Annotated in this window: 44 protein-coding genes, 1 tRNA gene and 1 pseudogene (1 of these 46 running past the window's edge); 32 read left to right on the forward strand and 14 right to left on the reverse strand. The window is 47.2% G+C overall.

What is annotated here, in order from left to right:
* Both ACEPPX_RS04800 and ACEPPX_RS04805 read right to left on the reverse strand, forming a co-directional pair.
* Nucleotides 1-88 (reverse strand): annotated as a pseudogene (locus ACEPPX_RS04800) (IS1595 family transposase); the annotation flags it as partial.
* Between the two features lie 42 nt (nt 89-130).
* The gene (locus ACEPPX_RS04805) at nt 131-502 is read right to left on the reverse strand and encodes a rhodanese-like domain-containing protein (RefSeq protein ID WP_416623151.1); all 372 of its coding nucleotides are present in this window, start codon (nt 500-502) and stop codon (nt 131-133) included.
* A gap of 206 nt (nt 503-708) precedes the next feature.
* Between ACEPPX_RS04805 and ACEPPX_RS04810 the strand changes: the two genes are divergently transcribed.
* A complete protein-coding gene (locus ACEPPX_RS04810; protein WP_416623258.1) occupies nt 709-2,937 on the forward strand; it encodes a DNA internalization-related competence protein ComEC/Rec2 in 2,229 nt (742 codons plus the stop codon).
* 106 nt (nt 2,938-3,043) lie between these two features.
* Here the strand turns inward: ACEPPX_RS04810 and ACEPPX_RS04815 are convergent, their stop codons facing one another.
* Nucleotides 3,044-5,104 carry a LysM peptidoglycan-binding domain-containing protein gene (locus tag ACEPPX_RS04815; protein ID WP_416623152.1) on the reverse strand — a complete coding sequence of 687 codons (2,061 nt, stop codon included), beginning with the start codon at nt 5,102-5,104 and terminating at the stop codon, nt 3,044-3,046.
* 194 nt (nt 5,105-5,298) lie between these two features.
* Here ACEPPX_RS04815 and ACEPPX_RS04820 point away from each other — a divergent pair, with 194 nt between their 5' ends.
* Entirely contained in the window at nt 5,299-5,997 is a 699-nt protein-coding gene (locus tag ACEPPX_RS04820; protein ID WP_416623259.1) for a class I SAM-dependent methyltransferase, read from the forward strand.
* A gap of 78 nt (nt 5,998-6,075) precedes the next feature.
* Nucleotides 6,076-6,759, forward strand: a complete 684-nt coding sequence (locus ACEPPX_RS04825) for an SIR2 family NAD-dependent protein deacylase (RefSeq protein ID WP_416623260.1) — start codon at nt 6,076-6,078, stop codon at nt 6,757-6,759.
* 105 nt (nt 6,760-6,864) lie between these two features.
* On the opposite strand, the gene ACEPPX_RS04830 is transcribed toward ACEPPX_RS04825, so the two are convergent.
* The 8 genes from ACEPPX_RS04830 to ACEPPX_RS04865 all read right to left on the reverse strand — a co-directional run bounded on the left by ACEPPX_RS04830 (nt 6,865) and on the right by ACEPPX_RS04865 (nt 17,360).
* A complete protein-coding gene (locus ACEPPX_RS04830) occupies nt 6,865-10,539 on the reverse strand; it encodes a nitrate reductase subunit alpha (protein ID WP_416623153.1) in 3,675 nt (1,224 codons plus the stop codon).
* A gap of 424 nt (nt 10,540-10,963) precedes the next feature.
* Nucleotides 10,964-11,086, reverse strand: coding sequence for a hypothetical protein (locus ACEPPX_RS04835; RefSeq protein ID WP_416623154.1), 123 nt, complete (start codon nt 11,084-11,086; stop codon nt 10,964-10,966).
* Nucleotides 11,087-11,153: 67 nt separating this feature from the next.
* The gene (locus ACEPPX_RS04840) at nt 11,154-11,954 is read right to left on the reverse strand and encodes a glycosyltransferase family 2 protein (RefSeq protein ID WP_416623155.1); all 801 of its coding nucleotides are present in this window, start codon (nt 11,952-11,954) and stop codon (nt 11,154-11,156) included.
* A gap of 215 nt (nt 11,955-12,169) precedes the next feature.
* On the reverse strand, nt 12,170-13,078 hold the full coding sequence (gene rbsK, locus ACEPPX_RS04845; protein ID WP_416623156.1) for a ribokinase: 909 nt from the start codon (nt 13,076-13,078) through the stop codon (nt 12,170-12,172).
* A 222-nt stretch (nt 13,079-13,300) separates the two neighbouring features.
* Entirely contained in the window at nt 13,301-13,636 is a 336-nt protein-coding gene (locus tag ACEPPX_RS04850; protein ID WP_416623157.1) for a GNAT family N-acetyltransferase, read from the reverse strand.
* A 65-nt stretch (nt 13,637-13,701) separates the two neighbouring features.
* The gene (locus tag ACEPPX_RS04855; protein ID WP_416623158.1) at nt 13,702-15,684 is read right to left on the reverse strand and encodes a DNA topoisomerase IV subunit B; all 1,983 of its coding nucleotides are present in this window, start codon (nt 15,682-15,684) and stop codon (nt 13,702-13,704) included.
* Nucleotides 15,685-15,922: 238 nt separating this feature from the next.
* Nucleotides 15,923-16,510, reverse strand: coding sequence for a glutathione S-transferase family protein (locus ACEPPX_RS04860; RefSeq protein ID WP_416623159.1), 588 nt, complete (start codon nt 16,508-16,510; stop codon nt 15,923-15,925).
* 331 nt (nt 16,511-16,841) lie between these two features.
* Complete coding sequence (locus tag ACEPPX_RS04865; protein ID WP_416623160.1) at nt 16,842-17,360, reverse strand: RNA pyrophosphohydrolase; 519 nt, start codon at nt 17,358-17,360, stop codon at nt 16,842-16,844.
* A 294-nt stretch (nt 17,361-17,654) separates the two neighbouring features.
* Between ACEPPX_RS04865 and ACEPPX_RS04870 the strand changes: the two genes are divergently transcribed.
* The 23 genes from ACEPPX_RS04870 to pta all read left to right on the forward strand — a co-directional run bounded on the left by ACEPPX_RS04870 (nt 17,655) and on the right by pta (nt 43,821).
* Nucleotides 17,655-18,824, forward strand: a complete 1,170-nt coding sequence (locus tag ACEPPX_RS04870; RefSeq protein ID WP_416623161.1) for a polyamine ABC transporter substrate-binding protein — start codon at nt 17,655-17,657, stop codon at nt 18,822-18,824.
* 263 nt (nt 18,825-19,087) lie between these two features.
* Nucleotides 19,088-19,840 carry a 5'/3'-nucleotidase SurE gene (gene surE / locus ACEPPX_RS04875; protein ID WP_047760551.1) on the forward strand — a complete coding sequence of 251 codons (753 nt, stop codon included), beginning with the start codon at nt 19,088-19,090 and terminating at the stop codon, nt 19,838-19,840.
* On the forward strand, nt 19,840-20,505 hold the full coding sequence (locus ACEPPX_RS04880; RefSeq protein WP_416623162.1) for a protein-L-isoaspartate(D-aspartate) O-methyltransferase: 666 nt from the start codon (nt 19,840-19,842) through the stop codon (nt 20,503-20,505). Before surE ends, ACEPPX_RS04880 begins: the two co-directional genes overlap by 1 nt.
* 91 nt (nt 20,506-20,596) lie before the next feature.
* Nucleotides 20,597-21,499 (forward strand): peptidoglycan DD-metalloendopeptidase family protein, encoded by a 903-nt coding sequence (locus tag ACEPPX_RS04885; protein WP_416623163.1) that lies wholly within the window; start codon nt 20,597-20,599, stop codon nt 21,497-21,499.
* A gap of 259 nt (nt 21,500-21,758) precedes the next feature.
* Nucleotides 21,759-22,391 carry a TetR/AcrR family transcriptional regulator gene (locus ACEPPX_RS04890; RefSeq protein ID WP_416623164.1) on the forward strand — a complete coding sequence of 211 codons (633 nt, stop codon included), beginning with the start codon at nt 21,759-21,761 and terminating at the stop codon, nt 22,389-22,391.
* Nucleotides 22,388-23,368, forward strand: coding sequence for an HlyD family secretion protein (locus ACEPPX_RS04895; RefSeq protein WP_416623165.1), 981 nt, complete (start codon nt 22,388-22,390; stop codon nt 23,366-23,368). Before ACEPPX_RS04890 ends, ACEPPX_RS04895 begins: the two co-directional genes overlap by 4 nt.
* A gap of 139 nt (nt 23,369-23,507) precedes the next feature.
* Nucleotides 23,508-24,092: an O-methyltransferase gene (locus ACEPPX_RS04900; RefSeq protein WP_416623166.1), complete on the forward strand. Its 585-nt coding sequence runs from the start codon at nt 23,508-23,510 to the stop codon at nt 24,090-24,092.
* Nucleotides 24,093-24,194: 102 nt separating this feature from the next.
* Nucleotides 24,195-27,044 carry a ribosome-associated ATPase/putative transporter RbbA gene (rbbA, locus tag ACEPPX_RS04905; RefSeq protein WP_416623167.1) on the forward strand — a complete coding sequence of 950 codons (2,850 nt, stop codon included), beginning with the start codon at nt 24,195-24,197 and terminating at the stop codon, nt 27,042-27,044.
* Nucleotides 27,045-27,048: 4 nt separating this feature from the next.
* Nucleotides 27,049-28,176 carry an ABC transporter permease gene (locus ACEPPX_RS04910; RefSeq protein ID WP_416623168.1) on the forward strand — a complete coding sequence of 376 codons (1,128 nt, stop codon included), beginning with the start codon at nt 27,049-27,051 and terminating at the stop codon, nt 28,174-28,176.
* A gap of 26 nt (nt 28,177-28,202) precedes the next feature.
* Complete coding sequence (locus ACEPPX_RS04915; protein ID WP_416623169.1) at nt 28,203-29,657, forward strand: efflux transporter outer membrane subunit; 1,455 nt, start codon at nt 28,203-28,205, stop codon at nt 29,655-29,657.
* A gap of 435 nt (nt 29,658-30,092) precedes the next feature.
* On the forward strand, nt 30,093-30,470 hold the full coding sequence (sdhC, locus tag ACEPPX_RS04920; RefSeq protein ID WP_047760542.1) for a succinate dehydrogenase, cytochrome b556 subunit: 378 nt from the start codon (nt 30,093-30,095) through the stop codon (nt 30,468-30,470).
* Nucleotides 30,464-30,811, forward strand: coding sequence for a succinate dehydrogenase, hydrophobic membrane anchor protein (gene sdhD / locus ACEPPX_RS04925; protein ID WP_047760541.1), 348 nt, complete (start codon nt 30,464-30,466; stop codon nt 30,809-30,811). The genes sdhC and sdhD overlap by 7 nt, the downstream gene beginning before the upstream one ends.
* Nucleotides 30,808-32,571, forward strand: a complete 1,764-nt coding sequence (gene sdhA / locus ACEPPX_RS04930; protein WP_047760540.1) for a succinate dehydrogenase flavoprotein subunit — start codon at nt 30,808-30,810, stop codon at nt 32,569-32,571. Before sdhD ends, sdhA begins: the two co-directional genes overlap by 4 nt.
* Before the next feature lie 12 nt (nt 32,572-32,583).
* On the forward strand, nt 32,584-33,291 hold the full coding sequence (locus tag ACEPPX_RS04935) for a succinate dehydrogenase iron-sulfur subunit (protein WP_047760539.1): 708 nt from the start codon (nt 32,584-32,586) through the stop codon (nt 33,289-33,291).
* 4 nt (nt 33,292-33,295) lie between these two features.
* Complete coding sequence (locus ACEPPX_RS04940; protein ID WP_047760538.1) at nt 33,296-33,544, forward strand: succinate dehydrogenase assembly factor 2; 249 nt, start codon at nt 33,296-33,298, stop codon at nt 33,542-33,544.
* 82 nt (nt 33,545-33,626) lie between these two features.
* Complete coding sequence (gene gltA, locus ACEPPX_RS04945; RefSeq protein WP_416623170.1) at nt 33,627-34,910, forward strand: citrate synthase; 1,284 nt, start codon at nt 33,627-33,629, stop codon at nt 34,908-34,910.
* A gap of 214 nt (nt 34,911-35,124) precedes the next feature.
* Nucleotides 35,125-37,950, forward strand: coding sequence for a 2-oxoglutarate dehydrogenase E1 component (locus tag ACEPPX_RS04950; RefSeq protein WP_416623171.1), 2,826 nt, complete (start codon nt 35,125-35,127; stop codon nt 37,948-37,950).
* Between the two features lie 55 nt (nt 37,951-38,005).
* A complete protein-coding gene (gene odhB / locus ACEPPX_RS04955) occupies nt 38,006-39,208 on the forward strand; it encodes a 2-oxoglutarate dehydrogenase complex dihydrolipoyllysine-residue succinyltransferase (protein ID WP_047760631.1) in 1,203 nt (400 codons plus the stop codon).
* Between the two features lie 80 nt (nt 39,209-39,288).
* On the forward strand, nt 39,289-39,552 hold the full coding sequence (locus tag ACEPPX_RS04960) for a hypothetical protein (RefSeq protein WP_047760536.1): 264 nt from the start codon (nt 39,289-39,291) through the stop codon (nt 39,550-39,552).
* Between the two features lie 77 nt (nt 39,553-39,629).
* Nucleotides 39,630-41,060, forward strand: coding sequence for a dihydrolipoyl dehydrogenase (lpdA, locus tag ACEPPX_RS04965; protein ID WP_416623172.1), 1,431 nt, complete (start codon nt 39,630-39,632; stop codon nt 41,058-41,060).
* 322 nt (nt 41,061-41,382) lie between these two features.
* Nucleotides 41,383-41,670, forward strand: a complete 288-nt coding sequence (locus ACEPPX_RS04970) for a hypothetical protein (RefSeq protein WP_416623261.1) — start codon at nt 41,383-41,385, stop codon at nt 41,668-41,670.
* Nucleotides 41,671-41,825: 155 nt separating this feature from the next.
* Nucleotides 41,826-41,919, forward strand: a tRNA-Ser gene (locus ACEPPX_RS04975).
* 387 nt (nt 41,920-42,306) lie between these two features.
* Nucleotides 42,307-43,821, forward strand: coding sequence for a phosphate acetyltransferase (gene pta, locus ACEPPX_RS04980; RefSeq protein WP_416623173.1), 1,515 nt, complete (start codon nt 42,307-42,309; stop codon nt 43,819-43,821).
* A gap of 288 nt (nt 43,822-44,109) precedes the next feature.
* On the opposite strand, the gene speC is transcribed toward pta, so the two are convergent.
* The gene (speC, locus tag ACEPPX_RS04985) at nt 44,110-46,257 is read right to left on the reverse strand and encodes an ornithine decarboxylase (protein ID WP_416623174.1); all 2,148 of its coding nucleotides are present in this window, start codon (nt 46,255-46,257) and stop codon (nt 44,110-44,112) included.
* Nucleotides 46,258-46,502: 245 nt separating this feature from the next.
* On the reverse strand, nt 46,503-46,937 hold the full coding sequence (locus ACEPPX_RS04990) for a Spy/CpxP family protein refolding chaperone (protein WP_416623175.1): 435 nt from the start codon (nt 46,935-46,937) through the stop codon (nt 46,503-46,505).
* Between the two features lie 198 nt (nt 46,938-47,135).
* Between ACEPPX_RS04990 and rpe the strand changes: the two genes are divergently transcribed.
* Nucleotides 47,136-47,807, forward strand: a complete 672-nt coding sequence (gene rpe, locus ACEPPX_RS04995; RefSeq protein WP_416623176.1) for a ribulose-phosphate 3-epimerase — start codon at nt 47,136-47,138, stop codon at nt 47,805-47,807.
* Between the two features lie 471 nt (nt 47,808-48,278).
* Nucleotides 48,279-52,745 (forward strand): glutamate synthase large subunit, encoded by a 4,467-nt coding sequence (gene gltB, locus ACEPPX_RS05000; protein ID WP_416623177.1) that lies wholly within the window; start codon nt 48,279-48,281, stop codon nt 52,743-52,745.
* Between the two features lie 71 nt (nt 52,746-52,816).
* Here gltB and ACEPPX_RS05005 read toward each other — a convergent pair whose 3' ends face one another.
* Nucleotides 52,817-53,467: a DUF305 domain-containing protein gene (locus ACEPPX_RS05005; protein ID WP_416623178.1), complete on the reverse strand. Its 651-nt coding sequence runs from the start codon at nt 53,465-53,467 to the stop codon at nt 52,817-52,819.
* Nucleotides 53,468-53,651: 184 nt separating this feature from the next.
* On the opposite strand from ACEPPX_RS05005, the gene ACEPPX_RS05010 reads away from it, so the two are divergent.
* From ACEPPX_RS05010 to gshA, 4 genes are all read left to right on the forward strand, one after another.
* A complete protein-coding gene (locus tag ACEPPX_RS05010; RefSeq protein WP_416623179.1) occupies nt 53,652-55,082 on the forward strand; it encodes an FAD-dependent oxidoreductase in 1,431 nt (476 codons plus the stop codon).
* A 218-nt stretch (nt 55,083-55,300) separates the two neighbouring features.
* A complete protein-coding gene (locus ACEPPX_RS05015; protein WP_047760529.1) occupies nt 55,301-55,573 on the forward strand; it encodes an ACT domain-containing protein in 273 nt (90 codons plus the stop codon).
* Nucleotides 55,574-55,582: 9 nt separating this feature from the next.
* Complete coding sequence (locus ACEPPX_RS05020) at nt 55,583-56,944, forward strand: PFL family protein (RefSeq protein WP_416623180.1); 1,362 nt, start codon at nt 55,583-55,585, stop codon at nt 56,942-56,944.
* Nucleotides 56,945-57,308: 364 nt separating this feature from the next.
* On the forward strand, nt 57,309-57,671 hold the 5' portion of the coding sequence (gene gshA / locus ACEPPX_RS05025) for a glutamate--cysteine ligase (RefSeq protein ID WP_416623181.1). 984 nt of this gene lie beyond the right edge of the window; only the first 363 of its 1,347 coding nucleotides appear in the window; it begins with the start codon at nt 57,309-57,311; its stop codon lies off the right edge, out of view.

The raw sequence follows: 57,671 nt of genomic DNA on the forward strand, positions 1-57,671 counted from the left end.
CAGCAGAACGGGCGGTTACCTCAAGTACAAAAAATTCAAGCAACTTTTTTTGTACTTTTTTAGATAGTTTACAGTATGTTATCTTCATTTTTAAAGGGTAACATAACTGCCAATCTAATACAGCCCCATTTTAATTTTTCGAAGACGGATAATTGCCCGATCCAAGTAAATCCGTATAACCGCCGTGATTGGTTATGCGGGTATAGCCGAGTTGCCGGAGTATTTTGCGAGCCGTTTCGGCACGGCGACCACTGCGGCAATACAGATTGATTGGCATATCTTTATTTATGCTGACAGTAGCGATTTGTGTACCAATATGCTCAACCGGAATATTTATGGCACTTTGCAGATGGCCTTTATCAAATTCTTGCGGCGTCCGTACGTCAATCCAAATACCGTCAGTGCTTTTGAGTTCGGATGCCGAGGTTGTGTGAGGCATGGCGGCAGTTGTTAGAGCTACCATTATTGCCGTAATCAGTATGCCGGGCTGTTTTGAAACCATCAATCCGCCGAAATAAATAGTTTGATTGGGCGGATTATACCCTTTTCAGACGGTATTGGATGCCGGTACGACAGTATTTAATCAATTATTACGGATAAATGATTGGTTTTGCCTATGGCTTACAATTCATTTATGTATATGTAATATTACAAATAGATAAAATATGATGTAGGATACTATTAATGTAAATATTAATTTAAGGGGTGCTGGTGTTCGGCAAAATATTACCCTTTTGGGTAACCGGTGTAGTGGTTTCATTTGCTTTGCCAACGGCTGAGGCATGGTTGATATTGGTTATGGTGTTACTGCTATTCGCAATGGTTTGGCAATTTCCTAAGTTATTGCTACCGTTGTTTTTTGTATCGGGTATAGCGTACGGGGTATGGAGAACCCAGAACAGTTTGTCCGCACAGTGGCCTTTGGAGGCGCAGCAGGTACGATTATCCGTTACAGTAACCGATTTGCCTCAGAAGGATGAAAACAGGGTACGTTTGCGGGTGGAGGCAATAGATGAAAAAGGCCGCAGCTACCGTTTGCAATTGTCTGATTATCAGTTGAGGGATTGGCCGGTCGGTAGCCGTTGGCTGATTAATGCAAGAGTCCGGCCGCCAATAGGAGAGGTAAATACGCTAGGGTTTAATCGTGAAGCGTGGGCATTGGCAAACCGTATCAACGGCATAGGAACAGTAGGCAAGTGGCGGGAAAGCTTGGGACAAAGTGCAAGTATACCCATACAAAAACTTCGTGAAACCATTAGTTTGAATTGGCAAGGCGACAGCCATTCGATGGTGTTTTCAGACGGCAGGGCGCTGATGCGGGCTTTGGGTATCGGAGAACAAGGGGCATTAAGTATTAGGCTCTGGCAGGTATTCAGGCCGCTGGGGTTAAACCATCTGGTCAGTATTTCGGGCTTGCATGTGGGTATGGTGGCGTTTTGGGCGGGTTGGCTGTTAAAAAAGTTACTATACATTTTGCCTTATACGCCTGCCAGACCTAAAGCATGGATACTCGCTGCCGGAGTGTCTACGGGTTTGGCATACGCAGCTTTGGCGGGATTCTCTATTCCTACCCAACGTAGTATATTGATGTTGTTCGCTTTTGCATGGGCGTGGTGGCGGGGTAGCGGCTGTTCGGTGTGGCAGGGCTGGTGGCAGGCTTTGGCAATGGTTTTGCTGATTGAACCTTCGGCTGTATTAGATAACGGTTTTTGGCTCTCTTTCGGTTTGGTAGCTGCCTTACTGTGGATATCGTTCGGGCGCAACCGTAAATATATTTCCGGTTGGCGGTTGGCTGTGGATGGCCAATTGGCTGTGACTGTATTATCAGTAATTGTTTTAGGCGTTTTGTTTTCTTCTGTGCCTATTATCAGCCCCTTGGTGAATGCTGTGGCAATTCCTTGGTTTTCATGGATTTTGGTGCCTTTGGCCTTGTTGGCTTCTTTGTTACCTTGGCCGCCGTTGCAATGGCTGGCGGCTGCGGCAGGCGAGTATACCCTGCAGGTATTGGCAAAGCTCGCTGAATATGCGCCTGAATATACGATTGCTGCCGCTCCGTGGCCCTTAGCCGTATTGGCTGTTATAGCGGCAGGATTGGTATTGTTGCCGCGCGGATTGGGGCTGAAACCTTTTGCTTTGATCGTATTGTTAGGTTTCCTCGTTTATAAGCCGCCCATGTTGGAGAAAGAGCATCTGAAAGCGACCGTATGGGATGTCGGGCAAGGCTTATCCGTATTGCTGCAAACCCGTAATCATAGCTTGTTGTTTGATACGGGTACGGAAGCAGCAGCCAATATGGCAGTAGTGCCAAGCTTGAATGCGGCGGGGGTAAAGCGTTTGGATGGATTGGTATTGTCTCATCATGATGTGGATCATGATGGTGGTTTTACGATATTGGCTAAAGCTAAACAACCTGATGTTGTTTGGGCGGGACAGCCCGAATTTTATCCGAATGCCCGACATTGCGAGGAACAAGCTTGGCAATGGGACGGAGTACGGTTTGAATTCTTGAGAGCGGCGGCGATGTCCGGTAAGGAGCATGATAACGACCAAAGCTGTATTTTGCGTGTGTTGGTTGGTCATCAAGCATTGTTGCTGACGGGAGATTTAAGTCAGGCAGGTGAGCAGGCATTGGTAAATCATTATGGAAAAAGCTTGTATAGCCAAGTTTTATTATTGGGGCATCACGGTAGTAACTCATCATCTTCGGGTACGTTTCTGAATGTTGTTTCTCCTGTTTATGCAGTGGCTTCAAGTGGTTATGCCAATCCTTACCAACATCCTAGCAAGGCTGTCCGCAATAGGGTTAGGGCACATGACGCCCGTCTGTTGCGTACAGATCTATCGGGTGGTTTATGGTTTGAGCTGGATAATGAGGGTATCAGGCAAGGCCGTCTGAAGACTTGGAAACCTTATTGGCAGAAAAAGCCTTTTGAATAATAGACAAAAAGCCGTCTGAAAATTTTCAGACGGCTTTTAAAAATTTATTTGTATAAGTAAAAACGAATATTGCAATACTTGGCTTTCAAGTTATTACCGTAATTTTTTAGCTGCCTATGAGTGTTAAACGTTGACCAGGAGTGATGGTGCGGGTATTTCGATTCCAACGGCGGATATCGTTTACATCCACATTGAAGCGGTTGGCGATGGTATTTAATGTATCACCTTTGCGTACAGTGTAGGAAACATTACGTACGGCAGCGTTGCGCTGAGCTACTGCCGTTACTTTTAATGTTTGGCCCACACGGATATTGTTACCTTTGATATTATTGGCAGTAACTAAGTCGGCAACGCTTAAGTTGTATCGTTGGGAAATACTGTATAGGGTATCACCCGCTGCCACTTGATGGGTACCTGTGTTCTGGGGTTGACTGTTGGCTCGGGCTAAGCGTGCTTCGGTACGCTGTTGTTGTTTGGCTCGAGCTTCTGCAAGTTGTGCGGCGCGGGCACGTTCGGCTGCTTCCCGCGCTTCTACTTCCGCAACGGCATTACGTACGGCATCGGCTGCATTAACACGCATACTTGAGGCTTGGGCTAAAGCCAATAGTGGATCTTCTTGTTCCGACAAGGTAAATGTTTCGGGTGCTGCCGAAGCTAAGTTGTCAGCAGCAGGTTCGTTCAGCGGTTGTTGGGTAGGCAACGGCAAAGGTTCATTTAATGCGACTGCTGTTGTAGTGTTGGTATTGTTTACGTTGACGGCTGATTGAGAAGTGGAAACACGCTCGGGCATGGCAGAGGCAGTAGTAGTTGTGCTGCTATTAATTTGTACCGGAGGAGCTGCTGCTATGGTTACCGGAGCTGCTGTTCGTCGGGTAAAGTCGGCTTGTGCCGGTTGTTGTGATGCTACCGCTATATTTTGAACAACCGGACGGGGAGTAGCCGCAACGGTTTGGATGGCAGGCACATCCGAAATATAAGTATCCGGCGTATTATCGGTATCTAAACCGGCAAAATTCGTATAGGCTTTATTTGCACCGTTGTTCAAGCTGTTTTTGGCAACCAGGATGCTTCGGCCCGAGCTAATGCTGTTTCCGCTCATGCTATTTAGGCGTTTGATATCAGCGACACTCATACCGGTTTCCGCTGCGATGCTTGAAAGGCTGGTATTGCCGTAAGCAGTGTATACATCCCATGAAAGCAGAGTATCGGGATTGGCTTTACGCAGGTTTTTCTCAAAATTTCCGGCTGCTTTTACAGGCAATAAGAGTTTTCGGTTGGCTTTAGGTACGAATACGGGAACATTAAAGCCGGGATTAAGTGCTAAAAATTCGCTTTCGCTGATTCCTGCTAAGCGTGCAATAGCAGCATTGTCAATGGGTTGGTCAATGCTGACGGCTTTGAAGTGGGGTTTGTTGTCGATATCGCTGAGATTAAGGCCGAAGCCTTCAGGGTTGCTGACTAAATTGCGAACAGCCAAAAGTTTCGGTACATAATTACGCGTTTCGTTGGGCATGCGCAGATTTTCGTAAGTCGGCTCTAACCCTTGGGCACGGGCACGGTTAACGGCGCGGCCTACATTGCCTTCTCCCCAGTTGTAAGCGGCCAGAGCCAATGACCAATCACCAAAAAGCCCGTGCAGGTATTGGAGATAGGTGAGGGCGGCATCGGTTGCTGCATAAACATCGTGCCGGCCATCGTAAAGTGCAGTACGTTCCAAGCCGTAATGGCGGCCGGTAGCAGGCATAAACTGCCATAAGCCCGAAGCACCGACGTGGGAACGGGCTTTGGTAACGAATGCGCTTTCAATAAAGGGAAGTAATGCGATTTCAGACGGCATATTGCGTTTTTTTACTTCATTTGCAATATGGTACATATAAGGTTTGCTTCGGTTGATTGTGCGGTCGAAATAAGCACTATTTCTGACAAAGCTGTTTTCATGACGGCGTACTAATTCGGGATTGACCTCTGCCATTCTGAAGTCTTTGCGCAACGCGTTCCAAAGGCTGCCTCCGGCAAATTGGGTTGTGTTGCCGGTTTCAAGAAGTGAGGCGTTTAGGCGCATCATCGCCATACCGGTTTGATTGGGCGTGGCTGCTTGGCCAAGTGACGCCATAGAGAAGGCTGAGATACCGGTAACTGCGAAAGCGATTGTTTTTAGTTTAGCCATAGTCTTGAATTTATTTAGCTTGTAAGTCAATCTTGGAATGGTAACTGTTCGGGCTTTATGCCGTCAAGCTTTGGTAATGTTAAATTTTTTTCTTGATAATATAGCAACTTGTTGTTTATGCTGAAAGGCTTCGGCTGTCTTAACTAGGTTTAGAGAACCGCAGGCCGGTATTGGTAACGGATATACGGATGATGATGAACGGATTATCGGTTTGGTTGGCAGATACGCAGTTAGGGCGTTATAGCGTAAAAAAAGAAGAAGCTTTTTATGAGCGTGCGTTGGATAGCGTATATGGCGGTGTGCAGGTGCAGCTGGGGTTGCCGGATTGGCGTTTGTGGCCGGGAAAAGAAGTATTGTATGTCGGACGTGATATATATATGAAATCCGAGGCAGCCGCTTTGGCCTGCCGGAGCGTAGATGTTTTGTTGATGCCGCATGTGTTGGAGAATTGTTCGGATCCTTCCCGGGCTTTGGCTGAAGCCTACCGCATATTGAAGCCTGAGGGTATGTTGGTGCTAACCGGGTTTAACCCGAATTCTTTATGGCGCTTCAGCCGTCTGTTTGATGGTAAGCGGTTACCGCAAAGAAGCAAATGTTTGCCTTTGCCCGTGTTGAAAAAGAAGGTGCGGGCGGTAGGTTTTTCGATTCAAAGCGGTAGTTTTATGGTTTATGTGCCTCCTTTTGAAAACAAAAGGTTGCTGGGTATCTGCCGATTTATGGAGGCGGCGGGCGACCGCTGGTGGCCGCATGGCGCAGCGGTTTACGGACTGGTTTTGGTGAAGCGTGTAGCCGGAGTCAAACCTTTACCCGAATATGAGTATAAAGCAGGTGTAAAAGGGGAAATGGCTTTAGGGTTGGCTAATGTTTCGTTGCCTGTAAAAATTTCCGAATGAGCGTTACCAAATAAAATTTTTGCTTCCTTGTACTTTTATGAGGGAGATAGGTGCGGATACTGGGTAGCGGAGGATATGATGAAAAAATGTGTAGTCTTAAGCGGAGCAGGGATAAGTGCGGATAGTGGTTTGAAAACGTTTCGTGATGCGGGTGGTTTGTGGGAAGGGCACCGTGTAGAAGACGTGGCAACACCTGAGGCTTTTGCTAAAAATCCGCAATTGGTATTGGATTTTTATAACCAGCGCCGCCGGCAAGCGGCGGAGGCCTTGCCTAACGAAGGCCATTATGCACTTGTAGCCTTGGAAGAATATTTTGATGTTCGGATTATTACCCAAAATGTTGATGATTTACATGAGCGCGCAGGTAACAGTAATGTGCTGCATTTACACGGGGAGCTGAATAAAATCCGCAGTACGCGTGATGAACACGATATTGTGGTATGGCAAGGGGATCAGTCCTTGGAAGATACGGATGCTGAAGGTTGTTTGATGCGCCCGCATATTGTTTGGTTTGGCGAGGAAGTGCCTATGTTTGAAAAAGCATTGGAAGAGGTGGCCGGTGCGGATATTCTGATTGTAGTAGGTACCTCTTTGCAAGTTTATCCGGCTGCATCATTACTGCAATATGCTCCGCCCCATGCGGATATTTATTTAGTGGATCCGAACCCGAAACAGGTAGGTGCGAGGGTGGAAATTATTGCTAAAACGGCTAAAGAAGGATTGCCGTCTTTGGTAGATTATCTTGTAAAACAGAGAATTTGATCTGTTTTTAAATTATAAGATTGGGAAATTATTTGATTGTTTTATTGGATCTAAAAAGCCGTCTGAAAATATTTTCAGACGGCTTTTTAGTAGCGTATGCACGGTTTATTTGGCAGGAGTATCCATCCAGTCCACACGGTTCATTTTACGGACGACTACCCATTCGTCGCGATTGGAACCCACCGTTCCGTAGTAGTTGAAACCGTAGGCCAATTGGGCGTAGCCGCCGATCATATGGGTAGGCTTCAATACGGCGCGGGTAACCGAATTATGGATACCGCCGCGTTTGCCGGATACTTCGGCACCGGGTACGTTGACGATTTTTTCTTGTGCGTGATACATCAGAATCATCGTCTCCGGTATGCGCTGGCTGACCACGGCACGGGCAGTGATGGTGCCGTTGGCATTAAATATTTCTACCCAGTCGTTATCAGCAATCCCCGCTTTTTGGGCATCGGCTTCGCTAATCCAAACGTTGGGGCCGCCGCGGAATAGGGTCAGCATCCGCAGGTTGTCGGAGTAGGTGCTGTGTATACCCCATTTTTGGTGCGGGGTGAGGAAGTTCAGCGTGATTTCAGGATTGCCGTTTTGGTGTTTGCCGAGCATTTTTTCCACGGTTTTGAAATTGACGGCCGGGCGGTATACGCACAAACTTTCGCCGAACGAACGCATCCACAAATGGTCTTGGTAGAATTGTTGGCGGCCGGTGAGGGTGCGCCACGGAATCAGCTCGTGTACGTTTGTGTAGCCTGCATTGTAGCTGACTTCCTCACTTTCGATGCCCGACCAGATGGGCGAGGAAATAATTTTACGCGGTTGGGCAACGACATCACGGAAGCGGATTTGGGTGTGTTCCGAAGATTCGGCAAGATGGCGGTGTTCGCGTCCGGTTGCTTTACCCAGTGCGTCCCATGCTTTCACGGCAACGTGGCCGTTGGTTTCGGGTGCGAGGGTCAGAATCATCTCGGCGGCATCGATGGCGGTATCGAGTTTGGGTTGTCCTTTGCCGACACCTTCTTCGCGTACGCCGTTAAGTTTGCGCAGCAGTTCGACTTCATGACCGGTTTGCCAAGCCAAGCCTTTGCCATTGTTGTTTACTTTTTCAAGCAATGGGCCGATAGAGGTGAATTTTTCGTAAATCTTACCGTAATCGCGCTCCACTACCGTCATATTCGGCATGGTTTTGCCGGGAATCGGATCGCATTCGCCGTGTTTCCAGTCTTTCGGATCAAAAGGCTGCCCCATTTCTTGAGGGCTGTCGTGCATCAGCGGGGTCAGTACGATATCTTTGCGTACGCCGATGTAATCTTGGGCGATTTCGCTGAATTTTTTGGCGATGCCTTTATAAATTTCCCAGTCGGTTTTGCTTTCCCATAACGGGTTGACCGCTTCGGTTAACGGATGGATGAAGGGGTGCATATCGGATGTATTCAAATCGTCTTTTTCATACCAAGTTGCGGTAGGTAAAACGATATCGCCGTAGAGACAGGTAGTTGACATACGGAAATCCAATACTGTCAACAAATCAAGTTTGCCTTCGGCGGCCGGACGCACGGTAATTTCAGACGGCGTGATGCAGTCGGCTTCCTCGCTGAACACGGCGTTTTGCGTGCCAAGCAGGTATTTCAGGAAATACTCGTGGCCTTTGGACGATGAACCGAGCAGGTTTGAACGCCATACAAACAGGTTGCGCGGGAAATTTTGCGGATTGTCGGGGTCGTTACAGGCCATGTCGAGGCTGCCTGATTTAAGACCGTTAACGACATATTCGACAGGATTTTCTCCGGCGGCCGCGGCTTGGTCGGCGATGTCGAGCGGGTTGGCCGACAGCTGGGGTGCCGAAGGCAGCCAGCCCATGCGTTCGGCTTTGGCGTTGTAATCTATCATCGACAGTTTGGCCATTTCGCCGTTGGCATTGGGGGCGAGGATTTCATCTACGCCGACTTTTTCATGACGCCATTGGCTGGTGTGGGCATAGAAGAACGAAGTACCGTTCATTTGGCGCGGAGGACGGTGCCAGTCGAGGCCGAAGGCCAGCGGAGCCCAGCCGCTTTGCGGGCGTAGTTTTTCCTGACCGACATAATGGCACCAGCCGCCGCCCGATTTGCCGATGGCACCGCAAAGCATCAGCATATTGATGATGCCGCGGTAAGTCATATCCATGTGGTACCAGTGGTTGAGGCCGGCGCCGACGATTACCATGCTGCGGCCTTCGGTATCGTGGGCATTTTGGGCAAACTCGCGCGCTACTTTGATGACCAGCTCCGGTTGTACGCCGGTATGGATTTGTTGCCATGCAGGGGTATAAGGTTTGAGTTCGTCGTAAGAAGCGGCACAATTTTCATCGTTTAAGCCGCGCTCGATACCGTAGTTAGCGGCCATCAGGTCAAATACGGTAGCTGCGAGTACGGTTTCGCCGTTATCCAAAGTGATGCGTTTGGCGGGTACTTTACGGTAAAGCAATTCGTCTTTTTCAGAGGCGAAATAGGCAAAGCCCACTTTTACGACATCGTCGCTTTGGTTTTGCAGGCTCAATGCGGCGTGAAGTTCTTCGCCTGATGCTAGGGTTTCCAAGTTCCACTTACGGCTGCCGTCCCAACGGAAACCGATAGAGCCGTTAGGTGCTTTAAGGCTGTTTTGCCGTTCGTCCCAAACCAAGGTTTTCCATTCGGTGTTGTCGGTTTCGCCGAGTGAGCCGTCAATGTCTGAAGCCCGCAGGAAATATTCGGGTACATAACCGTTGCCGTTTTCTTTCAGGCGAACGAGCATCGGCATATCGGTATAGCGGCGGATATAGTCGGTGAAGTAGGGCGAGGGATTTTCAATGTGGAATTCTTTCATAATCACATGACCCATCGCCATCGCCAAGGCGGCATCGGTACCTTGTTTGGGAGCCAGCCAGATGTCGCCGAATTTGGCCATTTCGCCGAAGTCGGACGATACGGCAACGGTTTTGGTGCCTTTGTAGCGTACTTCGGTATAGAAGTGGGCGTCGGGTGTGCGCGTCATCGGTACGTTCGAACCCCATACCATCAGATAGTTGGAGTTGTACCAGTCGGCCGATTCGGCTACGTCGGTTTGTTCGCCCCAGATTTGCGGGCTGGCAGGCGGAAGGTCGCAATACCAGTCGTAGAAGGAAAGCGGCACACCACCCAGCAGGCTGAGGTAGCGCGAACCGGATGCATAGCTCACCATCGACATGGCAGGAATGGGGGAGAAACCGATAACGCGGTCCGGGCCGTAGTTTTTTACGGTATAGGCGTTGGCGGCGGCAATGATTTCGTTAGCCTCTTCCCAGCCGGCACGGACGAATCCGCCCAAGCCGCGGCGGGTTTTATAGGCTTTGGCACGGGTTTCATCTTCAACGATATAAGCCCATGCTTCGGTAGGTGACATGGTTTTACGGGCTTTACGCCACATTTCGGCCAATACGCCGCGTATCATCGGGAATTTCACCCGTTGGGCGGAATATACATACCAACTGTATGATGCGCCGCGCGGGCAGCCGCGCGGTTCGTGGTTGGGTAAGTCGGGGCGTGTACGCGGATAATCGGTGGCTTGTACTTCCCAAGTGATCAGGCCGTTTTTCACGTAGATTTTCCAGCTGCAAGAGCCGGTACAGTTCACGCCGTGGGTGGAGCGTACTTCTTTATCGTGCGCCCAGCGGTTGCGGTAGGCGTTTTCCCACTTGCGGTCTTCGAGCGTAACCGCGCCGTGGCCGTTGGCAAAGGTTTCGTGTGCTTTGCCGAGGAATTTTAGTCTGTCTAAAAAGTGGCTCATGGAAGTATTCCTTGCTGATGCGCTCTTAAACGGCTGTGCCGTCTGAAAGCTGTTCTCAAATCAAAACCGATTTCTATGCCGTGTAATATAAAATAGCGGGGTGGTAAAAAATATGCCCCGAAAGGGCGTGTAGGTGCGGCATTGGCATAGGGTGGGTACTGCCGTAAAGATTAGGCGTCCTACTACTTTCGGCTTAATGATCGGAGAAGGCACTCATGCCGCCTGAAAACAAATGTGCCTAACTAAGCAAGCGTAATGACGGCGGCTGGATTTTTTTGGAAATTTGTTATTTGGAGTATATGGTTAAGTGAAATGCCGTCTGAAAAATTTCAGACGGCATCTTTTAAATATGGAGGTAACCGGTAAGATTTATAGGTTTAGATGTGTTTTTATTTTCCTGTTATGGCTCTTGGATTACCGTTTTTCAGACGGCCTTTGTTTGTTCGGGTAAGTAAAAATCACCGCTGCCTACTTTGATCACTTCACCCTCGACAGTAATCCGGTTTTCCCCGTCTACCCGGAGCGACAAACGGTTGGGGCGGCTCATATGGTCCTTGAAAAATAGTACGGCAGATGGGAGTCCGTTGGAAAAACGCATAATTTCGAAGGCGTGATCAGCCGCGCGAAGGGAACAACGGCATAATACCGGTTTGTTGCGGCAAGCTGTTGCGGATACTGTTTAGGCGGCTGCAGATACGTTGGGTAACCGCTTCGGCCGCTGCCAAATCGTCATTTGTGATCTCGCTATGGCTGCGGTTGAATAATGCGGTATCAAGCAAACGCTCGGCGTGCATGCCCTTACGGCAATAGTGTAAAACTCCCGGTTCGTTTTCACCAAATAAAGTGCCGACTACACTGCTGCGGGTTAATGCGATACCCAATGCGGCGTCTTCTCCGCCGAAACGTTTGAATATGTCGTCTTGGGGAAAACCGCCACAGGCCAAAAGGGCATTCTTACGGAAAACGGTGTTGCCGCCTACGGTCATTTCCAGCCGCTGCCATGCGGAAGGCAAACCGCAATGTTTACGATAGCGTTCCGGCAAGCCGACAGGTTTGAGTTTCAAACGAACCAAGCTGAGTTCGGCATATTGGGTAAGGGCGATAAGCGCAGCTTCGAGCGCACCGGCTTCATAGACATCGTCGGCATCAAGAAAAGCAAGATAGTCGGCATCGCTTTGCAACATGCCCCAGTTGCGCGCACGGGATACGCCGCCGTTGTCGGGGAGGAAAGAAGGCTTGATACGAGGATGGGCGGAGGCCAATTGGCGGATAATATCGCGGCTGGTGTCGGTAGAGGCATCGTCTATCAGCCAAACATAACGGACTTGTGCTTGAGCTAAGGCGCTTTCGGCGGCACGGGTTATGGTAGAGGCAGCGTTATAACAGGGAATAATGACATCGAGAAATGTGTTCATTGCAATATTATCCGCGGGATGATAGGTATGGGTAATGTTGTAATATTTTTTGTATTTTTATACTTTTTATGCGGACTAAGGAAGTAATTTTATCGATGCTTAGAGTCATTTAAGTAATTAATTTTTATCTGTTATTAAAATGCCGTCTGAAAATTATTCAGACGGCATTATGTTGGGTGTTTCATTCTTAAAAACAGAATGAAAAACTCTGAGTTTTATTGTGATTGCTTGGCTAAAAAGTCGTTCAATTCGACTGCTGTCGGCATACCGCTTTGGGCTCCTGCTTTGGTAACGGAGAGTGCGGCGGCGGCGCAGGCATATTTCACTGCTTTGGCCAAACCGTGTTGCCAAAATACCGCCAGTGCGCCGTTAAATGTATCGCCCGCACCGGTAGTGTCAACAGGAGTAACGCAGTAGGTCGCTTGGCTGCGGATTTCACGGTTTTCATCCACATACATAGCGCCTTCGCTGCCGCGTGTCATGATAACGGGGCAAGGTGTTTGGCTGATTAATGCTTCTGCAGCGGTATTTTCAGGTAGACCGAGGCTGATTGCGAGTTCGTAGGCATTGGGCGTTAGCGCGGTGACCAGTTGTAGCAATTCTTGCGGCAGTTTTTGTGCGGGCGCGGGATTGAGGATAAAGGGTTTGCCGTGCTTGGCCGCAAGTTTGGCGGTGGCAAGCACGCAGTCGGCGGGTATTTCCAATTGGCTCATCACAACATCGGCAGCGGCGATACGGTGTTCATTGGCTTCGATATCGGCCGGTGTCAGGCAAAAGTTAGCACCGGAGATAACGATGATATGGTTGTCGTTTTCTGCAACTGTAATGTTGGCCAGACCGCTGGGTTGTCCGGTAACGGTTTTAACACCTTCGGTATTAACGCCTTCTTTACGCAGGTTGGCCAAAAGCTCTTGGCCGAAACTGTCGTCGCCGACAGCACCGATCAGATCGACTTGAGCACCTAAACGGGCAGCCGCTACGGCCTGATTGGCACCTTTGCCGCCCATAAATTGATTGAAGCCCTCACCCAGTAGCGTTTCTCCTGCCGTTGGAAATCGGGAGGAGCGGGTAACGAGATCCATATTGATGCTGCCGACAACAGCGATTTTGCAAGATGTAGTCATTGTTTGTTCCGTGTTGAGATTAGAATCGGAGTTTTATTGCGGAGAGCCGCTGATTGTTAGTAATCAATTTGCTAACCCATTATGCTCTTTGCGATGGTAGCGGAGAATATAAAATATTATGCCGTCTGAAAAAATTCTTATCAGGCGGAAACCGAATATCTGCATATTTAAAATCGGATTTCCGTCTTGTTTTTCAGACGGCATTAAGTAATGTTGCTTCCGTTATCGGCCTAAGCGGGCAATTACCTGTTCGGCATAGTCGCAGCTGGCACTGATGCCGACTCCAAGTTTGTCGGCCTCTTTAATGACGCTGCTTACCAAAAAATGCGCTAAACCTTGACCGCGGTATTGGGGGGCTATGCGTGTTTCGGTGATATTCCAACTGTTACCGATCAGTCGGTATTCAAGGTAGCCGATTTCTTCACCGTCTTCTTTGGAGAGAGTAAAACGGTTGTTGTCCGGATGATGCTGGATATTGTTCATCGCAAACGCTCCTTCTTCGGGTTGAAATACGGTTGTTCGTTTGTTACCGGATACAGTATAGGCCGTCTGAAACAATCGGGCAATTCAATCAGCATTGCGGGCCGATTCCGCCGGGCAGGTTGTTTGTAATCTGCCGGAATTTAAATATCTACTTCAGCGGTGTCGCCTTCAGCTTCCATCCAGGCGCGCCGGCTGGCGGCTTCGCCTTTGCCCATCAGTTTTACAAAAATGCTTTGCGTTTCTTCTGCCGCACCCTCGGGAATTTGAACTTGCAACAGTCGGCGTGTGTCGGGATGCATGGTCGTATCTTTGAGTTGGTCGGGGTTCATCTCTCCCAAGCCTTTAAAACGGCTGATGGAGTAGGCCGATTCCCTTACATTTTCTTTTTGCAAGCGTTCGAGGATGCTGTCTAGCTCGTTTTGGTCGAGCGCATAGAGTTTGCGGGCAGGTTTGCTTTTACCCAGTGCGTTTACATCCACGCGGAACAGCGGCGGCTGGGCAACATAAATATGGCCTTTTTCCACAAGCTTGGGAAAGTGGGTATAAAACAGCGTTAGCAGCAATACTTGGATATGCGAACCATCGACATCGGCATCCGAGAGGATGGCGATTTTGCCGTAACGCAGGCCGCTTAGATCAGGATTATCGTTTTTGCCGTGCGGATCAACGCCTATGGCAACGGAAATATCGTGGATTTCGGCATTGCCGAACAATTGGTCGCGGTGGGTTTCGAAACTGTTGAGCACTTTACCGCGCAGAGGCAGAATGGCTTGCGTGGCTTTGTCACGGGCCAGCTTGGCGGAGCCGCCGGCCGAATCGCCTTCTACTAGGAAAAGCTCGTTTTCGCGAGTATCTTCGCTTTCGCAATCGGTCAGTTTGCCGGGTAGTACGGCGACGCCGCTGCCTTTTTTCTTCTCGATTTTCTTAACCGAACGCATACGCGCTTGGGCTTGCTTGATGGCGAGTTCGGCAATTTTCTTGCCGGCTTCTACATTTTGATTGAGCCAAAGTTCGAGCGGGTCGCCGGATACCGAGGCCACTAGCTTTAAAGCATCACGGTTGGTGAGCTTATCTTTGGTTTGACCTTGAAATTGCGGATCCAGTACGCGCGCGCTTAAGACGAAGGCGACTTTGCCAAATACATCGTCGCTTTGGATTTTGACGCCGCGCGGTAGCAAGTTGTGGTGGTTGATAAAGTTGCTGACCGCATTGAATACCGCTTGCTTTAAACCCGCTTCATGAGTGCCGCCCAAAGGGGTGGGAATCAGGTTCACATAGCTTTCGTTGGCGGTATTGCCTTCTTCCAACCATGTGAGGGCGAATGCGGCACCTTCGCCGGGTGTAAAATCCCCTTCGTGGTCTGCTCCGATATAGTTTTCAGAGGCAAATACCGGTACGGCTTCTTGAGCTTCGCTGATGAGGTTGGTGAGATAGCCTTTAAGGCCGTCGGGATAATGCCAGCTTTGTACGAAAGGTTCGTTTTGCCCTTTAACCGGGCGGGTCAGGGTAACGGTAACGCCGGGCAGTAATACTGCTTTTGCACGCAGCAGCCGCTCCAGTTCGGGAATACTGTAATTCGGTGATTCGAAATACTTGCCGTCCGGCCATACGCGCACTTCGGTACCGGTATCGCGTACGGCACATTTGCCGATTTCGACCAGAGGTTTGACCACCTCGCCGCCGGCAAATACGATGCGGTGGATTTTACCTTCGCGTTTGACCATTACCTCGAGACGCTGCGATAAGGCATTGGTAACCGATACGCCCACACCGTGTAGGCCGCCTGAAAAAGCATATGCGCCGCCGTCTTTTTTATTAAATTTACCACCGGCGTGCAATTGGGTGAAAACTAATTCGACAACAGGAATACCTTCCAGCGGATGCAGGCCTGTGGGAATGCCCCTGCCGTTGTCTGCCACCGATAAAGAACCGTCGTCGTGAATGGTTACGTCGATGCGGTCGGCAAATCCGCCTAAAGCTTCGTCTGCCGCATTGTCAATGACTTCTTGGCAGATGTGAGTAGGGCTGTCGGTACGGGTGTACATACCGGGGCGTTCTTTTACAGGATCAAGCCCCTTGAGGACGGTAATACTGGATTCGCTGTATTGTGAGGGAGTGGTCATGGGTTTATGTTGTCATTAATATTGGTTTGAGCAGTTTCATACGGCCTGTTTGCTAATAAGGCCGTATGAAAGTAGAAAATTTTATGGTCGGGCAGAATTCTAACATGATTCACAATAGTGTTTCATAGGCCTTTTTATACGGCTTTTTTAAAAATCGGCAATTAAAAACGCTTTCAGAAGGACTGAAAGCGTCGGGTGTAAGAGGCTAGGTGCTTGAGTGGATAGTTTGCCGACTGTTTTATGCGGCATAACTCGCGGCAGGGCGCGCTTTATGGCGTTCGATATAGCGGATAAATACGGCGTCGGCAGGCAAAGCGCCGGCACGGTTAATCAGCCAGTCAAGCAGGTTGGTGTAGTATAAGTCGAGTGCGGTAAAGTGCGAACCTACTATGTACTCACAGTTTTCGAGATGTGCGCGCAAAGTATTAACAACAGTATCTAAGTCGCCGTAGCCGATAGAGCTGCGTATATGTTTTTCATTTACCAAACCGCGAAGTTTATCCATGCCGGCATATTCTAGATGGATGGCAAACAGTAGCCAGCGGTAATATTGCCCGCGTTCTTCGCTGCCAGCAGAAGGAATGAGATTTTTGCTCGGAAATTGTTCTGCAAGATAGGTGACGATTGCGGCGGTTTCGGTGAGTACCTGGTTGCGGTGTTTCAGAGCGGGTACTTTCCCCATCGGATTAATTGTTAAATAGTCGGGTGATTTGAGATCGTCAAACGACATGGCTACCACTTCGTAATCGGCGCCGCATTCTTCCAGCATCCATAAAACAGTGTTTCCGCGAGAGGGCGAAGCGGTGTAAAGAATAAAGTCTTTCATGGGGTTATCTCAATATTTGGTTGGGGGAGTGGCAAGTATACGCGTAGTTTGTGTTAGTTTTTGTCAGATAGCTGTTTCAGATGGATTGTCTTTATTAAATAAGCGTTGGCTGTGAATAAAAGCCGGTAACAAAAATATTTTTATCAAAGTAAAACCGATAATTGTTTTACAGTACATATCATTTTTCTACCGGTCAAACCAATGGTAGGCAGTAGAACAGCAGCTACAAGAATTTAGAAAATGTTCTAAAACTATAAATAATGTTGGTATAGGCCGTCTGAAAATAAAAAACGCTTTCAGACGGCATGAAAGCGTTTGGGTGGATTCTTGATTATTTAAGTTCGATTTGGCGGCGGTTGAACTCTTCCAGCGATTCCAGCCCGCGTAGAAAACGGGAAAGTTCGAGCAGTGCGCCTTCGTAAACGCCGCGTTTGAAGTCGATTACTTCATCTATCGGCGCCCAATATTGATGCCAACGCCAGCCGTCAAATTCCGGGTGGCTGGTGGCACGAAGATGGACATCACTTTCCCGGCCGACTAGGCGTAAGAGATACCAAATTTGTTTTTGACCGCGATACGAACCGCGCCATTCACGCCGAACCCAATGCGACGGTACGTCGTAACGCAGCCAATCGCGCGTACGCCCTAAAATTTTGACGTGGTGAGGTAATAGGCCGACTTCTTCCAGTAATTCGCGGTACATTGCCGTTTCCGGGCTTTCTCCCGGTTTGATGCCGCCTTGCGGAAACTGCCATGAGTGCTCTCGCACCCGTTTGCCCCAAAATACTTCGTTGCGTTCGTTGGTTAAGATGATACCGACATTGGGGCGATATCCTTCTCTGTCCAGCATAGTGTCGCCCTTGCAAAATAAAATTTTAATCGTGGGATTTTCCCATAAGCGCGAGGCTTTGACAAATCTATCGGCATATTACCGGAGCATTGTGTAAACTAAATTCTTTTTATTTGAGAAACCTACGTACAGGTATGTTAAAAAATGTTGGTTTTTACATGCTAAAGTATTGCATCTTCAGGGCTTTTGCCGTTTAATTCAGGAATGTGTCCTATTACAGGCAACATTGCGTTCCGAGCCGGTTTCGGCGCGGAGGTTTTGAATATCACTTCATCAAAACGGGAAGGGTAATTAATGAAAAAAACATTGTTGGTTTCTGCTTTGGCAGGCTTGTTTTTGGCTGCATGCGGCGGATCAGGTAATCAACAGACCGAAACGAAAGCTCCGGAAACACCCGCATCTGAAAATGCGAGCAGGATAGAAGCTCCTGCTGCTACGGGCAGTTTGAATATTTACAACTGGTCGGATTACGTTGACCCGGAAACGGTTACCGAATTTGAAACAACCAACGGTGTTAAAGTCCGTTACGACTATTACGACAGCAATGAAACCCTAGAGGCCAAGGTGCTGACGGGTAAATCGGGTTATGATTTGGTTGCCCCTTCCATTGCCAACGTGGGACGCCAAATCCAAGCGGGTGCTTATCAGGAAGTGGATAAGGCCCAGATTCCGAATTATGCCAATATCGATCCCGAATTGCTGAAGATGATGGAGCAGGTTGATCCCGGCAATAAATATGCGGTTCCCTATTTTTGGGGTATTAATACTTTGGGTATTAATAAAGACCAAGTTGCCAAGGCACTGGGTACCGATAAGTTGCCTGATAACGAATGGGATTTGGTATTTAACCCCGAATATACGGCTAAATTGAAATCTTGCGGTATCAGTTTCTTAGACAGCCCGACCGAGCAAATTCCTTTGGCTTTGAACTATATCGGTAAAAATCCGAATAGCGAATCACCCGATGATTTGAAAGCTGCAGTTGATATGATGAAAAAAGTACGCGGCGATGTGAAGCGTTTCAGCTCTTCGGGTTATATCGATGACATGGCGGCAGGTAACTTGTGTGTTGCCGTAGGTTACGGCGGTGATTTGAATATTGCTAAAAACCGTGCCAAAGATTCTAAAAACGGCGTAAACTTACAAGTGCTGACACCCAAAACAGGTGTGGGTATCTGGATTGATTCGTTTATGATTCCGAAAGATGCACAAAACGTTGCCAATGCCCATAAATACATCAGCTACACACTTGATCCTAAGGTGGCGGCTAAAAACGGCAATTTTGTGACTTATGCGCCGGCAAGTTTGCCTGCACGTAAGCTCATGAATCCTGCTTATGGTGAAGACAATTCGATTTTCCCGAGCGAAGAAGTGAAAGCAAAGAGTTTTGTCGTGCTTCCCAAGTCGCCCGATGCGGTGAAATTGAGTGTACGTCTGTGGCAGGGATTGAAAGCCGGTCAGTAAGTTTCAGACGGCTTAAGCTAAAAGCTGGTCAGCCACCCCAATTAATATAAATTTTTTTAGAAAAAGCACCGTATGATAGCGGTGCTTTTTTATATTTATTAAAGATATGCCGGTTGAGTTCATAAAAATTATTGAGATAAACCCAATGGCATATTTGTTCAATAGGGTTTGTATATTGAAGATATAATCAATCGGCGGTAATTTCGGAAATAGACAATTTCCCATTGCAGTCGTTACAATAGGCCGTCTGAAAAAGGTAGAACATGAATATTCTGATTTGTAACGATGACGGCTATTTGGCAAAAGGAATCGCTATTTTGGCCAGAGTGGCGGGGGAGTTCGCCAATGTGCGTGTGGTGGCCCCCGAACGTGACCGAAGTGGCGTGAGTAACTCGCTGACGCTTGACCGCCCATTACGCATCCGCCAAGCTGAAAACGGTTTTTATTATGTGAGCGGTACGCCGACCGACTGCATTCATTTGGGCTTGCATGCTTTACCTGAATTCAAGCCCGATTTGGTTTTATCCGGTATCAACCATGGCGCGAATATGGGGGACGATACCCTGTATTCAGGTACTGTGGCAGCGGCTACGGAAGCTTTTTTGCTTGGTATTCCCGCCGTGGCATTTTCTTTAAACGATTATAGCGGCCGTTATTGGGATACTGCGGAAAAAGCCGTATGGATGATGCTGGAACATTTACTTAAAAAACCGCCTAAGCAACCTATATTGTGGAATGTGAATATACCTGCAGTTTCTCCTGAGGATATCCAAGGTTGCAAGATTACCCGTTTGGGACGGCGCCATCATGTACAAAGTATTGTTCCGGCGAGTAATCCGCGCGGTGAGGCCGTATATTGGATAGGCCCTGCCGGCGATGTTTCCGATCGTAATAGCGGTACTGATTTTGCCGAGAGTGAGTCAGGTTTTATTACGGTAACTCCTTTGCAAATCGATTTGACCAATTATGATGCGATGGCCGAAGTGGCCGCTTTCTGGCAGGGAGTCGTTTCCTAATGCAGCATGGCCGTTGGACTGGTTTCGAAAACCGGCGCGACAGAATGATAGACCGCTTGGCTCGTATGGGTATCGGTATGACTGTTTTGCAGGCAATGGCGTCGGTACAGCGGCATTTGTTTGTCGAAGAGGCGCTGCGTACCCGTGCTTATGATGAAATGTCGCTACCATTAGGTTTGGGACAAACCATTTCCCAACCCTATACTGTGGCCTGCATGACCGAGCTGTTGCTGGGCAGTCAGCCGCGTAATATGCGAAAAGTATTGGAAATTGGCACCGGTTGCGGTTATCAGACTGCCGTATTGTTGGCTTTGGGATTGCCGGAAATATATTCCGTAGAACGGCTCAGGCCGCTTCACGAACGCGCCAAGCAACACCTGCGTGCGGCAGGATTGTTGGCCAAAGCAAGAATGGTCTGCGGCGACGGCTATCTCGGCTTGCCTGAGGTGGCTCCGTTTGACGGAATTTTGGTAACGGCGGCTCCTTCTAAAATACCCCTGGCCTTATTGCAGCAGCTTGCGATAGGTGGGCGCATGGTACTGCCTTTGGATGAAGGTGGCCGCCAATATTTGTGGTTGATCGAAAAAACCGCCCAAGGCTATCGGGAAACTTGTGTGCAAGAAGCCAATTTCGTTCCGCTTGTCGGTGGCTCCGATACACCGTAAAAAAACGCTAAAGACTTGAGAGATGGGCATAGTTTGATTATGATATGCCCGAATTCCGAATCAGAACCACCAAACAAAAGGTATTAGAGATATGTTAAGAAAAACCGCATTCCGTATTGCTCCTGCCGCCGTTGTATTGGCTTTGGGTGCATGTTCGTGGCTGCAGCAGCCGGCAGCTCCGGTGGTGCAGGGAACCGCAGGCACAGTGGGCAGCACGGTGGGTGCTGCCGATCAGAATCCTTACGGCGCAACACCTTATGATCCGAATGCGGCAGGTTCAGCTCCCGTACCTTATACCCCGCCTCCTGCCGCTCCTGCTTCTACAGGTACTTATATTCCTTCTTATGCGCCGGTAGATATTAATGCGGCAACACATACAGTAGTGCGGGGTGATACTGTTTATAACATTTCCAAACGCTACAATATTACCCAAGACAATCTGCGTGCATGGAATAATTTGGTTGATAATAACATCGGCGTGGGCCAAGTATTGCGTGTGAAGCCGGCTGGTTATGTTGCTCCCGCCGTGGCCGCTGACACCCCTGCTCCGCGTCAAACCGCACCGGTAGCTTCGACAACCCCTGCTACTCCGGCGTCGACCCCAACCGTATCGGGCAGTACCCGCAATGTTGCAGGTATTACTTGGCAGCGCCCGACGGCAGGTAATATTGCAACTAACTTCGGCGGCAATAATAAAGGCGTAGAAATTGTCGGTACGGCAGGCCAAGCAGTGGTTTCCGCGGCAGACGGTAAAGTAGTATATGCAGGCTCGGGCTTGCGTGGTTACGGTAATTTGGTAATCGTGCAGCATAACTCTACTTTCTTAACCGCTTACGGTAACAATCAAAGCTTGCTGGTAAAAGAAGGGCAAACTGTAAAACGCGGCCAAACTATTGCCCGTATGGGTAATTCCGATGCTTCTCGTACTCAGTTGCATTTTGAAGTCCGCCAAAACGGTAAGCCGGTGAATCCGACCCAATACGTACCGTTTTAATTTTCAATCACGTTACATACGGTTCTATGCCGCTTTCCAATATCCTATAGGGAGTTGGAAAGCGGTTTTGTTTTGTCTTTCAGATAAGCTATGTAAAAATCTTTTAGTTTGAAGTGTAAAATTTATTTTAAATACATATTGTTATGTGTTGTTTGGGAGAGTTTGCAGATATTGGTAAAGTATTAGGTGGCTTGTTGTATAAGGCAGTATGCAGTATATTGGACGGGTGTCCAATTATTGATGACGGAAAGTTTTGATTATGTCCGACCATGCCCGTGCACAATTTATTAATGCCGGCTTACGGCTTTATCCGCAGTATGGTTATGACAAATTATCCGTACGCTTGTTAGCGGCAGAGGCGGGATTGAGCCCGGGGATGTTTCACCATCTGTTTGCCGATAAAAACACCTTTATTCATGAAGTACTGGAAACACAGCATGAAAAAACTTTTGGCCGTCTGAACCTGGCCGGTTTAGAAGGCAATGCGTTGGTAAAGCTGAAAAATTCTCTGCAAATGTTGGCCTTTTGCATACGAGACAACCTTGATTGGGTACGTCGGGCATTTGCCGATAGTGGTGAGGGTGCGGAGATAGTGGCTGGGTTTTGGCGGCAGAATTTCAGTTTGCAAACAGAATATTTTTTAGATTTGTTGGCAGCCTGCGGAACATTAGAAGAAGCGGAACAAGTCCATAGACTGGCTTATTTGAGCAGTTCGGTTATCGGACCTATGGTAATCGGTATGCGGTTGAGTGAAATGGGTGTGTTGTCTGATGCTTTAGGGGAGCATATTCCTGATATTTTGTCGGATGAGGCGATTTGCCGTCGTATTGATTGGGCGTTGGCGGCTTTATTCCCTGATGAGAGGTTGTTTTCGGTTGAGGGGCAGGTATGAAAAAAATGTTTGTCGTGTTGGTATTGGCGGTGCTCGTGTTAGTGGGGTTGTATGCCTATCAACAGCGGAACCACAATGAATTACCCGAAGGCTTTTCGGCTTCGAACGGTCGTTTGGAATTAAACCGTTTGGATGTGGCTTCGCTCTATGCAGGTCGGATACAGATGGTGCCGGTAGACGAGGGCAGCTATGTTAAAGAGGGGGATATATTGGCCGAGCTGGCTTCCGAGTCCGCCAGTAGCCAACTGGATGCGGCAAAAGCTCAAAAACAGCGTGCACAGGAAGCCGTTGCCCGAGCGGATGCGGAAATACAGGCATACGAACAGCAAAGGAAAGTGGCCGGATTAGAGTTGGATAATGCTCAAAAATTAAAACGTGATGGCTTGGTTTCGGACACTGAGGTAGCCAAGCGTAAAGCTGCATTGGATAGTGCTACCGCATCGTTGAATGCGGCGCGGGCCGCAAGGGCTGAAGCGCGGGCTGCCGCTTCGGCTGCCCAAGCACAAGCAGATGGAGCTGCTTCGGTGAGTGATGATATGGTTATCCGTGCGCCTATCTCCGGAAGGGTGGAATATACAATTGCTGATGCTGGCAGTGTGATCGCGGCAGGTAGCAAAGTGGTGAGTTTGCTTGATCCCTCGGATGTTTCTATGAATATTTTTCTGCCTAATGCGCAAATGAGCCCTCTGAAGGTGGGAGATGAAGCACGTATCGTACTCGACAATATTGATGCGGTATTTCCGGCCAAAATCAGTTTTATTGCTAATTCCGCCCAGTTTACGCCTAAAGCAGTGGAAACAGCGGATGAACGTGCAAAGCTGATGTTTAAAGTCCGCTTGAAAGTGCCGGCGGAAGTAGCGCTCCGATATGAAGGTTTGTTGAAAGGCGGCATGACGGGTAACGGTTATGTCCGTACCGATGCCCAAGCCCAATGGCCGGCAAATTTGGCGGTTAGGTTGCCTGATGTGAAAAACTGAATAATAAGAAATTAATTAATGTTGTCATATTTTCAGACGGCCTGTTTGGCGATAATCGAAATTGCCATGCAGCATCGGCTAAATGGTAATTGTCATTTAGAGGCTGTCTGAAGTTATTTGGTAAACAGAGGAGAAAAGTATGAAAGCGAAGTTGAAACAGTATTTGGAAAATCTTTATCAGCAATATCAACAGCATGATGAGGGAGAAGCGGATCGTCTCAATCGGTGGTTGAGTTTAGAGCCCGAAACAGCGGCGTTGCTGACGGTTATGGTACGTAGCAAGCAGGCGAAGAAAGTATTAGAGGTAGGTACTTCGGGAGGTTATTCCACTTTGTGGTTGGCCGATGCGGTGCGGGATCACGGTGGTTCGGTGCGAACGTTAGAGATAAATAAAGAGCGTAAAAAAACGGCTAAGCAGCATTTGCGGGAAATGAAGCTTGATGGTTACGTTCGCATGGAAGTATGCGATGCCGGTGATTTTTTGGCTGAGTATCAAAAATATTACGATGTGGTGTTTCTTGATGCGGACCGCAGCCGTTATGCCGGTTATTGGCCGCATCTGCAAAGAATTTTGGCCAAACCCGGCAGCCTGTTGGCTGTGGACAATGTTTTATCGCATCCGGAGGAGTGTGCTGAATTTTTGGCTTTGGTGGCCGCAGACAAGGAATTCAGATGCACGACTGTGCCGGTGGGTAAAGGATTATTTGTGGCAGTTAGGATTTAAGCATGGGAAAACGGGCGGTATTTTGTTTGCGCCCGTTTATCAAATCAACCGCTTGAGGCTTAAAACCTGATGTTGTGGTTTGAGGCTGTCTGAAAGAAATGGATGAATACCGAACAAACATCAGCCGTTACCCTTCATGCCGTATCACATCATTACGGTAAAACCCTTGCGCTCGATAATATATCTTTAGAGTTACCAAGAGGAGTAACCGTCGGCTTAATCGGCCCGGACGGTGTCGGTAAATCTACCTTGCTGTCGCTGATAGCGGGTGTGAAAGTGCTACAAAACGGCAGTATTACGGTATTGAGCGGTGATATTGAAGATAAAGCGGCCAGACAAGATTTAGCGTGCCGCATTGCTTTTATGCCTCAAGGTTTGGGACGTAATCTTTATCCTACGTTGTCGGTATATGAAAATATCGATTTTCACGCAAGATTGTTCGGCTTGGAGATACGGGAGCGCAAGCAGCGTATTCAGAGATTATTGGATGCCACGGGCTTGGCTCCGTTTCCTGATCGTGCTGCCGGAAAGCTTTCAGGCGGCATGAAACAGAAATTAAGTTTGTGTTGCGCTTTGGTACATAATCCCGACCTGTTGATTTTGGATGAACCGACTACGGGTGTGGATCCGTTGTCGCGCCGGCAGTTTTGGGCTTTGGTTGAAACCCTGAAGCAGGAAATCGGCGGAATGACGGTGATTGTCGCTACGGCCTATATTGAAGAGGCCGAGCATTTCGAACACCTTTGGGCAATGGATGACGGCAAATTGCTGGTTAATAGTCCGACGCGCGAGGTAATGCGGCATTACGGGGCAAAATCTTTGGAAGAGGCCTATATCGCCATGCTGCCGGATGAGAAGCGCCAAGGGGTGGGTAGCTTGGAAATGACACCGTTTGTCGCTGCAGAAGGGCAGCCTCCTGCGATGGAAGCGCACGGGCTGACCAAGCGCTTTGGTAATTTCACGGCGGTGGATAATGTGAGTTTTACCATTCAAAAAGGTGAAATTTTCGGATTTTTAGGATCGAACGGATGCGGCAAATCCACAACCATGAAAATGCTGACAGGTTTGATCGAAGCCAGTGAGGGAACCGCTGAATTATTAGGTAAACCTGTAGATGCGGGCGCGATGGATGTGCGTATGCGGGTCGGATATATGTCGCAGGCGTTTTCGTTATATGAAGAATTAAGCGTTCGTCGAAATTTGGAACTGCATGCGCGCTTATATCAGATGGGTGAAGCGGAAGGACGGCGGGCAGTTCGAGAGGCTTTGCAGCAGTTTGATTTGGCAGATGTGGCCGATACTCCACCGGCGGCACTTTCGCTGGGCATGCGTCAGCGGTTGCAGCTGGCCGCCGCTTGCTTGCATAGGCCGGAAGTGTTGATTTTGGACGAACCGACTTCAGGCGTGGATCCGGCCGCACGCGATATGTTTTGGCGTCATTTACTTAAGCTTTCACGCGAAGACCGCATTACCATTTTTGTTTCTACACATTTTATGAATGAAGCCGCCCGTTGCGATCGTATTTCCTTTATGCACCGCGGGCGGGTATTGGCGGTTGGCACCCCGCAGGAGTTGCTGAAGCAACAAAATGTTTCCGATTTAGAAGAGGCTTTTATCGGATATTTATTGGCGGACGAAGAGGTAGAAAACCAAGCGGTAACAATGCCTTCTGAAAATCTGCCTTCTGAAACCGCACAAATTGTTTCAAACCATTTGCAAGTGGTGTCTGAAAAAAACTCCAATTCCAATCAACATAAAATCATTTTTTCAGACGGCTTGCCGGCACAGGAATTGAGGCCGTCTGAAAAAGCGGCGGCTTCGGGAAATAGCTGGTTGGGCGGAGTATGGACGTTTGCCGCGCGAGAGGCCAAAGAGTTATTGCGCGACAAAATACGTTTGTTTTTTGCCGTGCTCGGGCCGGTGATTTTAATGGCGGCTTTGAGCTGGAGTATTTCATTTGATGTTCAAAATCTGCGATTTGCTGTTTTTGATCAGGATCAGACCACCCAAAGCCGTGAGCTTGTCGAATATTTTTCAGGTTCGCCTTATTTTGTTGAGCTGCCGCAACTACAAACACGAAACGATATCGACCGTGTGTTGAAAAGTGCCGAAGCACAATTGGTGATTGATATACCTTCCGGCTTCGGTGTGGAAATGATGCGTGCCAACCGTCCGGAAGTCGGATTTTATATAGACGGATCCGCGCCGTTTAATGCGGAAAATATCAAGGCGTATGTGGGAGGGATTCTCTCTCTGTATACCCGGGATTCGCTACTTGCTACGGGATTGCCGGTTTCATTGCAGCCAGCGGCGGATATGGAGGCGCGCTTTCTTTATAACCAAGATTTCAAAAGTATGTATGCCGTAGCGCCGGGTATTATGATGATGGTGCTGATGTTGATCCCTGCCATGATGACGGCCATAGGTGTCGTACGTGAACGAGAGATCGGCTCGATTGCAAACCTGTATGCTTCGCCGACTACTGTATCCCAGTATCTGGTCGGCAAACAGCTGCCTTATATCGTTGCCGGCATGGTGAATTATTGCGTTTTGTTTTTCATGATGATTTTTTGGTTTCAGGTGCCTTTGAAAGGATCGTTTGCCGCGTTGACTTTAGGTACGGTGTTGATGATATGCGTATCTACCGCCCTGGGTTTATTGGTATCCAGTTTTGTGCGCTCGCAAGTGGCGGCAATATTTGTAACCGCTATTATCACATTGGTGCCTACGGTAAATTATTCCGGTTTCCTATACCCCATTTCTACCATGACGGGTAGTGCTTATTGGATAGGTACGCTTTTTCCGGCGTCATGGTATCTGCGCATCAGTGTCGGTACGTTTACAAAAGGTTTGGATTTTTTGGGCCTATACGGTGAATTTGCGGTTTTGGCAGTGAGTGCTGCGGTATTCTTAACGGCTGCCTGCCTGTTGTTGAAAAAGCAAGAGGTGTAACGGGATGCGTGTATTGAAGACTATTTGGCATCTGGCCGTGAAAGAGTTACGCAGTCTTTTCGGCGACCCGATGCTTGTATTGATGATAGTGTTTGTTTTTTCGGCATCGATTTATTCTGTAGCCAAAGGTGTAAGCAGCGATGTGAAAAATGCGACGGTAGCGGTGATGGATGCGGATAGGTCGGTTTTATCGTACCGCATACGCGATGCCTTGCAAGCACCTTATTTTAAGCCTGTTCAAGATATTTCCCGTGAAGAGGCAGACGCGGCGCTGGATTCCGGGCAGTATATTTTTATTCTCGACATTCCGCCCAATTTTGAGCGTGATGTGCTGGCGGGAAGAGGTTCGCAGCTACAATTGTTGATTGATGCAACCACTATGACGCAGGCGGGTGTAGGCGCATCTTATATCAATCAGATTTTCAGACGGCAGGTTAACGAGTTTCTCCATATAAAAGGGGACGAGGCGATGATGCCCGTCGAACCGGTTGTGAATATCGTTTTCAATCCAAACAGCCGTAGCGATTGGTATATGCCGGTAATGGAAGTCGGCAATATGATTACATTACTTTCTTTGGTGTTGGTGGGTGCAGCGGTTATTCGTGAGCGGGAACGCGGTACGATAGAGCATTTGTTGGTGATGCCGGTAAATGCCGTAGAAATCATGATGGCGAAAGTGTTGTCGAACGGCATCGTGATCTTGGCAGCTTCGCAGTTATCAATGTGGTTTATGGTGCATAAAGTTATCGGCGTTCCGATAGACAGTTCGGCCATTATGTTGTATTCGCTGGGAGCGGGTGTATATCTGTTTTCGATTGCTGCTTTGGGGATTATGCTTGCCACTATTGCTCCTACCATGCCGCAATTCGGTCTGCTGATGTTGCCGGTGTTTATGGTTATGCTGCTGTTTTCAGGCTCCGGAGCACCGCGAAGCAATATGCCGCAAGTTGCTAGGCAGCTTAGCGAATATTGGCCGTCTACTCAATTTGCACAATTTGCACAAAACGTATTATTCCGCAGTGCGGGTTTGGAAATTGTTTGGCCTCAGCTGTTGGCGATGGTGCTGACAGGTGCCGTGTTCATTGTATTTGCATTATTTCGCTTTAAAAAAATGCTCGAGCAGCAAGGATAAAGCAGAGGCCGTCTGAAAGGAAAAGCATGATGAAAACAAAAGTACCTGTTTGGTCTGTAGGTTTGTTGGCCGTTGTTATGCTGTCCGCTTGCCAAAATACTTCTGTGCCTTTGAAAAGCCAAATTGAAATACCACAGAAATTTGACCACGCGGCAGCTGCCAAGGGGAGTACCGAAATCAAGCAATGGTGGCGTAATTGGCATGACCCAGTATTGACGGCATTGATTGAGCAGGGGCTAACCCAGAATCACGATATGCGTATTGCGCTTAGCCGCTTAAATGAAGCACGTGCGATTAACAAAATGGCAGAAGCCGATATGGGGCCAATGGTGGGCTTGAGCGGTTCGGCAGGTTTGATACGGGGAAATGCGGATAATCCGCTCAATCGCGATACACGCGCTTTGCTTGGCCGTTTTCCGCAAACCTCAAATATGGCTGATGATACGCAAAGCATTCAAGGAAGCAGCCTGACGGGAGGTTTTACAGCTTCTTGGGAGCCTGATATTTTCGGTGCCAAACGCAGTGATGCAGATGCTGCCGGCTATGCTTCTATAGGTGTACAGGAACAGGTGTATGGAGCGCAGATATTGTTGGCCGCCGATATTGCAGATAACTATTTTCAAGCGCGTGCAGCCCAAAAAAGTATGCAGATATCCCAACAGCGAATCACTGTTATGCAGCGTATGCTTCAATATGTGACAGGTCGTTTTCAATCCGGGCAGCAAACACGCTATGAAGTAGGTGATGTTGAAAGCAAGCTCACGGCTTTGCAGGCAAGGCAAGCCACCATCCAAACGGAATATGATACGGCGGTACGTAAAATAGCCGTATTAATCGGGCAAACGCCCCAGCAATTCAATTTGCCCGAATCTTCTATTGACGTATTGGCGATACAACCTGCGGCACCTTCGGGACAGACGCCTCAAGGTATGTTAGGGCGCCGGCCGGATATCCGTGCCCAGGAGGCGCAAGTAAATGCTTATGCAGCCAAACTTGCCAGCGCTAAGGCTGATTTGCTACCCCGTTTTACTATTAATTTTTTAGGGCAGGGTGGAAAAATTTCTGTTGATAGCGATAGTGCGCTTAAGGGTTGGGGGAATTTGTTGAGCGTGGGTATACAAGTGCCGATTTTTACCAACGGACGGCTCAAAGCCAATATCGCTGCCAGCGATGCCCGTTTGCTGGCTGCTCTTTTACAATATGATCAAGCTGTTTTAAGGGCTTTAGGGGAAGTTGATAGCACATATCAAGCCAAATATGCTCTAAGCAGACAAAGCCTGTTGTTGGCTAAAGCCCAGCAGCAGGCAGCCAGACAAGCTGCAGATGCTCAAAAACTGTTTAAATACGGCCATAAAACGTTGGATGAGGCTTTAAAAGCCCGGTTGATGCAATACGAAATGGCTGAAAACCTACTGCATACCCAAGTGACTGGCGCACAAGCCTCTATTAATCTGTATAAAGCCTTAGGCGGAGGATGGTAAAGAAAGTATCAGGATGCCAACTCTAGAACCAAAAGATTTGATTTGAATGAAAAGGGTAATTGGATGTTTCCATCAATGTTAACCCGGCTGGTGTGGCTACTTGCCGGATAATTTGGCGGCTTTATTGAGGAAATATTTTTGCAATGATTATTACGTCAATAATATTTATGAGGCTTTATTTTTAGGCCTTTGGCGGGATTTTCGAGTAAGTGCACCTCTAAATGATTGTTGTCGTTGAATTATGCCGCTATGTAGTGGAATTAAATCTGATTCTATGTAAGCTTGTTGTTAAATTTCATTAAAAAATATGCAAAAAAAGACTGTTCAATAATTGATAAACAATGTAAATTATGCAAACTAAGGTAGTTGTACGAATTAAGTACCTACTGTTTTTGGTTTTGAGATTATTGAGAAAAATATCAAAGAGGAATTGAAATGCAGACGAAGCAACGCCCTGTATTCCTGGAACTCCCCAATATCAGGTTGCCGATTCCGGGAATTGTTTCCATCCTGCACCGTATCAGCGGAGTGATCTTGTTCGTGAGCCTGCCGCTTTTGCTATGTTTTTTAGCCGGTACCTTGAGCAGCGAATCAGCATTTGAAACCTATCAAAATGTTGTGTCTAATCCTTTGGTCAAGCTGGTGTTAATCGGCCTTTTATGGGCATATCTGCATCATTCGATTGCAGGTATCCGCTTTTTGCTGTTGGATGCGCATAAAGGTTTGGAACTTGAGACCGCACGTTTAACCGCCAAAGTGGTATTTGTATCGGCTTTGGTGCTGACAGTTATTTTGGGAGCATGGTTATGGTAGACCGTAAACTGGCCGGTGCCCATTACGGCCTGCGCGATTGGGCGATGCAGCGGATTACAGCAGTCGTTATGTTGGTTTATACAGTTGCATTTGTTATTTTTCTTTTGTCTTTGCCGAGCGGTTATGAGGCTTGGCAGGAATTTTTTGCTCAAACCTGGGTTAAAGTTCTGACCCAAGTTACTTTTATCGCTTTGTTTTTACATGCCTGGGTAGGTATCCGCGATTTGTGGATGGACTACATCAAGCCTTTCGGTTTGCGATTGTTTTTACAATCTGCAACCATTGTTTGGCTGGTGGGCTGCTTGGTGTATTCGGTTAAAGTAATTTGGGGGTTGGTATGAGTTTTCCTGTTCGTAAATTTGATGCAGTTATTGTTGGCGGCGGCGGTGCCGGTTTGCGTGCCGCCCTTCAATTGTCGAAATCTGGCTTGAATACTGCTGTATTGTCAAAAGTATTCCCAACGCGTTCGCATACCGTTGCGGCTCAAGGTGGTATTTCTGCTTCTCTGGGTAATGTCCAAGAAGACCGCTGGGATTGGCATATGTACGACACTGTAAAAGGTTCGGATTGGTTGGGTGACCAAGATGCCATTGAGTTCATGTGCCGCCGTGCTCCAGAAGCAGTTATTGAGCTGGAACATATGGGTATGCCTTTTGACCGCGTCGAAAGCGGCAAAATTTATCAACGTCCTTTCGGCGGTCACACGGCTGAGCGGGGTAAACGTGCGGTAGAGCGTGCATGTGCGGTTGCAGACCGTACCGGTCATGCGATGCTACATACTCTGTATCAGCAAAACGTGCGTGCCAATACACAATTTTTTGTGGAATGGACGGCGCTGGATCTGATTCGTGATGAAAGCGGTGATGTGGTCGGCGTAACGGCGATGGAAATGGAAACGGGAGATGTTTACATTTTCCACGCTAAGGCTGTTTTATTCGCAACCGGCGGTGCGGGCCGTATCTATGCTTCTTCAACCAATGCCTTTATGAATACCGGTGATGGTTTGGGTATTTGTGCCCGTGCCGGTATTCCGTTGGAGGATATGGAGTTTTGGCAATTCCATCCTACCGGCGTTGCCGGTGCCGGTGTGCTGATCACAGAAGGTGTTCGTGGCGAAGGCGGTATCTTGTTGAATTGCAACGGTGAGCGTTTTATGGAACGCTATGCGCCGACAGTAAAAGATTTGGCTTCTCGCGATGTAGTATCACGTGCCATGGCGATGGAAATTTACGAAGGTCGCGGCTGTGGTAAAAACAAAGACCATGTATTGCTGAAAATCGACCATATCGGTGCCGAAAAGATTATGGAAAAACTTCCGGGTATCCGTGAAATTTCCATTCAGTTTGCAGGCATTGATCCAATTAAAGACCCGATTCCGGTTGTGCCGACCACCCATTATATGATGGGCGGTATTCCTACCAACTATCTAGGCGAGGTAGTTGTCCCTAAAGACGGTAATCCGGAAGCTGTAGTCAATGGTTTGTATGCAGCTGGCGAATGCGCTTGCGCTTCAGTTCACGGTGCAAACCGTTTGGGTACCAACTCACTGCTTGACTTGGTAGTATTCGGTAAATCGGCCGGCGACAGTATGATTGAATATATTAACAAGCAAAGCGGTTGGAAAGAGTTGCCGGCGAATGCCGGAGCATTGACAAAAGCCCGTTTGGATCGTTTGAATAATCAAACAGGCGGTGAGAATGTTGATGCGTTGCGCCGCGAATTACAGCGTACTGTTCAGTTGCATGCAGGCGTATTCCGCACAGATGCCATCTTAAAAGAGGGTGTTGATAAAGTATTGGCTTTGGCTGAACGTGTAAAAAATACTGAGATTCAAGATAAGAGCCAAGTTTGGAATACCGCCCGTATCGAAGCCTTGGAATTGGATAACTTGATTGAAGTGGCAAAAGCTACTTTGATTTCGGCGGAAGCGCGTAAAGAGTCACGCGGTGCACATGCTTCGGATGACCATCCAGAGCGTGATGATGAAAATTGGATGAAACATACTTTATTCTACACCGCAGATAACAGTCTCTCTTACAAACCGGTTCATACCAAGCCGCTGACCGTAGATTACATTGAACCGGCCAAACGCGTTTACTAAGGACAACAGCACATGGAAAAAGTACGTTTTAAAGTCTATCGCTATAATCCTGATGTGGATGCAAAGCCATATCTTAAAGATTACGAGATCGAAATCGAGCCTACTGATGTCAAATTGCTTGATGCTTTGGTTAAGTTGAAAGCGCAAGATGATACCTTATCGTTCCGCCGCTCTTGCCGCGAAGGTATTTGTGGTTCAGACGGCATGAATATCAACGGTAAAAACGGTTTAGCATGTTTAACTGATATTCGCAGCCTGAAACAGCCGATTGTATTGCGCCCTCTGCCCGGGTTGCCTGTTATCCGTGATTTGATTGTGGATATGACCCAATTCTTCAAGCAATATCACTCGATTAAGCCTTATGTGGTAAATGATGAGCCTGTAGATGCCAATAAAGAGCGTTTGCAAAGCCAAGAGGACCGGAAAGAGCTGGATGGTTTGTACGAATGTATTTTGTGCGCCTGCTGTTCGACAGCATGTCCGTCATTCTGGTGGAACCCGGACAAGTTTGTAGGTCCTTCAGGCTTATTGAATGCTTACCGTTTTATCGCAGATACCCGCGATACCATTACCAATGAGCGTTTGGATAACCTAAATGACCCATACCGCCTGTTCCGCTGCCACACTATTATGAACTGTGTGGATGTGTGTCCGAAGCACTTGAATCCGACCAGAGCCATCGGTAAGATTAAAGAAATTATGTTGAAACGGGCAATCTGACCATATGGCAAAATTTGACGAAACTGAGAAACGGCGTATACGTTTTCAAACCCGTCGAGGACTGCTCGAGCTGGATATCCTGCTCGGGCGGTTTATGGAAAAAGAATTCCAACACTTGGGTGATGATGAGTTGGCAGTGTTTGTTGAAATTTTAGATTTGCCGGATCAAGAGTTTTTAGCCTTGGTGAATCGGAAAGAAACAACGGACCAACTGCATTTTATCCCGCTTTTGGAAAAGATCAGGAAGGCTTGAGGATTCTGTTCCAACAGGCCGTCTGAAACACACTATGCAGTTTTCTGCATTGTATTCAAATAAGAAAATAGGAGTTAAAGAGATGTCTAAAACCATCAAGTTGCAAGTTGAAGGCCAAGAAGCATTTGAGCTGCCGGTTTTGGAAGGTACCTTAGGCAACGATGTTGTCGATATCCGTACTTTTACCAAAGAAACAGGCATGTTTACTTTCGACCCGGGTTTTGTTTCTACAGGCAGCTGCGAATCGAAAATCACGTTTATTGATGGCGAAAAAGGCCAGCTCTATTACCGCGGTTACCCGATTGAGCAACTTGCGGAAAATAGTGACTATCTCGAAACCTGCTATCTGCTGATTTTCGGCGAATTGCCGACAGCCGAACAAAAAGCCCAATTCGAGCATACCGTAAGCCGCCACACTATGGTACATGAGCAGTTGACTTGGTTCTTCCGCGGTTTCCGTCGTGATGCACATCCGATGGCTATGATGGTAGGTGTGGTGGGTGCATTGGCTGCATTCTATCAAGATAGCTTGGATATCAATAATGCGGATCACCGTCGTATTGCAGAGTTCCGTTTGATTTCGAAAATCCCGACAATCGCTGCAATGTGTTACCGTTATTCAAACGGTTTACCGTTCAACTACCCACGCAATGATTTGTCTTATACCGCAAACTTCATGCACATGATGTTTGCAACACCATGCGAAGAGTATCAACCTAATCCGGTATTGGTGCGTGCACTTGACCGTATCTTTATTTTGCATGCTGATCACGAGCAAAATGCTTCTACTTCTACCGTGCGCTTGGCCGGCTCTTCTGGTGCTAATCCGTTTGCATGTATTGCTGCCGGTATTGCGAGCTTGTGGGGTCCCGCACACGGTGGTGCTAATGAAGCCGTGTTGAAGATGCTGGATGAAATTGGTGATGTATCGCGTGTTCCTGAATTTATGGAAGGCGTGAAAGAGCGTAAATACCGCTTGATGGGCTTCGGTCACCGCGTTTACCGCAATATGGATCCTCGCGCTAACATTATGCGTGAAACTTGTTACGAAGTGCTGAAAGAACTCGGCTTGGAAAATGATCCGAAGTTCAAATTAGCGATGGAGTTGGAGCAAATTGCTCTGAACGATCCTTATTTCGTTGAACGCAAACTGTATCCCAATGTGGATTTCTACTCAGGTATCGTATTGTCTGCATTGGGTATCCCGGTTTCTATGTTTACCGTTATCTTCGCCTTAGCGCGTACAGTAGGTTGGATTTCGCATTGGCATGAAATGATTGCCGATCCGGGTCATAAAATTAGCCGTCCGCGCCAGCTTTACACCGGTGCAGCCCGCCGTGATTATGTTCCGGTAGATAAACGTTAAACTGCAAATCCGAATACAAATTAAAAATAGTTAGTTCAGAAGCCGTCTGAACCTGTTTCAGACGGCTTTAACTATAAAATTGAAGTTATGTAAAAGTGCGGACAGAAGCTGCCATACCCGAATACGGAGAGTAGAATAAGCATATTTTCAAATATAAATGTTTGAAAATAGGCCTATTCTACTCTTTATTTTTGACCAACAAAGGGCTTTAGCCATGATGGACGACAAACAGAGTTTTTCTTATTTATTTGGATCAAACGCACCTTATATTGAAGAGCTTTACGAAAATTACCTCAACAATCCAGACTCAGTAGATGAGCATTGGAAACAATATTTCGGGCAATTGCAAACTCAACCGGGCGCGGTTGAGCGTGATGTTGCCCACCGTCCGATTCAGGAATCTTTTATTAATTTAGCCAAGCGTCCGCCTGTTGCGGCAGGAGTGGATCCTGCTTTATTGCAAAAACAGGTATCGGTTTTACGCTTGATTTCGGCATACCGTATCCAAGGCTCGGGAGCAGCTGATTTGGATCCGTTAAAACGGGTATCCCAAAGTAATGTGGATGCATTGGATCCAAAATATCACGGCTTAAGTGATGCCGATATGGCTGTACAGTTTAACATTGGCCAAGGCGATTTCTGCGGCAGTGAAAAATTGCCTTTGTCTGACATTATCAGCAAATTAAAACAAACGTATTGCGGTAATATCGGTGTCGAATACATGCACATTTCAGATGCTAATGAACGCCGTTGGATTCGCAAACAATTCGAAACAACTCTTTCTACACCGCAATATAGTGCAGATGAAAAACGCCGTATTCTGAAGCAGCTAACTGCCGCAGAAACACTTGAGCGTTACCTGCATACCAAATATGTAGGACAAAAACGTTTCTCCGTAGAAGGAGGCGAAAGTGCTATTGTCGGTTTGAATTATCTCATTCACAACGCAGGCAAAGACGGTGTGGAAGAAGTGATTATCGGCATGGCGCACCGTGGCCGTCTGAATGTATTGGTGAATACTTTAGGCAAACTTCCGCGCGATCTGTTTGCCGAATTTGAAGGCCGTGCAGAGGCGCTTTTGCCTAGCGGCGACGTTAAGTACCATATGGGTTTCAGTTCGGATATCGCTACGGCGAACGGTCCGATGCATGTTACTTTGGCCTTTAACCCTTCGCATTTGGAAATCGTCAATCCTGTAGTTGAAGGTTCGACCCGTGCCAAGCAGCGCCGCCGCGGAGAAGAGGGCCACAAACAGGTATTACCTGTTCTGATTCACGGTGACTCTGCATTTATCGGCTTAGGTGTTAACCAGGCGACCTTTAACCTTTCCAAAACCCGCGGATATATGACGGGCGGTACAATCCATTTGGTGATTAACAACCAAATCGGCTTTACTACTTCCGATACCCGTGATGTGCGTTCGACAACGCACTGTACCGATATTGCCAAAATGGTTGAGGCGCCGATTTTCCATGTCAATGCGGATAATCCTGAAGCAGTATGTTACGTAATGCAAATTGCTATGGATTACCGTCGTACCTTCAATAAAGACGTGGTTATCGATTTGGTTTGCTACCGCAAACTCGGCCACAACGAAGGTGATGATCCGTACCTGACTCAGCCTATGATGTACAAAAAGGTGGCCCAACACCCGGGCACTCGTGCGTTGTACGCAGAAAAACTGGTAGCGGAAGGTGTAATCAAAGCCGAAGATGCCGAAGAATATATCCAAGAATACCGTAATGCTTTAGACAAAGGCGAGCATGTAGAGCAAACCCGCCTGTCTGATTATGAAAGCAAACATCGTGTTGATTGGTCGAAGTACAACGGTAAAGATTGGCGCGAAGAAGTGGATAGCAGCTTGTCTGCCGCAGATATCAAACGTTTGGCAGATAAATTTACCGAAGTACCGGAAGATTTGGCTTTGCACAATACGGTGAAAAAAGTATTGGAAAGCCGTAAGGCTATGGCTGCCGGCGAACAGTCGATTGATTGGGGCATGGCGGAAACATTAGCATATGCCGGCTTGGTAACGAACGGTATCGGTGTGCGTATTTCCGGTGAGGATTCCGGTCGCGGTACTTTCTCCCACCGTCACGCAGTATTGCATGACCAAAATCGTGAAAAACGCGATGCCGGAATATATGTTCCTTTAGCTCATATGGCAGAAGGACAAGCCGACTTTGTCGTTATCGATTCAATTTTGAATGAAGAAGCCGTAATGGCTTATGAGTATGGTTATGCCTGCTCAGCACCTGATAAATTGGTGATTTGGGAAGCTCAGTTTGGCGACTTTGCCAACGGCGCCCAAGTTGTAATCGACCAGTTTATTTCTTCCGGCGAAACCAAATGGGGACGTTTGTGCGGTTTGACAACTATTTTGCCACATGGTTATGACGGCCAGGGACCTGAGCACTCTTCGGCACGTTTGGAGCGTTGGTTACAACTTTGTTCTGAGCACAACATGCAGATTGTTATGCCGTCTGAAGCTTCGCAAATGTTCCATATCCTACGCCGCCAGGCTTTACGAACTTATCGTAAACCATTGGTTATTTTTATGTCGAAACGTTTGTTGCGCTTTAAAGATTCAATGAGCCCGCTGGAAAACTTTACGGAAAACTCTACCTTCCGTCCGGTGATCGGCGATGCGGTTGAACGTAAGGATAACGGCAGCGTAAAACGTGTTGTGATGTGTTCGGGTCAGGTTTACTATGATTTGGCTAAAGCTTGTGCCGAGCGTAGCCTTACCGATGATATCGCTATTGTACGTATTGAACAGCTGTATCCGTTCCCGTATGCAGAAGCTCAAGCCGAATTGGAGAAATATCCGAACGCAACCCAAATCGTATGGGCGCAAGAAGAGCCGAAAAACCAAGGCGCGTGGTATCAGACCCGCCATCGCTTGGAGCGTTTATGCAAAGAAGGACAGCAAGTTTCTTTTGCTGGACGTCCAAGCAGCGCCTCTCCTGCAGTAGGTTACATGAGTAAGCACATTGCCCAACTGAAGCAGTTGGTAGATGATGCATTGGAATTGAACTAACGACTATAAGGCCGTCTGAATGTTCAGACGGCTGCATACCAAACTGGAGAACAAAATGATTGTTGAAGTAAAAGTACCTGTATTATCAGAAAGCGTTTCAGAAGGTACGCTGATGAGCTGGCATAAAAAAGTCGGTGAATATGTTGAGCGTGATGAAATCCTGATTGATGTAGAAACCGATAAAGTTGTACTTGAAGTGCCTTCTCCCCAAGCAGGTGTATTGGTAGAAATCATTGCGCAAGATGGCGAAACAGTTGTTGCAGAGCAATTATTGGCTAAAATCGATACCGAAGCCGCTAAAACAGAAGCAAAACCCGCTACTGAAGCTCCCGCTCAAGCTCAAACCGAAACAGCTGAAACCGCACCTGTATCTTCCAATGCTCAAGCCGGTGTGGCCATGCCGGCTGCTGCCAAACTAGCTGCCGAGAAAGGTGTTGATATTGCCGGCGTACAAGGTTCAGGTCGCGACGGGCGAGTGTTAAAAGAAGATGTGCAAAATGCACAAGCTGCTCCTAAAGCGACAGCGGCAGCACCTTCGGCTTCTGTACCGGCCGGTGCACGCCCGGAGCAGCGTGTGCCGATGAGCCGCTTGCGCGCCCGTGTCGCGGAGCGTTTGTTGGCTTCACAACAAGAAAATGCAATTCTGACTACCTTCAATGAAGTTAACATGAAGCCGGTTATGGATTTGCGTAGCAAATATAAAGAACAATTCGAAAAAGAGCACGGCGTGAAGCTGGGCTTTATGTCGTTCTTTGTTAAAGCAGCTGTAGCGGCATTGAAGAAATACCCGGTCGTTAATGCCTCTGTTGACGGCAATGATATTGTTTATCACGGTTACTTTGATATTGGTATCGCCATTGGCAGCCCGCGCGGTTTAGTTGTGCCGATTTTACGCGATGCAGATCAAATGAGCATTGCTGATATCGAGAAAGCCATTGTAGATTATGCAGTTAAAGCAAAAGACGGCAAGATTTCTTTGGATGATCTGACCGGTGGTACTTTCAGTATTACAAACGGAGGTACTTTCGGCTCAATGATGTCTACGCCGATTATCAATCCACCCCAATCAGCGATTTTAGGTATGCATGCGACTAAAGAGCGTGCCGTCGTTGAAAATGGCCAAGTCGTTGTCCGCCCGATGATGTATTTGGCACTTTCTTACGATCATCGCATTATTGACGGTCGTGAAGCCGTATTGACCCTGGTAGCTATTAAAGATGCTCTGGAAGATCCGGCCCGCTTACTGTTGGATCTGTAATTTGTTTTCAGACGGCCTTTGTAGTTTTATAAGGCCGTCTGAAAAACAATTGGATCCGGCCTAAATTTAAAGGGAACGGCATGAGATATGCTGCATTGACATTTGTTTTACTGTTGGGCGCTTGCGCAAGTTGGCAGGGAAAAGAATATGCTGTTGGCGCTTATACTGCTAGCGGACAACCTGTAAACAAACATTTTAAAATCAACAGTAATAAAGCCGGTATTGAAGTGGCTCGGGATTCATTGTGTAAGGTATATCCGAATGCAATCATCCGTGTCTACAACAATATTACCCGGCAAGAGGTAGTTGAATACAGCCCGTATTCATGCCGTACCCGACGTTAATAGCTCAGGCCGTCTGAAAAACGAACTAAAATCGTTTTTGAATAAGTGCCTGAATCAAATTATGCAAAGGATTTTTGATGTCTCAATTTGATGTAGTAGTGATTGGTGCCGGCCCCGGCGGTTATATTGCCGCTATCCGCGCAGCACAACTTGGTTTTAAAACTGCGTGTATCGATGCAGGAGTAAACAAAGCTGGAGATGCTCCTGCTTTGGGTGGTACTTGTCTGAATGTAGGTTGTATTCCGTCGAAAGCATTGCTGCAATCATCAGAGCACTTTCATGCTGCCCAACATGATTTTGCAGAACACGGCATCAGTGTTGACGGATTGAAATTCGATGCCGCGAAGATGGTCGAACGCAAAGACGCTATCGTTACCAAACTGACAGGCGGTGTGAAATTCCTTTTCCAAAAAAACAAAGTAACCAGTTTGTTCGGCAAAGGCAGCTTCAAGGGCAAAAACGGTGATTTATGGCAAATTGAAGTTGACAACAACGGTGAAAAAAGCGTGGTTGAGGCCAAACAAGTGATTGTCGCTACCGGTTCCGTGCCACGCCCTCTGCCTTTGATTGATATTGATAACGTTAATGTGTTGGATAACGAAGGTGCATTGAACCTGACGGAAGTGCCGAAAAAATTAGGCGTAATCGGCTCGGGTGTTATCGGTTTGGAAATGGGTTCGGTGTGGAAGCGTGTCGGCGCTGAAGTAACTATTCTTGAAGCTATGCCTACATTTTTGGCAGCGGCTGATCAGCAAATTGCCAAAGAAGCCCTTAAAGTCTTTACCAAAGAACAGGGCTTAGACATTAAATTGGGCGTGAAGCTTAATGAAATTAAAAATGTTGAAGGCGGTGTGTCGGTAAGTTATGAAGCGGCAGGCGAACAAAAAACCGAAACATTTGATAAATTAATCATTTCTATTGGCCGTATTCCGAATACTGAAGGTTTGAATGCCGAGGCTGTCGGTTTGGAAAAAGACGAGCGTGGATTTATTAAAGTAGACGGAGAGTGTCGCACCAACCTGCCTAATGTATGGGCAATTGGCGACGTAGTACGCGGTCCGATGCTTGCACATAAAGCCAGTGATGAAGGCGTTGCTGTTGCCGAGCGTATCGCCGGACAAAAACCGCATCTTGATTTTAATACCATTCCTTTCGTTATCTACACTGATCCGGAAATCGCATGGGTGGGTAAAACTGAGGAACAGTTAAAAGCTGAAGGTGTTGAATATAAAAAAGGTACGTCAAACTTTGGTGCTAATGGCCGAGCATTAGCCTTAGGAAAAGCCAAGGGCCTGATTAAAGTTTTGGCAGATGCCAAAACCGATCGCGTACTGGGTATCCATATGATCGGCCCGGTTGTGAGCGAATTGGTAGCAGAGGGTGTGATGAGTATGGAATTCTCTGCCAGCAGCGAAGATATTGCCCGCATTGTACATGCGCACCCGACTTTATCCGAAGTGATGCACGAGGCTGCATTAGCTGTAGATAAACGTGCTTTACATGGATAAGCAATATTAATTTTAACTAGCCGTAATTTGGAAACAGGCCGTCTGAATTATCAGCCGGCCTGTTTTATATGTTATATAATGCTGTAAAGCTATTGTTATCTAAAAAATAATTGGAATTGTGTATGGGGTTGCGGTTGTGAAAGTAGAATGGGGGAGCAGGCCATCTGAAAAACATTAAATTTATTTTTGATGAATATCCTGCGAAGTATTATCCGTATTAATACCCGTAAGCCGCTACTGTTTGTTAGATTTTATTATCAGAAAATCAATAGGGTACTGATTATTTATAGCTGTTTCTTATTCAAAACTTGGTAATTTCATGATTAGTAAAGAAGCACTTGGGATTTTATTTTTGCCGGCGGGCATACTGAGTATGTGTATGGCGGCTTTATGGCAGATGTATGTTGTAGTAACTGAAAGTTACCCGCTCAATCGTTATAAAGAGTGGCGGTTGGTTGGTGTTGTAACCGCTTTATTTTTTAGTTTCAGTATCGCCATTTATTGGTTTTGCCCGAATGCCCGTAGAAAAGGCATTATTTTTGCGCTATTGGGTGTGGGTGGCTTATTGATGTATATCTTGGCAAAAATGTGGCTGCCGTGGAAAGAGTAATATTTTATATGCCTTAGCAAGTTTGTTAAATCTGTAGAAATAGAATTTCAATGTAATTCAGATGATTAGTATGAATAACTTTGATTTTTTGTGATAATGGTACTTTCAATGCTTGACACATATTTTCTTGTTCGGTATAGTTCTCATCTCTCGACGGAGAATTGGCTGAGAGGCTGAAGGCACACCCCTGCTAAGGGTGCATGTGGGCTGAAACCTGCATCGAGGGTTCGAATCCCTCATTCTCCGCCAGTATTATTGCAAATCCCACTACTTTTTAGGTAGTGGGATTTGCTTTTCTTTGGCTGGTTTGTTCGAGTGAAGCAATTAAGTAAGCAAATACTTACTTGGCAAGCTACTTTCAAACTTTCTTATCTGATTTTACCCCGTATTTATTTGAGGAATTATCTTGGATAAGAAAAGGGTTGTCTTGGTTTGTTACTTAGTCTGATTATTATTTTTCCCATTAATTCCAATAAATAAATTCGTTTTAAATTATTACAAATTATCCGTTCTATTGTATATTCTTTATCGCATCCATTGTATGCGTATAAGCAAAATAAGCTTGGCGTATAAACTGCTTTGCGGCAGTGATATAATGTAAAAAATTTCCCTGAAAGTTCGTTTAAAGGATAAATAATGGCAAACGTATTAGTTGTACCTGTTTCTACCCGTTCCGATGGTTGGGCAGTCACTCAGGCTGTTGCTTCTGCCCTGCCTAATGCGACTACCTACCGTGCTTTTGATGATTCGGGTGTGGCCGAGCGTTTGATTAGCACCGGCAAAAGCGATGACTGGTTTGATATGTTAGTTGCGCGTGTAGGCGAGCTTGATGCTGAAAATGTAGTTATTAAAGGTATTAAACCCGATGCCGAACGAGTATTCTTGTCTACTAAGAATCTTGAGTTGGCTTTATCTTTTGATGCTGCCGTAGTATTTGCCGTTTATACCGCCAACAATGATGTGGAGTGTGTGGCAGAGCGTTTGAATTTGGCTAAGCAGGAATATGTTACTGCTCCGGGCTTGTTGGCCGGTTTTGTGCTAGATGGCGGTGACGAAGGGGCAGGTGCGACTATTGCCGAGAAAACAGGGTTAACTTATTTCGGTTCCAGTGAAAACATTAAAAATGCCGATTTATTATTGAAGAAATCGGGCGGCCGAATGTCTCCGGCACAATTCCGCGTCAATATGATGGAGTCTGCCAGCAAAGCAAATAAACGCATTGTTTTGCCGGAAGGTGCGGAACCCCGTACTGTTCAGGCTGCGGCTATTTGCCATGAAAAAGGCATTGCCCGCTGTGTGTTGTTGGCACCACGAGCCGAAGTAGAGGCAGTTGCGAAAGAACGCCATATAAAACTACCTGAATCTTTGGAAATCATTGATCCGGCAACTTTGGTGGAACAGTATGTAGAGCCGATGTGTGAATTGCGTAAGAGCAAAGGCCTGACTCCTGAGCAGGCACGCGAGCAATTGCAGGATACGGTTGTACTAGGTACTATGATGATGGCGCAAAATGATGTCGACGGTTTGGTATCCGGCGCCGTGCATACAACGGCCAATACCATTCGCCCCGCTTTGCAGCTGATTAAAACGGCTCCGGGCGCCAGCTTGGTTTCAAGCGTATTCTTTATGTTATTGCCTAATCAAGTATTGGTATATGGTGACTGTGCAGTAAATCCTGAGCCTACTGCCGAACAATTGGCTGATATTGCCATTCAGTCTGCCGATTCTGCAAAAGCTTTCGGTATCGAACCAAAAGTAGCGATGATTTCTTATTCTACTGGTACTTCTGGCAGTGGCCCCGCGGTAGAGAAGGTTGCCGAAGCAACTAAAATTGCTCAAAGTAAGCGTCCTGATTTAGCTATTGACGGTCCGCTTCAATATGATGCGGCTACCGTACCGAGCGTAGCCAAATCTAAAGCACCTGATAGCAAAGTGGCGGGGCAGGCAACCGTATTGGTATTCCCTGATCTAAACACAGGTAACTGTACTTACAAAGCTGTACAGCGTAATGCGAATGTGTTGAGCGTAGGCCCGATGTTGCAAGGTTTGCGTAAACCAGTCAATGATTTGTCGCGCGGTGCGTTGGTAGATGATATTGTGTATACCATTGCTTTAACTGCGATTCAAGCGGTACAAATGGCTGAATCTTAATCTACTTTTTTTAGGAAAAGGCCGTCTGAATTTATTTCAGACGGCCTTTTAAATACAAATTTACGGTGCGTGCCTAGGATTCTGACAAGAAGTATTTAGATTGCAACCTATGTGATTTAATATATAAGATATTGTATATATTAGTTTTTAATATGCTGTCTGAAATTGATTTTGATAAGTTGTGATGTATTGAGAAGATAAATAGAAATTATTTTAAAAAGACCAATAAAAATGCCGTCTGAAATTTTGGCTGTGATTTCAGACGGCCTTTTATGAAGAGGCTGTTAGTTACTGCTTTAATACATAGGCCAGAGCATATTTTCTGCCGTTGTCGTCGCGCTCCCAGTAAACACCTTGGATTTCAGGTTCGAAGCCGGGCAGTTCGTTTACACTTTCTTCCAATGCACGGAAGTAGGCTAATACGGCTCCTCCCCAGATTTCTCCAGGTACGATACAAAGTACGCCCGGAGGATAAGGAAGGGCACCTTCAGCGGCAATACGGCCTTCGATCAGGCTTAAAGGTACTAATTCGATATCGTTGCGAACATAGGCATGATGCGTTTCAGACGGCATTAGTTTTGTAGCCGGCCATTTGTCTCTCCGGAACATGTCTTGCAGCAATTGATTTAATTGATGTTTGTGGTAAAAGTCGTGCATACGTTGGCACAATTCCTGAATCCGCATATTTTGGTAAATAGGGTATGCGGCGGCAAGGCCGGGAAGCATTTCACGCACCAAAGTATTGGCTTCGTAAAGTTCTTCGAAGCGGGCGATGGTTGCAACCAAATGCTGGAACTTGGCCATGTTTTCCGCCGGAGTCAGTAGAAACAAAATTGAGTTTAAATCTGCTTTTTCGGGAATCAGTGAGCGTTGGCGGAGATAATGCGCCAATACGGAAGCAGGAATACCGCTGGGCTCATACTCGCCTGTTTCACGGTTGATGCCGGGGGTTGTAAGCAGCAGTTTGCAGGGGTCGATGAAGTATTGATTTTCTGCATAGCCGTCGAAGTCGTGCCAAGAAGCATCTTTTGCAAAGCGGAAGAATGAAATATCGTCGACCATATCTTCACTTTCGTAATCCTGCCAAGGTTTGTCGTGAACGGTAGGAGGAACAAAAGGCTTGATAAGTTTGCAGGTTTGTAGCAGCATTTTCCGCGCTTCGATGCCACCAAGTACACATTCACGCCACATACGCTGTCCGGCTTTGCCTTCGTGCATTTTGGCGTTAACGTCCAGCAATGCAAACAATGGATAAAACGGGCTGGTGGATGCGTGCATCATGAAGGCATTGTTAAAGCGTTTGTGGTTGCAGTATCGTGCTTGTTTGCTAATGTGATTGTCTTTTTTATGGATTTGCGAAGTTTGTGAGAATCCGGCTTGTTGTTTGTGTACGGACTGGGTAACCAGAATGCCGGGATCGTTTTCATTCAACTCTAGCAGTAAAGGCGAGCAGTCGCGCATCATAGGGATGAATTGCTCGTAGCCTACCCATGCCGAATCAAAAAGGATGTAGTCGCATAGATGGCCGATGCGGTCGACAACTTGGCGCGCATTGTAAATGGTACCGTCGTAAGTACCCAATTGGATGACGGCTAAGCGGAATGGGCGTGGGCTATCGGCACGCTCGGGGGAAACTGCCCTGATGCGTTTGCGAATAGAGGCTTCGTCAAAATCACTTTCTGGAATTCCACCGATTAGTCCGTAGGCATTTCGGGCTGTCTGCATATAAACGGGGATGCCGCCGCTCATTGTTAATGCGCCGTGATGTACCGATTTGTGGTTATTGCGGTCGAATAAAACCAAATCACCGGGTGCGACGAGTGCGTTGATACATACTTTGTTAGCGGCAGAGGTGCCGTTTAGAACAAAGTAGGTTTTATCAGCATTGTAAACTTTGGCGGCATGTGCCTGTGCGGTATAAGCCGGGCCTTCGTGAATCAGTAGGTCGCCTAGGCGTACATCGGCGTTACATGAATCGGCACGGAATAATGTTTCTCCGAAATAAAGGAAAAAACGCCGGCCCGAAGGGTGTTTGCGGAAAAATTGGCCGCCTTGATGACCGGGGCAGTCGAAAGCGGCATTTCCATAATCGGTATAGTCTTTGAGGGCTTGGAAAAAAGGCGGGTCTAGGGAATCGATGTAGTCGGATGCGGCAGCGTTGATGAGCTGCCCGTTATAATATTTTTGATCCAGTGAGAGTTCGATCACTCCATATACTTCAGGAAGCCACTCGGGGGGTACGCTTTGACCATATTCCACAGCGGCAAAAATCGGTATGGCAAAGCCGAGCCGTTCTAATTCTTCCCACACCGTAGGCAGATCTTCGATTGTGGCCACTACTGCACATACATTGGTGAAATCGGTAAGATCGATATCCATCGTTTTGTAGTCGGCTTCAAATGCAAATTCAGTCCCTTTGCTGGCTGCGATTTTCATGGCTTTCCTTTGCAGAGAGTGATGGTGGAAATTTAAGAGAATAGGGCAAAGATTCTAGAGTGTCTATTTCTTTTACAGGTTTGTTATGCGCTTTGTTTTGTTATGAGCATACTTGATTATGAGGCCGTCTGAAAAAGAATGAGTAAAGGCAATCTTTAGTTATAAGCTTCTTGCCGCCTGTCTTAAATGTACACATGCCGCGTTTTGAATTTTCAAGTCGCGGCATGTGATGGATTAATGATGATTTATTTCAAGCAGGCTTTTAACCATTGTTGGCGTTGCATCGGGGTAAGCAATTGGTAAAAACGGTGCTGGATTTTTAATTCGCCTATTGCGAAATCCATACTGGGCATATAGCGGGCTTGGATATAATCACGGGCAGCGTTTTCGTTAAAGCTTTCCGCGGAAAGCAGCCGCATCAGTGTAGGATGGCGGGAGCGGCTGATACGGTTATTTTTGCTGTTGGCTTGGTCGAGTTCGCGTTTGTAATCGTAACGGATGGTGCGCAATTGGTTGCGCTGTTCAGGAGTGAGAGAAAGCTGGCGGATATCGCAATTGGGTTGGAAATCATCCAAGGGTGCTGATAAGGGGGTGGCAGATAATAAGCTGGCACTACTGAGCAAAGCACCAAATAATGTGGTTTTGATAACAAGCGGACGGAGCGGATGAAAGTGCAGCACAGTTGTTTTCCCTATCATTCAATCTATTGAGGAATGTAGCCGATGGGCGTGTGAAACACGGTATAATGGCCGTAAACTTGCGTAAAACCGCATTATCAACCAAAGCTGCAGTACTGTCTAATAAATTAATAAGGTATTACGGTACTGCAAACGGTATATTGTAAATCATATGCCGCCTGAAAAATGGAGAATACCAACGTGACAAATTACCGTATCGCCCCCAGTATTTTATCTGCAGACTTTGCCCGTTTGGGTGAGGAGGTTCGTGATGTTATTGCTGCGGGAGCAGATTTAATTCATTTTGACGTAATGGATAATCATTATGTTCCTAATCTGACTTTCGGACCGATGGTATGCGAGGCCTTAAAACCATATGCTACCGTGCCTATTGATGTTCATTTGATGGTGGAACCGGTAGATGATTTGATCCAATCGTTTGCTAAAGCAGGAGCCGATATCATCACTTTCCATCCGGAGGCCAGTCGGCATATCGACCGTAGTTTGAGTTTGATTAAAGATGCCGGATGCCAGGCTGGTTTGGTATTGAACCCGGCGACACCTGTTTATCTGTTGGAAAATGTATTGGAGCGCCTGGACATGGTGTTATTGATGTCGGTTAACCCGGGCTTCGGAGGCCAAAGTTTTATTCCGCAAACCTTGGTTAAAATACGCCAAGTACGGGATTTATTGGACATGTATGAAAGCGAGAGCGGACGCCGCATTGCTTTAGAAGTAGACGGGGGGATCAAGGTCGATAATATTGCTGCTATTGCAGATGCTGGTGCAGATACTTTTGTTGCCGGATCAGCTATTTTCGGTCAGGCCGACTATAAAGCGGTGATTGATCAGATGCGTACGGCCTTAGCATAAGTAGCTAAACTAGCTTGAAATAGATTGTGTAATAAATCTACAGATACCTGCCGATCAATTGCGGCAGGTATTTTTGTGCCATTCAAAAGATTCGGTCTTGTTTGAAAGCTCATATTTTAAGAGATGTGTGCAAATCATATAAAATGACAAAAAACAAGCAAAATTGTTAAAGCCTGTTAATTTAATATTAAGTGTCAAAAATACATCTAATTATAATTTAAAATATTAAATAAATTTTTTAATTGAAATAAATATTTATTTTATTCCTGTTTTTATTGAGTTTGCTTTCCATGAAACTGAAAAAAACCTTTGACGATTGACAACAATTTCCGTATTTTAGATAGCCTAAAGATTAACTAAATACACTTGCCCGCATTACCGTAAATCTCAAGTATTTTTATTACACTTGATGATGTTTGAAGCAGATGCAAGAGCGGCAGCCTCTACAACAATTTGCAGGAAAGGTTCATTATGTCCATGCTGTATGATCGTACACTGGAAAAAGAAAATTGCGGATTCGGCCTAATCGCCAATATTGATGGTGAACCAAGCCATAAAGTGGTTCGTACCGCTATTCTCGGCTTGTCACGTATGCAACACCGTGGCGCCATTCTTTCAGACGGCAAAACAGGTGATGGCTGCGGTTTGCTGTTGCAGATGCCTACCACGTTTTTCCAAACCGTTGCCAAGGAAGAAGGGTTTTCGTTAGCGCAAAATTTTGCCGTCGGACAAATTTTCCTGCCGCAAGACGAAGCATTGGCACAACAATACATTGCCATTATCAATGAAGAGTTGATAAATGAAACCTTAAGTGTGGCGGCGTGGCGTGACGTACCTACCAATGTATCGGTATTGGGTTCTATTGCCGCTGCCGACATGCCCAAAATCAAGCAAGTGTTTATCAATGCGCCCAGTGGCTGGCGTATTCAAGATGTACAGCGGCGTTTGTTTGTAACCCGCCGCCGTATTGAGAAACGCATTGATCATGATGATTTCTATATCTGTAGCCTCTCAAACAGAACCATTATCTATAAAGGCTTGTGCATGCCTAAAGACTTGCCCAAGTTTTATCTGGACTTGGCCGATTTGCGTATGCAGTCAGCAATCTGTTTGTTCCATCAGCGTTTTTCAACCAATACTATGCCGCGCTGGAAGTTGGCCCAGCCGTTCCGCTATCTTGCGCATAATGGTGAAATCAATACGATTTCTGGGAACCGCGCATGGGCACGCGCACGTGCTTATAAATACCGCACACCGTTGATTCCCGATTTGGCAACTGCTGCTCCGTTTGTTAATGAAACCGGTTCCGACTCGAGTTCGCTTGATAATATGCTGGAGCTATTTGTTAATGGCGGTATGGATTTGTTCCGTGCTATGCGTCTGTTGGTGCCGCCCGCATGGCAGCAGAACCCGGATATGAGCGATGATTTGCGCGCATTCTATGATTTCAATTCCATGCACATGGAGCCATGGGACGGTCCGGCCGGCATCGTGCTTTCAGACGGCCGTTACGCAGCTTGTAACCTCGATCGCAACGGTTTGCGTCCGGCACGTTATGTCATCACCCAAGACCGTTTGATTACCATTGCTTCGGAAGTAGGTATTTGGGACTACGCCCCTGATGAAGTGGTAGACAAGGGCCGCGTCGGCCCCGGCGAATTACTGGTGATTGATACCGGCAAAGGCAAGCTGATGCATTCTCATGAAATTGATGATGAATTACGTGCGCGCCACCCTTACCGTAGTTGGTTGGATAAAAACGTACAGCGCCTGATTCCGTTTGAGCAATTGCCGGAAAACGAAGTGGGCGAAGCGAATATGGATACTGAAACGCTTGCCGTATATCACAAGCAGTTCCTTTACGATCTTGAGGAATTGGAAAGTACCGTGCGCGTGATGGGCGAGAACGGTCAGGAGCCTGTAGGTTCGATGGGTGATGATGCGCCGTTTGCCGTATTGAGTGAACGCCCACGCCTGATGTACGACTATTTCCGTCAGTATTTCGCCCAAGTAACCAATCCGCCTATCGATCCATTGCGAGAAGCACATGTGATGAGTTTGGCTACCAGTATCGGCCGTGAGATGAGCGTGTTTTTCGAAGCTGAAGGCATGTCGCATCGTGTAAACTTCAAATCGCCGGTTCTGTTGTATTCCGATATGCAACAATTATTGCGCTTGCCTGCCGAACACTATAAGCATGTTGTACTTGACATGGTTTACAGCCCAGATGAGCGTAACCTCAAAGAAGCCTTGGAAAAACTTTGTGATGATGCCGAAGCAGCGGTACGCGATGGCGCCGTATTGTTGGTATTGTCTGATAAAAATATTGCCAAAGACCGCCAGCATATCCCTGCTGCACTTGCCGTAGGCGCAGTACAAAATCGCTTGGTAGCAACCAACTTGCGTTGTGATGCCAATATCATTGTAGAAACAGGTTCTGCCCGCAATCCGCACCATTTCGCAGTATTGATCGGCTTGGGTGCGACTGCTGTTTATCCGTATCTGGCTTATGAAAGCTTGGGGCATATGGTAAATGTGGGGGCGATTACCAAACCGCTGCGTGTTGTTATGGCCAACTTCCGCAATAGTGTGAATAAAGGTTTGTACAAGATCATGTCGAAAATGGGTATTTCCTGCATTGCATCCTATCGTGCAGCCCATTTGTTCGAAGTGGTTGGCTTCAGCAGCGAAGTTACTCGTTTGTGTTTCCCCGGCATTACCAGCCGTGTAGAAGGTGCGACATTTGCCGACCTGCATGAGCAGCTTTGCAGCCAACGCAAGCGTGCATGGCAGCGTAGCAAAGGCATTGACGCGGGCGGCTTGCTCAAGTTTAAACCTCAAGGCGAGTATCACGCTTACAATCCTGAAGTGGTTAATACTATGCAGGCGGCTTGCAATAGCGGAGATTACAGCAAATACCGTCTTTATGCCGATACGGTGAACAACCGCCCTGTAACCACCATCCGTGATTTATTACGCTTGAAAATCGAAGGGCGTGAGTCTATCGCTATTGATAAAGTAGAACCAGCCGAAAACCTCTACAAGCGTTTTGACAGTGCGGCTATGTCAATTGGTGCATTAAGCCCTGAAGCGCACGAAGCATTGGCAATTGCGATGAACCGTTTGGGTGGGTATTCCAACTCAGGTGAAGGCGGTGAAGATCCCCGCCGTTATGGTACTGAAAAAGTATCTCGGATCAAGCAAGTCGCGTCCGGCCGCTTCGGCGTAACGGCGGCCTATCTGATGAGTGCCGATGTTATTCAAATCAAAGTGGCTCAAGGTGCGAAGCCGGGCGAAGGAGGCCAGTTGCCCGGCGACAAAGTAACGCCTTATATTGCACAGCTTCGCTATGCCGTGCCGGGTTCTACCTTGATTTCTCCGCCGCCCCATCACGATATTTATTCGATCGAAGATTTGGCACAGCTGATTTTCGATTTGAAACAGGTAAATCCGAAGGCTTTGGTATCGGTAAAACTGGTATCGCTGCCCGGAGTCGGTACGATTGCTACCGGTGTAGCCAAAGCTTATGCTGATTTGATTACTATTTCGGGTTATGACGGCGGTACGGGAGCAAGTCCGCTTTCCAGCGTGAAATATGCCGGTTCTCCTTGGGAACTCGGTTTGGCCGAAGCGCAGCAGGCTCTGGTAGAAAATAATTTGCGTCACAAAATCCGCCTGCAAGTAGATGGTGGTTTGAAAACCGGTTTGGATATTGTGAAGGCCGCTATTTTAGGAGCTGAGAGTTTCGGTTTCGGTACGGGTCCGATGATTTCTTTGGGTTGTCGCTATTTACGAATCTGTCATCTGAACAATTGCGCTACCGGTATCGCTACCCAAGACGATACTTTACGCAGCAAGCATTATCACGGGCTGCCTGAAAAGGCGATGAACTATTTCAAATTTATCGCACAGGACGTGCGCGAGCTGATGGCTGAGTTAGGCGTGGAAAAACTCACCGATTTAATCGGCCGTACAGATTTGTTGGAAATCGTTGAAGGTAAAACTTCCAAACAGCGCGGTTTGGATTTAAGCAAGTTGCTGTATGCGCCTAAAGTGCCGGAAGGCAGCGCGCGCTATTGCACGCAGACTAACGAACCGTTTGATAAAGGCTTGCTGAACAGGGCGATTGTAGAAGAAACTCGAGAAGCATTTGTTTCGGGTGGTAGTATGGATGCGAGTTTTGATATTACCAACGTAGACCGTTCTGTAGGTGCTACACTTTCCGGCATGGTTGCTGAAAAATACGGTAACCGTGGCAATGCCGAACAAACGTTTAACCTTCATTTTGACGGCACGGCGGGTCAAAGCTTCGGCGTATGGCTGGCCGGCGGCATCAATCTGACACTGACCGGCGATGCCAACGACTATGTCGGAAAAGGTATGGCTGGTGGGCGCATTGTGATTAAACCGCACAATGGTGCTGCGTTTAAAGCCGAAAAAGCCACTATTGCGGGTAATACCTGTTTATACGGTGCGACCAGTGGCGAATTGTTTGCATCAGGTCGTGCCGGCGAGCGTTTCGCCGTGCGTAATTCGGGAGCAACTACGGTAGTAGAAGGTATCGGCGATAACGGTTGCGAATACATGACCGGTGGTGTGGTAACGGTATTGGGTAAAACCGGTATCAACTTCGGCGCAGGTATGACGGGGGGCTTTGCTTATGTACTTGATGTTGACGGCTGTTTCCAAGGCCGTATCAATCCTGAAATGGTAGAAGGATTGGGTATTGAAGATTTACCAATGCATCAAGAACATTTGCGCGGCCTGATCGAGCGTCATGTGAGCCTGACCCACAGCCGTATCGGCGAGGAAATATTGGCAGATTGGGAAAACTATATCGGTAAATTTGTTCTGGTAAAACCCAAGGCAAATGATGTGGATGCACTGCTGGGACACAAACGCCGAACCGTAACCGAGCTACGGTTGGTAACTCAGTAAGTGCCAAAGTTCAGACGGCCTGAAAAATTTAAACAGGCCGTCTGAAAAGACTGTTTGATTGGATAAAGGTATTATTTTTGAACCGACTTCAGCCAATTTCGCATTAAATCGATTTCAGGCCGCTGGGCCGCGATAATGGATTCTGCTAATTTTCGGGTTGCCGGATTGGTACCGTAGCGAAGTTGTATCTCCGCCATATCGATTGCCCCTTGGTGATGTGGAATCATAGCTTGGGCAAATGCAATATCGGGATCGGGATGCTTCGCCGCATCTGCCATAGCATGATGTTGGTTTAAACCCAGATATGCTTGGGTATGAGGATAGGCTTTACCGGAAGGCGGGGTAGTCGTCGGATGCTGTTTTAGCCAGTTGGACATTGTCTCGATCTCAGCCTTCTGGGCGGCAATAATATTTTTTGCCAGTTTGCGCATGGTTGGATCTCGGCCGTATTTAAGCTCAATCTCAGCCATGGCGACAGCTCCTTGATGATGGGGAATCATACCCGCATTGAAAGCAGCGTCTGGATTGGCGATATATGCCGCTTGATTCATACCGTGATGCATATGTTCCATGCTTTGCAAATAGGCTTGGATATGCGGTGCGGTACCGTTTTTCTGGATGTGATACCCGTTGTGCATTGAGGCGGGCTGTCCAGGTATATGGCAGGCAGAAAGCAAAATGGCTGTGGTTAGATTGGAAATTAACAAGATTCGGTTTTTCATCGGATTTTCCTGAGTTGGTATGATCGGGAGAAGCAGTATTAAAAGCATAAGGTCTAACCCCCGGTTAAGGTCAAGCAGCGTAAAACGGGTTTGCAAAACATTTAGGTAGATTATCCAACGATTACATAATCGGTTGCCTTTCCTGTTTGTGGAGGGCAGACGTCAAAATACAAGGAACACCACTATGAGCGAACGTGAAAACGTATATCAGTTTATCGACCTGCCGCGTGTCGATCCGCCGAAAATTCCCTTGAATACGCGCAAAACCAGTTTCGTAGAAATCTATCAGGCTTTCAGCGACAAGCAGGCGCAAGCTCAGGCAGACCGTTGTTTGGCTTGCGGTAATCCGTATTGTCAAAACAAATGCCCGCTGCACAACAATATTCCCAATTGGCTGCGCTTGGCTAACGAAGGACGTATTATTGAAGCGGCGGAGCTGGCTCATAGTACGAATAGTCTGCCGGAAGTATGCGGACGCGTCTGCCCGCAAGACCGTTTGTGCGAGGGCGATTGCACCTTAAATGCAGAGTTTGGTGCGGTAACGATAGGCAATGTGGAAAAATACATTACCGAAAAAGCCTTTGAGATGGGTTGGAAACCGAATCTGCATGATGTACCCAAAGCAGGTAAAAAAGTAGCCGTTATCGGTGCAGGGCCGGCCGGTTTGGGTTGTGCCGATGTGTTGGTACGTAACGGTGTAGACGTGACCGTATATGAGCGTCAACAGGAGATTGGCGGTCTGCTTACCTTTGGTATTCCTGCGTTTAAGTTGGAAAAAGAAGTGATGGTACGCCGCCGTGAAGTGTTCGGCGAAATGGGTATCGAGTTCAAGCTGGGCGTGGAAATCGGTAAAGACATCGGCTTGCAGGATTTGGTTGAACAATACGATGCGGTATTCCTCGGCGTCGGTACATACCAAGGTATGAAGGCCGATATTCCGAACGAACATGCCCAAGGTGTATATTCCGCGTTGCCGTTTTTGATTGGTAATACCCAAAATTTACTCGGATTGCCAAGTGCGGACTATGTCAGCATGGAGGGCAAACGCGTGGTTGTATTGGGCGGAGGCGATACCGCTATGGACTGTGTCCGTACTTCAGTGCGTCAAGGGGCGGCAGAAGTTACCTGTGTTTACCGTCGAGATGCGGCTAATATGCCGGGTAGTAAAAAAGAGTTTACCAACGCTAAAGAAGAAGGTGTGGCTTTCCAATTTAATGCCCAACCGGTTGCGATAGAAGCAGATCCGGTTGCCGTTGAAACCGATGCTACAGGTAAGGTTACCGGTATCCGTATTGTGAAAACCCGTATGGGTGAGCCTGATGAAAAAGGCCGCCGCCGTGCCGAAATTATTGAGGGTAGTGAGGAAGTTATCGATTGCGATGCGGTTATTGTGGCATTCGGTTTCGCACCGCATGAAATGCCGTGGCTGCAAAGCGTCGGTGTGACAACCGATAACCGCGGCCGTATTGAAGCGCGTGGTACTTATAAGCAGCAAACCGCCAATCCGAAAGTGTTTGCAGGAGGAGATATTACCCGTGGTTCGGATTTGGTCGTTACGGCTATTGCCGAAGGCCGGGATGCAGCCGAGGGTATTCTGGATTATTTGAATATTTAATTTATTTTAAATATTTGTTTTTAATGAGTTATAAGGCCGTCTGAAAGTTCAGGCGGCCTTTTTATCAAGATTTAATACACATTACACGATACCGGATAGTATCTGTATAATTTTATTTCAAGAGATATAAATCAAATGATTTTCAGACGGCCTTATTTATAATGCCGTCTGAAAGTATTTATACGACAAGACAACCTCCAGTCATAAGGAACGACAAGATGAGCAGTTCTGTTATTACCGTGATCGGTAAAGACCGTATCGGTATCGTTTACGATGTATCCAAACTGTTGGCCGAAAACCAATTGAATATCCTAAACATCAGCCAGCAGCTAATGGATGATTTTTTTACCATGATTATTTTGGTTGATACGAAAAAATGCCCGAAAAGCCGCCGGGAAATCTTAGATTTATTTGCAGAAGAAAGCAAAAAACTTGCTTTGGATATCCGTATGCAAAATGAAGAGATTTTTAACGCTATGCACCGTATTTAAGGGGATGTGATGCAAACGAGTATTCACTCCAACGAAATTTTGGAAACTGTCAAAATGGTGGCGGATCAAAACTTTGATGTCCGTACCATTACCATCGGTATCGACTTGCATGACTGCATCCATCCCGATATCGAGGTATTAAACCAAAATATTTACAATAAAATCACTACAATCGGTAAAGATTTAGTAGCTACGGCAAAGCATTTGTCGGCTAAATACGGTGTTCCGATTGTCAACCAACGTATTTCGGTAACGCCGATTGCACAAATTGCCGCGGCAACCGGTGCCGATAGCTATGTGAGCATTGCCCAAACTTTGGATAGGGCGGCAAAAGCCATCGGCGTATCGTTCATCGGCGGCTTTTCCGCTTTGGTGCAAAAAGGAATGTCGCCGGCAGACGAAGTATTGATCCGTTCGATTCCCGAAGCGATGAAAACCACTGATATCGTGTGTAGCTCGATTAATATCGGCTCGACCCGTGCGGGCATCAATATGGACGCAGTGAAGCTGGCGGGGGAAACCATTAAACGAACGGCGGAAATCACACCGGAAGGTTTCGGTTGCGCCAAAATCGTGGTGTTTTGCAATGCGGTGGAAGATAACCCTTTCATGGCAGGTGCATTTCACGGTTCGGGTGAAGCGGGGGCAGTGATTAATATCGGCGTATCCGGCCCCGGCGTCGTGAAAGCGGCTTTGGAAAATTCCAATGCGGTTACTTTAACCGAAGTAGCCGAGGTGGTGAAAAAAACTGCCTTCAAAATTACCCGTGTCGGTGAGCTTATCGGCCATGAAGCCAGTAAAATGCTGAATATTCCTTTTGGCATTTTGGATTTATCACTTGCTCCGACACCGGCGGTGGGTGATTCTGTGGCGCGTATTTTGGAAGAAATGGGCTTGAGCGTATGCGGTACGCACGGCACTACGGCTGCTTTGGCTTTGTTAAATGATGCCGTGAAAAAAGGTGGCATGATGGCATCAAGCGCGGTAGGCGGCTTGAGCGGTGCTTTTATTCCCGTATCGGAAGATGAGGGTATGATTGCTGCTGCCGAAAGCGGTGTGCTCACATTAGATAAATTGGAAGCCATGACCGCGGTTTGTTCGGTAGGCTTGGATATGGTAGCGGTGCCGGGCAGCACGTCGGCAGCCACCATTTCCGGCATTATTGCGGATGAAGCGGCCATCGGTATGATTAACAGTAAAACAACTGCCGTACGTATTATTCCCGTGCCGGGTAAAGATGTCGGCGATAGCGTGGAATTTGGCGGATTGCTGGGCTATGCGCCGATTATGCCGGTAAAGGAAGGTAGCTGCGAAATATTTGTTAATCGCGGCGGACGGATTCCCGCGCCGGTGCAATCCATGAAAAACTGATAAAACCGATGATGATATGAGGCCGTCTGAATATTTTTCAGACAGCCTTTTTAATTGGCTACCTATATTGGCTTTGCTTTTTATATTTGATTCATATATCAGCTAGAAGAAGGGGCTGTTCCCCTCATGGTTGTTCTTATCAAATGTCATTTTATTTGCAAGGCCGTCTGAAAGGCATACGAACTATTTATTGTCATATCCATTTATACAGGGTAACTTGCTATAATGCGACGGACAATACAGTTGTCTTTTGCCTGACGGGTTACCCTAAGCAAAGGATTCTGCTGACTTGCCGTATAGGGTGCCGAATTTCGGTATTTAAGGTTTAGGCCGTCTGAAAGGCTGATTTTATTAAGGAAAACCAATGTCGCTTCCCGTTATGTCTGAACAATATCTGCCTCGGCTGAAAGCTTTCGAGGCTGTTATTTTGGCCAACCAAACCAAAATCGAGGCATGGTTCCGCCAAAAGTGGAGTGAGCATACGCCACCATTTTACGGTTCGGTTGATATCCGTAATGCCGGATACAAAATGGCTTCTATCGATATGAATCTGTTTCCCGGCGGTTTTAATAATCTCAACCCGGCAGTAGTGCCGCTGGCGGCTTTGGCTGCACAGAGTGCGGTAGAGCGTGCTTGCGAAACGGCCAAATCGATTTTGATTGTGCCTGAGAACCATACGCGTAATACGTTTTACCTGCAAAACGTGTATGCATTGAGCAATATTTTG

The sequence above is a fragment of the Neisseria sp. S1 genome, from assembly GCF_048060015.1.
Lineage (GTDB): Bacteria > Pseudomonadota > Gammaproteobacteria > Burkholderiales > Neisseriaceae > Neisseria > Neisseria arctica.

Excerpts from the sequence above, each read along its gene's own strand:
- ACEPPX_RS04805 (WP_416623151.1), bottom strand. The coding sequence starts at position 502 with ATGGTTTCAAAACAGCCCGGCATACTGATTACGGCAATAATGGTAGCT.
- ACEPPX_RS04935 (WP_047760539.1), top strand. The coding sequence starts at position 32,584 with ATGGAAAAAGTACGTTTTAAAGTCTATCGCTATAATCCTGATGTGGAT.
- ACEPPX_RS04915 (WP_416623169.1), top strand. The coding sequence starts at position 28,203 with ATGATGAAAACAAAAGTACCTGTTTGGTCTGTAGGTTTGTTGGCCGTT.
- gltB (WP_416623177.1), top strand. The coding sequence starts at position 48,279 with ATGTCCATGCTGTATGATCGTACACTGGAAAAAGAAAATTGCGGATTC.
- ACEPPX_RS04840 (WP_416623155.1), bottom strand. The coding sequence starts at position 11,954 with ATGAACACATTTCTCGATGTCATTATTCCCTGTTATAACGCTGCCTCT.
- ACEPPX_RS04900 (WP_416623166.1), top strand. The coding sequence starts at position 23,508 with ATGAAAGCGAAGTTGAAACAGTATTTGGAAAATCTTTATCAGCAATAT.
- ACEPPX_RS04940 (WP_047760538.1), top strand. The coding sequence starts at position 33,296 with ATGGCAAAATTTGACGAAACTGAGAAACGGCGTATACGTTTTCAAACC.
- ACEPPX_RS04855 (WP_416623158.1), bottom strand. The coding sequence starts at position 15,684 with ATGACCACTCCCTCACAATACAGCGAATCCAGTATTACCGTCCTCAAG.
- speC (WP_416623174.1), bottom strand. The coding sequence starts at position 46,257 with ATGAAAATCGCAGCCAGCAAAGGGACTGAATTTGCATTTGAAGCCGAC.
- ACEPPX_RS04910 (WP_416623168.1), top strand. The coding sequence starts at position 27,049 with ATGCGTGTATTGAAGACTATTTGGCATCTGGCCGTGAAAGAGTTACGC.
- ACEPPX_RS04885 (WP_416623163.1), top strand. The coding sequence starts at position 20,597 with ATGTTAAGAAAAACCGCATTCCGTATTGCTCCTGCCGCCGTTGTATTG.
- ACEPPX_RS04815 (WP_416623152.1), bottom strand. The coding sequence starts at position 5,104 with ATGGCTAAACTAAAAACAATCGCTTTCGCAGTTACCGGTATCTCAGCC.
- lpdA (WP_416623172.1), top strand. The coding sequence starts at position 39,630 with ATGTCTCAATTTGATGTAGTAGTGATTGGTGCCGGCCCCGGCGGTTAT.
- ACEPPX_RS04830 (WP_416623153.1), bottom strand. The coding sequence starts at position 10,539 with ATGAGCCACTTTTTAGACAGACTAAAATTCCTCGGCAAAGCACACGAA.
- surE (WP_047760551.1), top strand. The coding sequence starts at position 19,088 with ATGAATATTCTGATTTGTAACGATGACGGCTATTTGGCAAAAGGAATC.
- gltA (WP_416623170.1), top strand. The coding sequence starts at position 33,627 with ATGTCTAAAACCATCAAGTTGCAAGTTGAAGGCCAAGAAGCATTTGAG.
- ACEPPX_RS04960 (WP_047760536.1), top strand. The coding sequence starts at position 39,289 with ATGAGATATGCTGCATTGACATTTGTTTTACTGTTGGGCGCTTGCGCA.
- ACEPPX_RS04890 (WP_416623164.1), top strand. The coding sequence starts at position 21,759 with ATGTCCGACCATGCCCGTGCACAATTTATTAATGCCGGCTTACGGCTT.
- ACEPPX_RS04870 (WP_416623161.1), top strand. The coding sequence starts at position 17,655 with ATGAAAAAAACATTGTTGGTTTCTGCTTTGGCAGGCTTGTTTTTGGCT.
- ACEPPX_RS05015 (WP_047760529.1), top strand. The coding sequence starts at position 55,301 with ATGAGCAGTTCTGTTATTACCGTGATCGGTAAAGACCGTATCGGTATC.
- sdhA (WP_047760540.1), top strand. The coding sequence starts at position 30,808 with ATGAGTTTTCCTGTTCGTAAATTTGATGCAGTTATTGTTGGCGGCGGC.
- sdhD (WP_047760541.1), top strand. The coding sequence starts at position 30,464 with ATGGTAGACCGTAAACTGGCCGGTGCCCATTACGGCCTGCGCGATTGG.
- pta (WP_416623173.1), top strand. The coding sequence starts at position 42,307 with ATGGCAAACGTATTAGTTGTACCTGTTTCTACCCGTTCCGATGGTTGG.
- ACEPPX_RS05020 (WP_416623180.1), top strand. The coding sequence starts at position 55,583 with ATGCAAACGAGTATTCACTCCAACGAAATTTTGGAAACTGTCAAAATG.
- rbsK (WP_416623156.1), bottom strand. The coding sequence starts at position 13,078 with ATGACTACATCTTGCAAAATCGCTGTTGTCGGCAGCATCAATATGGAT.
- ACEPPX_RS04895 (WP_416623165.1), top strand. The coding sequence starts at position 22,388 with ATGAAAAAAATGTTTGTCGTGTTGGTATTGGCGGTGCTCGTGTTAGTG.
- ACEPPX_RS04865 (WP_416623160.1), bottom strand. The coding sequence starts at position 17,360 with ATGCTGGACAGAGAAGGATATCGCCCCAATGTCGGTATCATCTTAACC.
- ACEPPX_RS04820 (WP_416623259.1), top strand. The coding sequence starts at position 5,299 with ATGAACGGATTATCGGTTTGGTTGGCAGATACGCAGTTAGGGCGTTAT.
- ACEPPX_RS05010 (WP_416623179.1), top strand. The coding sequence starts at position 53,652 with ATGAGCGAACGTGAAAACGTATATCAGTTTATCGACCTGCCGCGTGTC.
- odhB (WP_047760631.1), top strand. The coding sequence starts at position 38,006 with ATGATTGTTGAAGTAAAAGTACCTGTATTATCAGAAAGCGTTTCAGAA.
- sdhC (WP_047760542.1), top strand. The coding sequence starts at position 30,093 with ATGCAGACGAAGCAACGCCCTGTATTCCTGGAACTCCCCAATATCAGG.
- ACEPPX_RS04880 (WP_416623162.1), top strand. The coding sequence starts at position 19,840 with ATGCAGCATGGCCGTTGGACTGGTTTCGAAAACCGGCGCGACAGAATG.
- rbbA (WP_416623167.1), top strand. The coding sequence starts at position 24,195 with ATGAATACCGAACAAACATCAGCCGTTACCCTTCATGCCGTATCACAT.
- ACEPPX_RS04825 (WP_416623260.1), top strand. The coding sequence starts at position 6,076 with ATGAAAAAATGTGTAGTCTTAAGCGGAGCAGGGATAAGTGCGGATAGT.
- ACEPPX_RS05005 (WP_416623178.1), bottom strand. The coding sequence starts at position 53,467 with ATGAAAAACCGAATCTTGTTAATTTCCAATCTAACCACAGCCATTTTG.
- ACEPPX_RS04860 (WP_416623159.1), bottom strand. The coding sequence starts at position 16,510 with ATGAAAGACTTTATTCTTTACACCGCTTCGCCCTCTCGCGGAAACACT.
- ACEPPX_RS04950 (WP_416623171.1), top strand. The coding sequence starts at position 35,125 with ATGATGGACGACAAACAGAGTTTTTCTTATTTATTTGGATCAAACGCA.
- ACEPPX_RS04835 (WP_416623154.1), bottom strand. The coding sequence starts at position 11,086 with ATGAGCCGCCCCAACCGTTTGTCGCTCCGGGTAGACGGGGAAAACCGG.